The organism is Streptomyces sp. NBC_00876 (assembly GCF_045207435.1).
In the GTDB taxonomy this organism is placed as follows: Bacteria; Actinomycetota; Actinomycetes; order Streptomycetales; family Streptomycetaceae; genus Streptomyces.
In genome coordinates this window covers 7688661-7746106 of record NZ_CP108800.1, presented here as the reverse complement: position 1 = coordinate 7746106, position 57446 = coordinate 7688661, and the positions used below count along the sequence as shown (strand labels likewise).

45 protein-coding genes, 1 tRNA gene, 3 pseudogenes and 1 riboswitch (2 of these 50 cut by a window edge) are annotated in these 57446 nt (G+C 71.1%); of the genes and pseudogenes, 19 read left to right on the top strand and 30 right to left on the bottom strand.

The window, feature by feature from the left end:
• From OG782_RS33830 to OG782_RS33810, 5 genes and pseudogenes are all read right to left on the bottom strand, one after another.
• Positions 1 to 68, bottom strand: partial view of a hypothetical protein gene (locus OG782_RS33830; protein ID WP_406457612.1) — the start only. It extends 526 nt beyond the left edge of the window; the window shows 68 of its 594 coding nt (coding positions 1-68); its start codon is at positions 66 to 68; the stop codon falls past the left edge of the window.
• A 49-nt stretch (positions 69 to 117) separates the two neighbouring features.
• Positions 118 to 612 (bottom strand): flavodoxin domain-containing protein, encoded by a 495-nt coding sequence (locus tag OG782_RS33825; RefSeq protein ID WP_406457610.1) that lies wholly within the window; start codon positions 610 to 612, stop codon positions 118 to 120.
• A gap of 33 nt (positions 613 to 645) precedes the next feature.
• The gene (locus OG782_RS33820) at positions 646 to 1200 is read right to left on the bottom strand and encodes a PEP/pyruvate-binding domain-containing protein (protein WP_406459417.1); all 555 of its coding nucleotides are present in this window, start codon (positions 1198 to 1200) and stop codon (positions 646 to 648) included.
• Positions 1201 to 1315: 115 nt separating this feature from the next.
• Positions 1316 to 1639 (bottom strand): annotated as a pseudogene (locus OG782_RS33815) (PEP/pyruvate-binding domain-containing protein); the annotation flags it as partial.
• 249 nt (positions 1640 to 1888) lie between these two features.
• Positions 1889 to 2794, bottom strand: coding sequence for a universal stress protein (locus OG782_RS33810; protein ID WP_406457608.1), 906 nt, complete (start codon positions 2792 to 2794; stop codon positions 1889 to 1891).
• On the opposite strand from OG782_RS33810, the gene OG782_RS33805 reads away from it, so the two are divergent.
• Positions 2742 to 3374 (top strand): universal stress protein, encoded by a 633-nt coding sequence (locus OG782_RS33805; protein ID WP_406457606.1) that lies wholly within the window; start codon positions 2742 to 2744, stop codon positions 3372 to 3374. The two genes, OG782_RS33810 and OG782_RS33805, sit on opposite strands and share 53 nt — an antisense overlap.
• Positions 3375 to 3420: 46 nt before the next feature.
• Here the strand turns inward: OG782_RS33805 and OG782_RS33800 are convergent, their stop codons facing one another.
• From OG782_RS33800 to OG782_RS33790, 3 genes are all read right to left on the bottom strand, one after another.
• Entirely contained in the window at positions 3421 to 4101 is a 681-nt protein-coding gene (locus tag OG782_RS33800) for a helix-turn-helix domain-containing protein (protein ID WP_406457604.1), read from the bottom strand.
• 459 nt (positions 4102 to 4560) lie between these two features.
• Positions 4561 to 6099 carry a polysaccharide lyase family 1 protein gene (locus OG782_RS33795; protein WP_406457603.1) on the bottom strand — a complete coding sequence of 513 codons (1539 nt, stop codon included), beginning with the start codon at positions 6097 to 6099 and terminating at the stop codon, positions 4561 to 4563.
• A gap of 681 nt (positions 6100 to 6780) precedes the next feature.
• Positions 6781 to 7209 carry a DUF3592 domain-containing protein gene (locus OG782_RS33790; protein WP_406457601.1) on the bottom strand — a complete coding sequence of 143 codons (429 nt, stop codon included), beginning with the start codon at positions 7207 to 7209 and terminating at the stop codon, positions 6781 to 6783.
• Between the two features lie 343 nt (positions 7210 to 7552).
• Here OG782_RS33790 and OG782_RS33785 point away from each other — a divergent pair, with 343 nt between their 5' ends.
• From OG782_RS33785 to OG782_RS33775, 3 genes are all read left to right on the top strand, one after another.
• Complete coding sequence (locus OG782_RS33785) at positions 7553 to 8467, top strand: diiron oxygenase (RefSeq protein WP_406457600.1); 915 nt, start codon at positions 7553 to 7555, stop codon at positions 8465 to 8467.
• Between the two features lie 27 nt (positions 8468 to 8494).
• Positions 8495 to 10141, top strand: a complete 1647-nt coding sequence (locus OG782_RS33780) for an FAD-dependent oxidoreductase (protein ID WP_406457598.1) — start codon at positions 8495 to 8497, stop codon at positions 10139 to 10141.
• A gap of 162 nt (positions 10142 to 10303) precedes the next feature.
• Positions 10304 to 11503: an MFS transporter gene (locus OG782_RS33775; protein WP_406457597.1), complete on the top strand. Its 1200-nt coding sequence runs from the start codon at positions 10304 to 10306 to the stop codon at positions 11501 to 11503.
• A 108-nt stretch (positions 11504 to 11611) separates the two neighbouring features.
• Here the strand turns inward: OG782_RS33775 and OG782_RS33770 are convergent, their stop codons facing one another.
• Positions 11612 to 12163, bottom strand: a complete 552-nt coding sequence (locus tag OG782_RS33770; protein ID WP_406457595.1) for a DoxX family protein — start codon at positions 12161 to 12163, stop codon at positions 11612 to 11614.
• A 235-nt stretch (positions 12164 to 12398) separates the two neighbouring features.
• Here OG782_RS33770 and OG782_RS33765 point away from each other — a divergent pair, with 235 nt between their 5' ends.
• Positions 12399 to 14414 (top strand): FAD-dependent oxidoreductase, encoded by a 2016-nt coding sequence (locus tag OG782_RS33765; RefSeq protein ID WP_406457593.1) that lies wholly within the window; start codon positions 12399 to 12401, stop codon positions 14412 to 14414.
• A 134-nt stretch (positions 14415 to 14548) separates the two neighbouring features.
• Positions 14549 to 15112 (top strand): PadR family transcriptional regulator, encoded by a 564-nt coding sequence (locus tag OG782_RS33760; protein ID WP_406457592.1) that lies wholly within the window; start codon positions 14549 to 14551, stop codon positions 15110 to 15112.
• 77 nt (positions 15113 to 15189) lie between these two features.
• Here OG782_RS33760 and OG782_RS33755 read toward each other — a convergent pair whose 3' ends face one another.
• Both OG782_RS33755 and OG782_RS33750 read right to left on the bottom strand, forming a co-directional pair.
• Complete coding sequence (locus tag OG782_RS33755; RefSeq protein ID WP_406457590.1) at positions 15190 to 16149, bottom strand: DMT family transporter; 960 nt, start codon at positions 16147 to 16149, stop codon at positions 15190 to 15192.
• Positions 16146 to 16982 carry a phosphatase PAP2 family protein gene (locus OG782_RS33750; protein WP_406457588.1) on the bottom strand — a complete coding sequence of 279 codons (837 nt, stop codon included), beginning with the start codon at positions 16980 to 16982 and terminating at the stop codon, positions 16146 to 16148. Before OG782_RS33750 ends, OG782_RS33755 begins: the two co-directional genes overlap by 4 nt.
• Before the next feature lie 166 nt (positions 16983 to 17148).
• Here OG782_RS33750 and OG782_RS33745 point away from each other — a divergent pair, with 166 nt between their 5' ends.
• The 5 genes from OG782_RS33745 to OG782_RS33725 all read left to right on the top strand — a co-directional run bounded on the left by OG782_RS33745 (position 17149) and on the right by OG782_RS33725 (position 21031).
• Positions 17149 to 17778, top strand: coding sequence for a TetR/AcrR family transcriptional regulator (locus OG782_RS33745; protein WP_406457586.1), 630 nt, complete (start codon positions 17149 to 17151; stop codon positions 17776 to 17778).
• 218 nt (positions 17779 to 17996) lie between these two features.
• The gene (locus tag OG782_RS33740; protein WP_406457584.1) at positions 17997 to 19010 is read left to right on the top strand and encodes an SPFH domain-containing protein; all 1014 of its coding nucleotides are present in this window, start codon (positions 17997 to 17999) and stop codon (positions 19008 to 19010) included.
• Positions 19007 to 19906 carry a hypothetical protein gene (locus OG782_RS33735; RefSeq protein ID WP_406457582.1) on the top strand — a complete coding sequence of 300 codons (900 nt, stop codon included), beginning with the start codon at positions 19007 to 19009 and terminating at the stop codon, positions 19904 to 19906. Before OG782_RS33740 ends, OG782_RS33735 begins: the two co-directional genes overlap by 4 nt.
• Positions 19907 to 19979: 73 nt before the next feature.
• Positions 19980 to 20480: an NUDIX hydrolase gene (locus OG782_RS33730; protein ID WP_406457580.1), complete on the top strand. Its 501-nt coding sequence runs from the start codon at positions 19980 to 19982 to the stop codon at positions 20478 to 20480.
• A gap of 56 nt (positions 20481 to 20536) precedes the next feature.
• On the top strand, positions 20537 to 21031 hold the full coding sequence (locus OG782_RS33725) for an FBP domain-containing protein (RefSeq protein ID WP_406457578.1): 495 nt from the start codon (positions 20537 to 20539) through the stop codon (positions 21029 to 21031).
• 102 nt (positions 21032 to 21133) lie between these two features.
• On the opposite strand, the gene OG782_RS33720 is transcribed toward OG782_RS33725, so the two are convergent.
• From OG782_RS33720 to OG782_RS33690, 7 genes are all read right to left on the bottom strand, one after another.
• Entirely contained in the window at positions 21134 to 24646 is a 3513-nt protein-coding gene (locus OG782_RS33720) for a beta-galactosidase (RefSeq protein ID WP_406457576.1), read from the bottom strand.
• A gap of 106 nt (positions 24647 to 24752) precedes the next feature.
• Positions 24753 to 26666: a beta-N-acetylhexosaminidase family protein gene (locus OG782_RS33715; protein ID WP_406459415.1), complete on the bottom strand. Its 1914-nt coding sequence runs from the start codon at positions 26664 to 26666 to the stop codon at positions 24753 to 24755.
• Positions 26667 to 26917: 251 nt separating this feature from the next.
• Positions 26918 to 29182: a DUF4838 domain-containing protein gene (locus tag OG782_RS33710; protein ID WP_406457574.1), complete on the bottom strand. Its 2265-nt coding sequence runs from the start codon at positions 29180 to 29182 to the stop codon at positions 26918 to 26920.
• A complete protein-coding gene (locus OG782_RS33705; protein ID WP_406457572.1) occupies positions 29179 to 30207 on the bottom strand; it encodes an aliphatic sulfonate ABC transporter substrate-binding protein in 1029 nt (342 codons plus the stop codon). The genes OG782_RS33710 and OG782_RS33705 overlap by 4 nt, the downstream gene beginning before the upstream one ends.
• Entirely contained in the window at positions 30204 to 30986 is a 783-nt protein-coding gene (locus OG782_RS33700) for an ABC transporter ATP-binding protein (protein WP_406457570.1), read from the bottom strand. The genes OG782_RS33705 and OG782_RS33700 overlap by 4 nt, the downstream gene beginning before the upstream one ends.
• A 3-nt stretch (positions 30987 to 30989) precedes the next feature.
• Positions 30990 to 31850, bottom strand: coding sequence for an ABC transporter permease (locus OG782_RS33695; RefSeq protein ID WP_406457568.1), 861 nt, complete (start codon positions 31848 to 31850; stop codon positions 30990 to 30992).
• Positions 31847 to 33334, bottom strand: a complete 1488-nt coding sequence (locus OG782_RS33690; RefSeq protein ID WP_406457567.1) for a sulfatase-like hydrolase/transferase — start codon at positions 33332 to 33334, stop codon at positions 31847 to 31849. The genes OG782_RS33695 and OG782_RS33690 overlap by 4 nt, the downstream gene beginning before the upstream one ends.
• A 206-nt stretch (positions 33335 to 33540) precedes the next feature.
• On the opposite strand from OG782_RS33690, the gene OG782_RS33685 reads away from it, so the two are divergent.
• From OG782_RS33685 to OG782_RS33675, 3 genes are all read left to right on the top strand, one after another.
• Positions 33541 to 34740 (top strand): ROK family transcriptional regulator, encoded by a 1200-nt coding sequence (locus OG782_RS33685; protein WP_406457565.1) that lies wholly within the window; start codon positions 33541 to 33543, stop codon positions 34738 to 34740.
• Positions 34737 to 35702 (top strand): formylglycine-generating enzyme family protein, encoded by a 966-nt coding sequence (locus tag OG782_RS33680; protein ID WP_406457563.1) that lies wholly within the window; start codon positions 34737 to 34739, stop codon positions 35700 to 35702. The genes OG782_RS33685 and OG782_RS33680 overlap by 4 nt, the downstream gene beginning before the upstream one ends.
• A gap of 107 nt (positions 35703 to 35809) precedes the next feature.
• Positions 35810 to 35903, top strand: a riboswitch (TPP riboswitch).
• The gene (locus OG782_RS33675) at positions 35894 to 37294 is read left to right on the top strand and encodes a purine-cytosine permease family protein (RefSeq protein WP_406457561.1); all 1401 of its coding nucleotides are present in this window, start codon (positions 35894 to 35896) and stop codon (positions 37292 to 37294) included. Its footprint overlaps the riboswitch before it by 10 nt.
• A 70-nt stretch (positions 37295 to 37364) precedes the next feature.
• Here OG782_RS33675 and OG782_RS33670 read toward each other — a convergent pair whose 3' ends face one another.
• Entirely contained in the window at positions 37365 to 38384 is a 1020-nt protein-coding gene (locus OG782_RS33670; RefSeq protein WP_406457560.1) for a DUF389 domain-containing protein, read from the bottom strand.
• Between the two features lie 255 nt (positions 38385 to 38639).
• On the opposite strand from OG782_RS33670, the gene OG782_RS33665 reads away from it, so the two are divergent.
• Positions 38640 to 40544, top strand: a complete 1905-nt coding sequence (locus tag OG782_RS33665) for an alkyl/aryl-sulfatase (protein WP_406457559.1) — start codon at positions 38640 to 38642, stop codon at positions 40542 to 40544.
• A 159-nt stretch (positions 40545 to 40703) separates the two neighbouring features.
• On the top strand, positions 40704 to 42011 hold the full coding sequence (locus OG782_RS33660; protein ID WP_406457558.1) for a DUF2254 family protein: 1308 nt from the start codon (positions 40704 to 40706) through the stop codon (positions 42009 to 42011).
• A 128-nt stretch (positions 42012 to 42139) separates the two neighbouring features.
• Here the strand turns inward: OG782_RS33660 and OG782_RS33655 are convergent, their stop codons facing one another.
• Entirely contained in the window at positions 42140 to 43660 is a 1521-nt protein-coding gene (locus tag OG782_RS33655) for a class I adenylate-forming enzyme family protein (protein ID WP_406457556.1), read from the bottom strand.
• Between the two features lie 73 nt (positions 43661 to 43733).
• On the opposite strand from OG782_RS33655, the gene OG782_RS33650 reads away from it, so the two are divergent.
• Positions 43734 to 44354 carry a TetR/AcrR family transcriptional regulator gene (locus OG782_RS33650; protein ID WP_406457554.1) on the top strand — a complete coding sequence of 207 codons (621 nt, stop codon included), beginning with the start codon at positions 43734 to 43736 and terminating at the stop codon, positions 44352 to 44354.
• Positions 44355 to 44380: 26 nt separating this feature from the next.
• Entirely contained in the window at positions 44381 to 46039 is a 1659-nt protein-coding gene (locus tag OG782_RS33645; RefSeq protein ID WP_406457552.1) for an acyl-CoA dehydrogenase family protein, read from the top strand.
• A 70-nt stretch (positions 46040 to 46109) separates the two neighbouring features.
• Here the strand turns inward: OG782_RS33645 and OG782_RS33640 are convergent, their stop codons facing one another.
• The 3 genes and pseudogenes from OG782_RS33640 to OG782_RS33630 all read right to left on the bottom strand — a co-directional run bounded on the left by OG782_RS33640 (position 46110) and on the right by OG782_RS33630 (position 48501).
• Entirely contained in the window at positions 46110 to 47114 is a 1005-nt protein-coding gene (locus tag OG782_RS33640) for a LuxR family transcriptional regulator (protein ID WP_406457550.1), read from the bottom strand.
• A 139-nt stretch (positions 47115 to 47253) separates the two neighbouring features.
• Positions 47254 to 47720: pseudogene (locus OG782_RS33635) on the bottom strand (hypothetical protein); the annotation flags it as partial.
• Positions 47687 to 48501: pseudogene (locus tag OG782_RS33630) on the bottom strand (molybdopterin-dependent oxidoreductase). The pseudogenes OG782_RS33630 and OG782_RS33635, both read right to left, overlap by 34 nt.
• Positions 48502 to 48740: 239 nt before the next feature.
• Between OG782_RS33630 and OG782_RS33625 the strand changes: the two are divergent.
• Positions 48741 to 50135 carry a hypothetical protein gene (locus OG782_RS33625; RefSeq protein WP_406457548.1) on the top strand — a complete coding sequence of 465 codons (1395 nt, stop codon included), beginning with the start codon at positions 48741 to 48743 and terminating at the stop codon, positions 50133 to 50135.
• Between the two features lie 64 nt (positions 50136 to 50199).
• Here OG782_RS33625 and OG782_RS33620 read toward each other — a convergent pair whose 3' ends face one another.
• The 7 genes from OG782_RS33620 to OG782_RS33590 all read right to left on the bottom strand — a co-directional run.
• Positions 50200 to 51579, bottom strand: a complete 1380-nt coding sequence (locus tag OG782_RS33620) for a sensor histidine kinase (protein ID WP_406457546.1) — start codon at positions 51577 to 51579, stop codon at positions 50200 to 50202.
• Positions 51576 to 52238, bottom strand: coding sequence for a response regulator transcription factor (locus OG782_RS33615; protein ID WP_406457544.1), 663 nt, complete (start codon positions 52236 to 52238; stop codon positions 51576 to 51578). Before OG782_RS33615 ends, OG782_RS33620 begins: the two co-directional genes overlap by 4 nt.
• Before the next feature lie 184 nt (positions 52239 to 52422).
• Positions 52423 to 53889, bottom strand: a complete 1467-nt coding sequence (locus OG782_RS33610; RefSeq protein WP_406457542.1) for a DUF6056 family protein — start codon at positions 53887 to 53889, stop codon at positions 52423 to 52425.
• Positions 53890 to 53992: 103 nt separating this feature from the next.
• Positions 53993 to 55426 (bottom strand): glycosyltransferase, encoded by a 1434-nt coding sequence (locus OG782_RS33605; RefSeq protein ID WP_406457541.1) that lies wholly within the window; start codon positions 55424 to 55426, stop codon positions 53993 to 53995.
• 147 nt (positions 55427 to 55573) lie between these two features.
• Positions 55574 to 56401 carry a hypothetical protein gene (locus OG782_RS33600; protein ID WP_406457539.1) on the bottom strand — a complete coding sequence of 276 codons (828 nt, stop codon included), beginning with the start codon at positions 56399 to 56401 and terminating at the stop codon, positions 55574 to 55576.
• A gap of 150 nt (positions 56402 to 56551) precedes the next feature.
• A tRNA-Pro gene (locus OG782_RS33595) sits at positions 56552 to 56625 on the bottom strand.
• A gap of 49 nt (positions 56626 to 56674) precedes the next feature.
• A protein-coding gene (locus OG782_RS33590) for an ATP-binding protein (protein WP_406457537.1) crosses the window boundary here: on the bottom strand, positions 56675 to 57446 show its end. The gene runs 1862 nt beyond the window's last position; 772 of the gene's 2634 nt are visible here — the last part of the coding sequence; its start codon lies off the right edge, out of view; its stop codon occupies positions 56675 to 56677.

Genomic DNA, 57446 nt, shown 5'->3' with positions numbered 1-57446 from the left:
CGTCTGACGGGCTTCGACACGGCGAACAGGCCGTCGGCGGGAGCCGGGGAGCCGTCGCTGTTGTCCATGTCGCACCTCCGTAGCCGGAAGAGGGGGAGCCGGGACACCCATCCGAAGTCAGGTGAGTTCGTCGGCGATGTGATGCGCCCATTCCTGGATGCGTTCGGGGTTGCGGAAGTCACCGCCCTTGCCCCGGCGGACCAGAGCACGGGCGATCCTGCCGGGGGTTTCGGCGCCGAGCGCCCCACCGAACGTGATGTGCTCCCGAGCGCCGATCCTGTTCATCCAGCGTGCCACTCCGTGCACCGGAGCTATGTCGCGCTGCTCGGCGGAACTGTCGACCGGGCCGCTGCTGAAGAGCCGGACGGGGCGGTGCCGAAGCTCCTCCGCATTGCGCCGGGCGCACTGGGTCGCCTTGCTGTTCCAGCGCCCTGCGTACAGGGCACCACCGAGCACGACCCCGTCGTAGCCGCTCACGTCGCTGACCGTGTCGGCCGGCAGGACGACCGTGTCGAACCCATCGTCCCGCAGAGTCTTCCCGAGCTCGTCCGCAATCCCCGCAGTCGCTCCGTGTTTGCTGCCGTACACGACCAGTACACGCTTTGATGTCATGTCGGTTCCTCCTCCCCCGGCCGTCACCGCGCTTCACCGGGACGCTGTACTCGCTCGACTCCGCCCTGTCCACCAGCGCGGCGCGAATGGTGAGGACACCGTCCGTGCAGAAGGCGTCCACCTTGCCGCCCACTGGGCCAGGGTGCGTGTCTCGTCGTCCCGAAACACGCGCTGGGTGCGCTGGTGCGGGGGTGTCTCCACCGTGCGGGTCAGCCCGGTCTCCGCGTATACGGTCTTGCACTTCTTGGACCCGACCCGGACGTCGATCAACGGGTTGAGTGAGGGGTCCTTGAGACTCGGCTTGAAGACCGTGTACTCGTCGGGATCGACCTGGCCGCTGACGACGGTCTCGCCCAGCCCCCATGCCGCGCTCACCACGATCACATCGGGAAATCCCGTCTCCGGATCCAACGTGAAAATCACTCCGGCACCGGCGAGGTCCGAGCGGACCATGATCTGCACTCCCACCGACAGGGCGATGGACAGATGGTCGAAACCCATGCGCTCCCGGTAGTCGATGGCAAGGTCGGTGAAGAGTGAAGCAAAGCAGCGTCGGCACGATTCGAGGAGTTGCTGCGGCCCCCGCACATTGAGGTACGTCTCCTGCTGCCCTGCGAAGCTGGCTTCCGGCAGGTCCTCTGCCCGTGGCGCTGCTGCGCACGGCGACCCGCGGGTCTTCCTGCCCTGTCGCCCGGCCAAGGTCTTCGTAGGCAGCAACAATCTCGTCCTGTAGCGCCACGGGCAGCGCTCCCTGGAATATCAGGGCACGAATGGCTGGGCCGACCGCGTTCAGCGGAGCCCCCTCGTGCAGGCGGCTGATCTGTTCGACGATCGATGTGCGCAGTCCACCGGCATCCAGCAGCTCTTCATAAGCCTGGGCCGTCGTGGCGAAACCGGGCGGTACCCGCACTCCGGCAGCACCGAGATGTGCGGTGAGCTCCCCCAGCGACGCGTTCTTCCCTCCCACCTTGCCGACGTCCCTACGGCCGAGTTCGGTGAACGGTATGACGTGGGGGTGTGGTGCCATGACGGCCTCCGTGCAGTGCGGTTCCGGCGTGCCTCTCAGTAGGGCAGCGGGCGGCCGGACGGGGTTCGCAGATCCAGCGGCGAGGGCCTGCGCGGCCACTGCGGCCGTACCGGGATCCGAATGCGCTCCATGGAACTCACCTTTTCGAAGATGTGGACCGGGACCCGTTGCCCGGCGGCGTGAGGAAGACCGCCGACCTCAGTACCGGTTCGTACGGACACATCTGTGCGTCGCGCACGGGTGGAACCATCACGGTTCGGCACCCGCCACCGCGAAGTCGGGGGGAATGATCTCGACCGGACAGCGACCGTGGTGCAGCAGCGCGTGGCTGACGCACCCCAAGGCAGGACCGGCCCGGAACACCCGATGCCTGCTGCCCATGACCAGCAGGTCGGTGTCGGCCGTGGCCTCGACGAGAACACCGGGGACGCTGGTTCCCGTCTCGACGTGATGGGTGAGCGTGAGGCCGGAGTAGCGTGCCCTGACACGATCGGCCATGGCAGCCACCTCGTGCACCCTCTGCTCCGCGATGCCGCCGACATCGTCGAGCATGGTGGTGACGCTGCCGACGTGGGCCAGAACGTTGCACACGCTCAGCAGACGCAGTGCCGCATGACGGACCTGCGCCTCGGCGGCCGCGACCATCAGCCAGTCGAGATCGGACGCTCCGTACACGGCGGCAGTGAACGCACCCGTCTCGGTCCGGTCGGGCTCGCCTCGCACGACTATCACCGGAACCTTGGTCCGCGAGACCACTCCCAGGCTGACCGACCCGAGCATCAGAGCACCGAAGCCGCCCAGACCCCTGCTTCCCACAACGATCGTTCCCCGGTTTCCCGCGGCCGCGTAGAGCCCGGCCACCGGCTCCTGCCGACTCAGCTCCTTCGTCACGGTCAGGCCGGGAAAGCGCTCAGCCACGGCGTCGGCGGTGCCGGCAAGGAGTTCTCGTGCGCTCTCGCGCAACGCCTGGATGGTGTCGGCTGAGGAGAGGATGGCCCGCCGGTCGGTATCGCCCGCATGAACGATGTGCAGCGGCCTCCCGCGGCGGTCGGCCTCCGCGGCCGCCCACAGGGCAGCTGTCCGTGCTTGCGAGGACGCGTCGATGCCGACGACGACGGCCCCGAGTTCCGGAGGGCCGGGAAAGTCACTGGTCATGGCTCCTCCTCGCGGGTGGCCCAGAACTACTCGACCACCGTTGCACCGACCGCCGGCTCACGAGGAGGGGCCCTTCGGCCCCGATCGAGACCTGTCGGCCCTCCCGGGACCCGGAGCGTCGAAGGGACGCTGGACTCGTACGTGGTTCCCCACCCGGGACCTGGTGCGAGGACGCTCTGTCATGACTCGTCGCGTCGCCGTCGGAGTGGACGGCTCCGCCTCGAGCGTTGCGGCAGTCAGCCGGGCAGCCCGAGAGGCGATGCTCCGGGCCATTCCCCTGCTCCTTGTCCACGTGGAGGAGACGCCGGCCGACCTCGAGAGATCACCGGATTCTGCCCGGGCTCAGGGAGACCGCACCGAGAGCCTCCCGCGCGACGCCGCGGACGCGGCCCGTAGTCGACACCCCAGCCTTGAGGTCACCACGGACACGGCACAGGGCCGTGCGGCCGATGCACTCACTGCCGCCGCAAACCAGGGGTGCTGGGGTCACGGGGACTCAGCAGACATCCGGCTCGGCCACGTGGCCCAAGCCGCGATCCATCACAGCGGCGCACCGGTCGCAGTCGTCCCGCACCAGTGAGCGTGCTCAGACAAGCACTGGGCATCGAGGTGCGCTCACCTCGGACTCAGCTGTCGTCGCCCGGGGCACCGCGCACGATGATCTTGCGACCGGTGATGCGTCGTGGCGAGAGCACCATGACGTGCGCGCGCCCCTCCCCCGCCCACGGTGTCGAGTAGGCCGACTCCCTGAGCCGGCGAGCGGCTTCCTCATCCGCCACCACATGAACGGGCCCGACGAGCAGAACACTCCACCCTCTGCTGAAGGCGTCGTCGATGTGATCGGCCTCGAAGGCGATCTCTGTGCCATCGGCGGCGGCGAGCGGGGAGTGCTCAGCAGTGCTGAACATGACCTCGCCGTCCAGAACCTGATAGTTCAGCGGCAGCACCACCGGCCCCTCTCCACTGGACAGCGCTACCCTCCCCACACCATGATCGCCGAGCAGGACCCAGGAATCCGCTTCGTCGAGTTCCACCATTTGGGCTTGCTGGGCCGCTTTGGCAAGCCCTGCCGGCAGATCCCCGGTCGCGCCCGTCAGCTCCTCGACCGTTGTTTCGAGGGCGTCGGCCAGCCGAAGCAGAAAACCGGTACCCGGCGCCGCCGAGGAGTGCTCCTCCACGTACTCGATGTAGCCGGGCGCCGCGGCTGCGCGCAAGGCAACATCCTGCCTGGACAGGCCCAGCTGCTTGCGACGCATGGCAACACGTCGACCGATGTCACCTCTCGCCGAATGCGGTTGTGAGGGCATCCTCGGAGCTCCCTGTCCATCGACACGTCGTACGCACCAACGCTAGCGAGAGTCGGAGCCAGGCGCAGGGCGGGACCACACCCGTGCTCCCACTGGGCGCGGGCGGTGGCTGGACCGCAGGAGAGCTGAGGGAGCTGTCCACGGTCCGTGCTTCGGGCACTGCGGATACGGTGACCGACCCGAGCCGGGAGGCCGGCGCGCCCATGCCGAGCCCGATCAGCAGCAGACCGGCCGGCACCAGCCACACGACCAGTGAAACCCCGAGCCACGAGGGCTCGTCGGGCTTCGGCTGGAACCAGCCCCATTTCGTCCGAGCAGAGCACTCCGCAGACGAAGACCCCGAGTCCGAGCGCGGACAGCCCGCCTCGACCTACTCCGGCGGCATGAAGCGGACCGCTCAACACCCACACGCCGGGCCCCCGCTGCGTGGTCCCACCCGGCAGTGGACGGGCCGCTCCGCTAGCCGGCGTACGTCTCGTACTCGGCGATCCTCGGCGTGCCCGTCGAGCCGGTGATCTCGAAGGTGATCTTGCGCAGCGAGGTGGCCGGGACGGCGATGACGCCGGCACCGCTGCCGGACGCCAGGACGGCTCCGGTGTCACCGTTCAGCACCCGCCAGGAGCCGATACTGCCCGCGGAGCCCGCCGCCTCCCTGATGTTGATCTTCGAAACGGTGGTGGCGGAGGCCCACTTGACCGAGACGGAACCGGTCGTGCCGGCCGGTGACCAGTAGGTGTTCATGTCACCGTCCACCACGTTGCCGTAGCTCGTCCCGCTCGCCTTGCCGGACCCGTCGGCGCCGGCGCCGGTGCTGAGGTTGGTTCCGGCGGGCTGGGTCGGGTCCGGGGTGGGGTCGGTGGGGTCGGGCGTCGGGGTCGGTGTGGGCGTCTGTGCCGAGCAGTTGCCGTCCGACACCTTGAGTCCCTTGCCCGCGCCCGCCGTCAGGCTCACGATGTCCGGCACGCAGGAGGCCGCGTCGAGGCTGTAGGAGTAGGGGATGCTGACCGTCGTGTTGGACTGCGGGTTCGGCCCGGCCGGGTTGTTCTCGCTGCCGGGTGCGGACCAGGTGATGTTGTCGAACGTGTTGCCGCTGACCTGCCAGTAGCCGGCCGCGTCCGTGTAGAAGGTGCCGAGGACGTCCTTGGAGTCCTTGAAGTAGTTGTTGTCCACCTTGGCGCGGGCCCCGGCCCGGGAGTTGATCCCGGACTCGTTGAGCTTCACGTAGTAGTTGTTGTAGATGTGGGCGATGCCGCCACGCAGCAACGGGGTGCGGGAGTCGAGGTTCTCGTACAGGTTGTGGTGGAACGTGACGTAGCCGTTGGAGAGTTCGGTCTCGCTCGACCCGATGAGGCCGCCGCGGCCGGAGTTGCGCAGGGTGCTGTAGGACAGGGTCACGTACTGCGTGTTGTCCTTCATGTCGAAGAGGCCGTCGAACCCTTCCGACTCCCCTCCCGACGCCTCCAGGCTGGTGTGATCGACCCAGATGTTGCGGACGTCGCTCTCCATGCCGATGGCGTCGCCGCCGTTGGACGTGGGTGATCCGGACTTCTTGACGTTCTTGACCGTGACGTTCTGGATGATGATGTTGCTGGACTGGCGTATATGGATGCCCAGTTGATCGAAGACGGCACCGCTGCCGACGCCCACGATCGTGACATTGCTGATCTGCTTGAGCTCGATCACGCCCGCGGCGGTGTTGCAGCTGTCGCCCGACACCTTCTCGGTGTTGGCGTGGTTGATGGTCCCCTCGACCTCGATGATGATCGGGGTACTGCTGCTGGCCCGGCCGCACAGGGCCGCGTGGATCTCGGTCCCGGTGGTGGCCCGTAACGTCTGCCCGCCCGCGCCGCCGGTGGTGCCGCCGTTCTGGCTCGCGTAGCCGGTGGCACCGCCGGTCGCCGCCGACGCTTCCGGCATCGTCAGGGCCGCGCCTGCCGCGGCCGCGAGGGCCATCGTGGACAGTGCGGCACTGAGTCGCATGGCGACTGGTCGCCTCATGTCGGTCTCCCTATTCGTCTTCGGATTGCGGGTGTTGGAGCTGCGTACCGTGGTCGTGTGACGCGTGCTGATGCTGCGTACCGCGGTGGTGCAGGCAGACCGTCGAAGCTGCCGGCCTGTCGCCGGGCAGGTTCTCGTCGCACTCGGGCCGGCGGTTGTGCCGCGGACCGGATCTGCGAAGTCGGCGTCGGCCGCTGCGCGAAGCCCCACACCGGACCGCATCGAAGCGGCGGCAGTGACTGGAGTATCGAAGTCGCAGGAGCTTCCGCGACGTTGACATCCACCCGATGGGAGACTCATGAGGAGGGAAAGCGCTTTCTGCACCCCGAGGATAGGACCGCCAAGGTTGGTTGACAAGGTTCTCAGCAGATGCGGAATGCGCTCTCTTCCCCTTCGCACCGTGCGACGGTTCGCCATCCCGGCGTTACCGGGTCGTAACGGTCGCGCGCCGCCCGAGGCGCGGGGCGCCGACACCCAGAAGGCGGAGAGGGAGCGGTCAACTCCTGCGCAGCTGACTCATGTTGAGGCCACAAGCCCTTGCCGGGCGGGCGGAGCACTCCTCGACGGCGCAACGACCGGATGGAGACCGCGCCCGTCCACGAAATTCAGCGGAGACTCACCGTTCGACGGCTCCGGACCGGACGAGGCCCGCGCGCAGGGACGTCGACCGCCCCGAACCAGTCAGAGAACCATGGCCAGCGCGGCCGAGGTCACCAGGGCGAGGACGCCACCGACCCCGGCGGCGAGCGCCCTGATATGGCGCGGCACAAAGGAAGGTGTACGGGCGGTCGCGGACTCCGGATCAAGCTCGCTGTAGTGCACTGTCACGAACTCGCCCGTCTTAACGTCGAGTCGGGCCTGGCGTTCCTCGAATTCGACCGTGCGGCCGTCGGCCGTACGGAATGACAGGGTGGCATGCGAGAGCACCATCGGGACGCCCTCGGCGTCCGTCATCTCCTCCGAACGCACCGCCGTGCACTTGGCCTCGGCGGTGAGTCCGTCCCAGGCCGCCCGCAGCCGCGGCCCCTGGAGCTGCCGGTCCAGGGCCCTCGCGAAGATCACGGCCCCGGTCAGGGCAACGAAGAAATACACGACGGCGACGACGACCATCTCTCCCCCAGGAGTCGGCAGGCGCGGCGCGGCGGCCGGAGACCCGGGCCGCGACCGGAACGCCATGATCCCCCGGTCCGCCGCAGGCGACAAGTGCCGCCCGGGCCTCACGCCCCGGAGCAACGCGGGTGAAAGCACCGCGTCATGGAGAGACGGTACGGATTTCCTCCGCGGGGGTAGGCCCGCAGGACCCTCTTGCTATACCTTCCGTCTAACAGCTTGCTAGACGTAACGTCTAACAAGCGAGGGGCGGCGCTCGGCGGCCATCGATCCCATCGGGCGGACACCGCATGGAGGGGGCCGGGCGGCCTCGGGTCGATCTCTCGATTCAAGGAGTCACAGCATGGCAAGCAGCACCGTTCGGCCGGAGGACCAGGACCGGCTCGCCGAGCAGGACGTCGCCGGGCGCCTGCTCGAATCGGCCGCGAAGCTGTCGTACGACCCGGCCACCGAGGTGGACTGGGACACCCCTCTGGACACGGAGCACCACGGCGCGAGCCCCGAGTGGAGCACGCTCTACGGCACCGCGTATTGGCGGGAGTTGAGCGAGGCGCAGCGCAAGGCGCTCACGCGCCAGGAAGCCGCGTCCGTCGCCAGTACCGGCATCTGGTTCGAGATGATCCTGCAGCAGATGGTGCTGCGCGACATGTACGCCAAGGACCCGACCGATCCGCGTTTCCAGTGGGCGCTCACCGAGGTCGCCGACGAGTGCCGGCACTCCATCATGTTCGCCCGCGGCGCCGCGAAGCTGGGCGCACCGGCCTACCGGCCGCACCGGATGGTGGTCGAACTGGGCCGCGCCTTCAAGACACTTGCCTTCGGCGAGGCCGCGTACGCCGCGATCCTCGTGGCGGAGGAGGTGCTCGATGTGATGCAGCGGGACTGGATGCGGGACGAACGGGTCGCGCCGTTCGTCCGGACGATCAACAACATCCATGTGGTGGAGGAGTCGCGGCACATGAAGTTCGCCCGCGACGAGACCCGCAAGCACCTGCGCGGCGCGGGCCCGGTGCGCCGGCGGATCAACGCTCTCGTGGTGGCCATCGCCTCGTACTACATCGTGACCAGCATGGTGAACCGTGACGTCTACGCGAACGCGGGGCTGGACGCCGAGCGCGCCCGCACCGAGGCGCGCGCCAATGAGCACCACAAGTCCCTGATGCGTTCAAGCTGTTCCGGTCTGATGGAGTTCCTCGCATCGGCCCGGCTGCTGACCAGACCGGCCCTGTTCTTCTACAAGCGCGCCCACCTGATCTGATCCGAGCCGAAAGTCCGAGCCGACGCGATGACCTACGCCATCACCCAGACCTGCTGCAGCGATGCCACCTGTGTCGCCGTGTGCCCCGTCAACTGCATCCATCCCGCGCCCGGGGAACAGGCCTTCGGCAGCACGGAGATGCTCTACGTCGACCCGGCGACCTGCATCGACTGCGGTGCCTGCGCGGACGCCTGCCCGGTCGACGCGATCTTCCCGGTGGACAGCCTCCTCGATTCGCAGAAGGAGTACGCCGGCCTCAACGCGGCCTACTACGCGGACCGGGAGCCCGAGCCGGTCGCCGGGCCGAACTTCCACGCCTGGGGCGAACCCTCCTTCGCCCGCGGTCTGCCGTCGGACTTCGCCCCGATCCGGGTGGCGGTCGTGGGAACCGGACCCGCGGGAATGTACGCCGCCGAGGATCTGCTGCTGCACACCAATGCCGAGGTGACGCTGATCGACCGGCTGCCGGTGGCCGGCGGCCTCGTCCGGTACGGAGTGGCGCCCGACCACCCGGCGACGAAGGGAGTGGGCGAGACCTTCGCACGGTTCCACTCCCACCCCCGGGTGCGGATGCTCCTGGGCATCGAGGTGGGCGCGGACGTGACCGCCCGGGAGATCGCCGCCCATCACGACGCGGTGATCTACGCGGTCGGCGCCGCCGGTGACCGCCGGCTCGGCATCCCGGGCGAGGACCTGCCCGCCAGCATTCCGGCGACAACGTTCGTGTCCTGGTACAACGCACATCCCGAAGTCCCGGCGGAGGCGGTCGGCCTGACCGCCGAGAGGGTGATCGTCACCGGCAACGGCAACGTCGCCCTCGACGTGGCACGCATCCTCGTCACCGATCCGGCCGCGCTGGCCGGCACCGACATCGCCGACCACGCACTCGCGGCCCTGCGCGAGTCAAAGGTGCGCGAGGTCGTACTGCTCGGACGGCGCGGCCCTCAGGACCTCGCCTGCACCGCGTCCGAACTGCTGGCCCTCACACACCTGCCGGGCGTGGATCTGGTGGTCGACGACCACGACCCACGTACCGGTGCGGCCATCGACGGGGCGGCGCCGGGCGAGAAAGCGGCCCTGCTGCGGGACGTGCGGCGCGAGAGGGTGGACTGGTCGCCCTCCCCTGCGGCGGGACGGCGCATCGTCTTCCGCTTCCACTCCGCGCCGGTGGAGGTCTCCGGCCACGAGGACGTCGAAGGCGTCCGCGTCACGGATGCCGGGGGTGAACAGGCGATACCGGCGGGCCTGTTCCTGCGGGCGATCGGCTACCGGGGCCTGGAGGTGCCCGGCCTGCCGTTCGACGAGGCGACCGGCACCGTGCCCCACGAGGGCGGCCGCGTGACGGGCATGCCCGGAACGTATGTGGTCGGCTGGATCAAACGCGGGCCGTCGGGCGGCATCGGGGCCAATCGCACATGTGCCGCCGAGACCGTCGGCACACTCCTGGCGGACGCCGTCGCGGGCGCACTGCCCTCCCCCGCGCACCCGTCCAAGGCGTTCCACCGGCTCGTCCGCGGCCGCGGTCGCAATGTCGTCGACGCCCGGGGGCTCGCCGCCATCGACCGGGCCGAGCGGGCCCGCGGCCGCGACCACGGCCGCCCTCGGGTCAAGTTCGGCACGGTCCCGGCACTGGTCGCGGCAGCGCGGAAGCGCCGCTGGAGGTCCCCGAGCTGAGCCGGCCGGCCGGGACAGCTGAGCGGACCCCGGCGCCCTCGCGCCGGGGTCCGCTTTCCTTCCGGGCCGGCCGGGACCGGCCCCGAGGCCGGCCTGTCCGGTCGAGCGCGCTCAGCGTGCTGCTCCGGACCCGGAGCCGCCACCGGTCCGCAGGGAACCGGCGTGTCAGCGGTCTGTCGCGGGTCGCGGGTGGTGAACCCCGCGCACCTCGGCACCGACAGCTATGTCATCGCGGGCCTGCTCCCCTCCATCGCCGCCGACCTGGAGGTCTCCACCCCGGCGGCCGGTCAGCTGGTGACGGTCTTCGCCCTGACGATGGCCCTGTCCGCGCCGGTCATGGGGGCCCTCACCAGCGCGCTGAACCGGCGTTCGGCGCTGCTGATCGCCCTGACCGTGTTCGTGGCCGGCAATGTCGTCACCGCGCTGGGGACCGGCTACGAGGTGGTGATGGCCGCCCGCATCGTCACAGCCGTGGGCGCGGGCATCATCACCGCCGCCGCCTCCAGTACCGCCGCGGCCATCGCGCCGCCGGAACGCCGGGGCCGGGCCCTGGCCTTCGTGCTGGGAGGCCTGACGCTGGCGACCGCGCTGGGACTGCCTCTCGGCACTCTGATCGGCCGCACCGACTGGCACATCACCCTGTGGGCCGTCGCCGGGATCGGTCTGCTGGCAGCGGCCGGGATCGCCGTCGGCCTCCCCTCGGTGACGCTCCCCGCCGCCTCACTGCCCGACCGGCTGCGGCCCCTCAAGCAGGGCCGCGTCCTGGCGCTGCTGGCGGTCACCTCACTCGCCTTCCTCGGCACCTACACGCTCTACACCTACATCGGCCCGACCCTGCGGGACGCCACCGGCACAGACGCCTCGCTCCTGACACCGATCCTGCTGGCCTGGGGCGTCGGCACCCTGGGCGGGAACATCACCGCCGGGCGACTGGTCGACCGTCACGACTCCGCACGCGTCCTCACCGTCGCCCTCGCCCTGGCGACTCTCACCCTGGCGCTGACCCCGTTGGCCATCCGGACCCTCGGCGCCACCCTGGTCTGGGCCGTGCTCTGGGGAGTGGCCGTCGGCATCGTCGTCGTCCCGCAGCAGCACCGGCTCGTCTCCCTCAGCCCCGCCGCCGCACCGGTCCTGCTCGGTCTCAACTCCTCCGCGCTCTACATCGGAATCGCCCTCGGCGGCGGATTCGGCGGGCTGGCGCAGGAGTGGTTCGGGCTTGCCCCGTCCGAACTCGGGCCGGTAGCCGCCGGCGTCACGGCTCTTGCCCTCCTCTGGCACCTGGGAACCACGCGACGCGCCACCGCGCCCACCCCCGTGGCACCGGAACCGTCCTTGGCCGAGCCGGAGGGTTCCGAGGCGTGACGCACCGCCCCACGCCGCCGCGGGCGCCGCCCGCACAACCGCCACCGCACCGGCGGCCCGGTCCTCACCGGGGCCGGATCCGGCCGGCCCGGGCCCGAGCAGTCCGGCTCAGCTCCCGTCCGGGTCCGGCTCATCCTCGTCCGGGGCCGGCTCCTCGCCCTGCCCCTTGGCCCGCTTGCCGACGACGGCGGCCGCCGCCACCGCGCTGCCCGCGAAGGCCAGGGCGACCATCCAGGGCTGGTCGAACGCGTGCCGGGTGGCGTGGTCGACGGAGTAGCGGCCGGGACCGGTCAGGCCGATCGCGGCAGCGGTGAAGCCCAGGAAGGCCGGGTACTCGTAGCCGCCGCCCTGGGCGAAGAAGCCTGCGGGGGCGTGCACGGCCACGGCTCCCGCCATGGCGCCCGCGGCGGCGGCTCCGGCTGCCGGCGTGGCCAGGCCCAGCGCCAGCAGGACGCCGCCGCCCGTCTCACCGAGACCGGCCGCGACGGCACTGTGCTTGGGCGGGTGGAAACCCATGGCCTCCATCCCGGCGGTGGTGCCCTTGATACCTCCGCCGCCGAACCAGCCGAAAAGTTTCTGGCTGCCGTGTGCGACCAGCACCGCCCCGGTGCCGACGCGAAGGACAAGCAGGCCGAGGTCACGACGGTTGACGCTGCCCATGAGGGCCTCCGGAAGGGTTCGGGGGCCTGGCCGGAAGTAGGGGGCCCCGGGTGCGGTACGCCACCACTCTCAGCGCCGGGAGGCCACGACGGTGCGTGTTGTTAGGCCGTCCGGGAACGCCCGGACGGCGCGTGACCCGTGACACAGTGCGACGAACGCCATTGTGCAACTTGTTGCATAATGGCGTTCGGGTGGTCTAGAACTGGCGCAACGACACTGCGCGAGGAGCCGCCGCATGAGCCCGTACCCGCATCTGCTGAGCCCGCTCGACCTCGGGTTCACCACCCTCCCGAACCGGGTCCTGATGGGGTCGATGCACATCGGCCTGGAAGAGGTCGAGAACGGCTTCGAGCGCATGGCCGCGTTCTACGCCGCCCGCGCCCGCGGCGGCGTGGGTCTCATGATCACGGGCGGCATCGCGCCGAACGAGCAGGCCTGCTCGCTGCCCGGCGGCGCGAAGATGACCACCGAGGCGGAGGCGGCGCAGCACGCCCGGGTCACCTCGGCCGTGCATGAGGCGGGGGGCCGGATCGCCATGCAGATCCTGCACTTCGGACGGTACGCACACCACCCCGGCCTGGTGGCGCCGAGCGCGATCCAGGCACCGATCAGCGGATTCGTCCCGCATGCGCTGACCGATGACGAGGTCGAGTCGACCATCGAGGACTTCGTGACGGCGGCCGCGCTGGCGCGGAGCGCGGGGTACGACGGCGTCGAGATCATGGGCTCCGAGGGCTACTTGATCAACGAGTTCATCGCTTCGGCGACCAATCACCGCGAGGACCGCTGGGGCGGCTCGTACGAGAACCGCATCCGCTTCCCCGTCGAGATCGTGCGCCGGGTCCGTGAGCGGGTCGGCACCGATTTCATCATCGTCTACCGGCTCTCGATGCTGGACCTGGTGCCGGGCGGATCGTCGCTGGAGGAGGTCGTGCGGCTCGCCCGCGAGATCGAGGCGGCCGGCGCGACGATCATCAACACCGGTATCGGCTGGCACGAGGCCCGCATCCCCACCATCGCCACGTCCGTGCCGCGCGGCGCGTTCACCTGGGTCACCGAGAAGGTGCGCGGCGCCGTCTCCGTACCGCTCGTGACGAGCAACCGCATCAACACCCCCGAGGTCGCCGAGGAGATCCTCGCGGCGGGCCGGGCGGACATGGTCTCGATGGCCCGGCCGTTCCTCGCGGACCCGGACTTCGTCGTGAAGGCGAGCGAGGGCCGCGCGGACGCGATCAACACCTGCATCGGCTGCAACCAGGCCTGTCTGGACCACATCTTCAGCGGCCAGGTCACCTCCTGCCTGGTCAATCCGCGTGCCTGCCACGAGACGGAACTCACCCTGTCGCCCACCCGCACCCGCAAGCGGGTCGCGGTCGTCGGCGCCGGTCCGGCCGGACTCGCCTGCGCCGTGACAGCGGCCGAGCGGGGACACGCGGTGACTCTCTTCGACGCGGCCGGCGAGATCGGCGGGCAGCTGAACGTGGCGCGCCGGGTGCCGGGCAAGGAGGAGTTCAACGAGACGCTGCGCTACTTCCGTACCCGGCTCGCGCAGGAGAAGGTCGAGCTCCGGCTGGGCACGCCGGTCGGGGCCGGTGACCTCGGCGGATTCGACGAGGTCGTCCTGGCGACCGGGGTCACCCCCCGTACGCCGGCGATCCCGGGCGTGGACCACCCCAGCGTGGTCAGCTATCTCGACGTGCTGCGGCACGGGGCGCCGGTGGGTGACCGGGTGGCCCTCGTCGGGGCGGGCGGGATCGGCTTCGATGTGGCCGAGTTCCTGACCGACGGCGGGGACGCGGCGAGCCTGGACCCCGAGGCGTTCTTCCGGCAGTGGGGCGTGGACACCGAGTACCGCGAGCGGGGCGGACTCGGCACCGCCGAGCGCCCGAAGTCCTCGCGCACGGTCCATCTGCTCCAGCGCAAGGCGAGCAAGGTCGGCGCGGGCCTGGGCAAGACGACGGGCTGGATCCACCGCACCGAGCTCCGGCACCGCGGCGTCAGCATGATCGCGGGCGTCGGCTACGAGCGGATCGACGACGACGGACTGCACATCACCGTCGACGGTGAACGGCGTCTGCTGCCGGTCGACACGATCGTGCTCTGCGCGGGCCAGGAACCCCGCCGGGATCTGTACGAGGAGCTGCTCGCCGCGGACCGTCCCGCGCATCTGATCGGTGGCGCCGATGTCGCGGCCGAGCTGGACGCCAAGCGCGCGATCCGCCAGGGCACGGAACTCGCGGCCTCGCTGTAGGGCCTCTCGTCCGGATCATGCCGGGCTCGCGGGGGCAGGCATGATCCGGACGGAAGACCCCGGGCGTTCCGCTCCGCGGCCCCGGAGGAACGGACGGTCCGTCCGGTCCTCCGGCCGTCCTTAGGATGCACCCCATGTCACTCCCGCACGCGATCCTCACCGCCCTGCTCGAGAAGCCCTCGTCGGGGCTGGAGCTGACCCGCAGGTTCGACCGTTCGATCGGCTACTTCTGGTCGGCCACGCACCAGCAGATCTACCGGGAACTGGGAAAGCTGGAACAGGCCGGGCAGATCAGGGCGCTGGAGCCCGCGCAGCCCGCCCGGGGCCAGAAGAGGGAGTACGAGGTGCTGCCCGCGGGCCGCGAGGCGCTGTCCGCCTGGGTGGCCCGGCCGGAGGACCCCAAGCAGGTCCGCGATCCGCTGCTGCTGCGGATGCGGGCGGCGGCGGTCGTGGGTGCGCCGGGGCTGGACGCGGAGCTGCGCCGCCATCTGATGCTGCACCGGCGGCAGCTCGCGGAGTACCTGGAGATCGAGCGACGGGACTTCGCGCCCGGGCGCGACATGGACGGGCGCGATGCGGACGGGGACCGGCTGAGGCATCTGGTGCTGCGCGGCGGCATCGATCTGGAGAACTTCTGGATCGGCTGGCTGACCCGGGCACTGGCCGAGTACCCCGCCCAGGAGGCGCAGCCCCGGTAGCCGCCCGCCATTCATGTGTCTTTCGACGCGCGCGTCGAAGCGGGCCAGGCGGGCGGCTCCCGGCCCGGTAGGGGCTCTCAGGAGCGGCCGGCCCTGATCCGCCGCAGGTGGCCGTGTTCCGGGTGAAGTGCGCGTGGGCTCTTGATGACCACTCTCGACGGGACGACAGCCGGTGTGGGACCGGCCACCGCCGCGGCTGCGGGCGATGTCCGGGCCTGGGCGCGGCTGAGCAGGATCACTCCGCGTACGGCCGCCGCCGTACCCAGCAGCGCCGGGATCAGGCTGATCGCCCCGCCCTGGAGCCGCTCCCCCAGCAGGGCCAGGCCGATGGCCGCCGCGGCGACCGGGTTGGCGAGGGTGACGACGGCGAGCGGGGCGCCGAGGCTGCCGCCCCGGTACGCGGTCTGGGAGAGCAGCAGGCCTCCCACGGCGAAGGCGGACACGAGCACCGCCACGACCACCAGACGCCAGCTCACCATCGCGCCCTCGGTGTCATCGGTCATCGCGACGGTCAGCGTCTGGGTGAGGGCGGAGGCGACACCGGAGGTGATGCCGGAGGCCGCCGCGTGCCGCAGTCCCGGGCGTGTGCCCGGGCGGCTGAGACCGGCGACGACGGCCACGGTCCCGGCGCCGACGGCCAGCGCCTCGGCCATGCTCAGCGTTTCGTGGGGTGCGGAACCGCCTGCGGTCATCAGCAGGGCCCCGAGGCCGGCGAGTGTGAGAAGGGTGCCGCGCCATTCGGTGCCGGTGACCCTCCGCCCCGCGGCACGGGCACCCAGCGGCACGGCCGCGACCAGGGTCAGGGCCCCGAGCGGCTGGACGAGCGTGAGCGGTCCGTACTTCAGCGCGACGACGTGCAGCAGCGCACCCCCGGCGTTCAGCGCGACGGCGGCCCACCAGGCCCCGCGGCCCAGCAGCCGCAGCGTCCCGGTGCCGGGGGCGGTGCGTCCGGCGAGCCGCGCCTGCGCCACCGCGGCCGAGGCGTACGCGCCGGCGGAGACGAGGGAGAGCGCGACGGCGATCAGGGTGGCGTTCATCGCCGGCCCCCGGTCGGGGCGTACGACGAGGACGTCCCCTGGGCCGGTACGGCCGTGTTGTAGGGGGCGCCGGCATAGGACGGCCACGGAACATGGGTCCGCAGCGGCTCCGCTCGCGGCAGCCGGAGCGCCGCGAGGGCCACCGCCAGCAGCGCGGCCACCACGATCGAGTCGAGCCAGTAGTGGTTGGCGGTGCCGACTATGACGAGCAGGGTGATGGCCGGGTGCAGCAGCCACAGCCAGCGCCACCGCGAACGGGTGGCGACGACCAGTCCGACCCCGACCATGACGGCCCAGCCGAAGTGGAGGGAGGGCATGGCGGCGAACTGGTTGGCCATGGAGTCGGTGGCGGGCGTCGCCCCGTACACCGTCGGTCCGTAGACCTGGCCGGTGTCGACCAGGCCGGTGGCGGCCAGCAGGCGCGGCGGGGCGAGCGGGAACAGCAGGTGCAGGGCCAGTGCCGCGCCGGTGAGCACGGCGAGGATGCGGCGCGACCAGATGTAGTGGCGCGGGCGGCGCCAGTACAGCCAGGCGAGGAAGAGCAGGGTGGCCGGGAAGTGAACGGTCGCGTAGTAGGTGTTCGCGAGGTGGATCAGCGTCTCGTCGTGGAGCAGCAGGCCCTGTACGGCGCCCTCGTCGGGCAGGTGTACGGCGCGTTCCAGATCCCACACGCGCCCGGCGTTGTGGTACGCCTCGTCGACGTGACCGTTGGCCGCCTGGCGGCCGAACTTGTAGATCACGAAGAGTCCTACGACGAGAAGAAGCTCGCGGACGAGGGGCGGTCGGGCAGAAGTGTCCGGCTCCCGATCGGCGGGCCTGCTACCGGCGAACATCACCCGGTGCCCCTTTGCTGACGAAGCGGTGGTTATGAGGCCTGGAGCAAGTCCACGCCGTATCGATACGCCAGTGTACCGATACGCAGACGTATCGGAACACTCGCGTATCGGTACACTGGCGTATCGAAGGACCTCGTCGCAGAGTCGCAGAGAGGGAAAGCGCATGTCGCCGCTGGAAACGGAGCCGGAGCAGGCCACCGCGTCGCGCCGCTCGAAGATCACGCCGGAACGGGCCCAGGAGCTCTACACGGCCGTGCTCGACATGCTGAGGGAGAGCGGCTACGAGTCGCTCACCATGGAGGGTGTCGCCTCCCGGTCCCGCTGCGGCAAGTCCACGCTCTACCGCCAGTGGGGCTCCAAGCCCGAACTGGTCGTCGCCGCACTGCACGGCACCCGGCACGGCCTGCTCGGGCGGATCGACACGGGCACACTGGCCGGGGACCTGCGCGAAGCCGCCCGGGCCATCGGTGAGGGTTCGGGACGCGACACGCCCCTGATGCTGGCCCTGAGCCACGCAGCACTGCAGAGCCCCGAGCTGCTGTGCGCGCTGCGCGAGTCGCTGATCCTGCCCGAACTGGCGGCGATCGACGCCATGGTCGCGCGCGCTGTGGAGCGGGGCGAGGTGGCCGCGGACAACCCGGCCACGGAGTTCGTCTCCGCGCAGCTGCTGGGCGTGATGCGTGCGCGCCCGTTGCTGGAGTGCGCGTACGCGGATGAGACGTTCCTCATCCGCTTCGTGGAGGGCGCGGTCTTTCCCGCACTCGGCCTGGACCCCCACGCGTCCAGGTCCTGACAGACGTGGGCCGTCGTTCCAGCGGATGACGACGGTCCGCCCGCGCCGCACCGTGGGGACGGGGGCGGCGCACAACCCGGCCGGCCGGTGACTTCTTCGGAAGTCACCGGCCGGCCGCGTTTCCCCGCCCCTCACCGCCGGGATCCCTCTTTTCGTCCCCTTGACGATATGCAGCCATCGCCATTATCGTCCCCATGACGAGAACAAGGGGGCCCCTCATGGCCGACATCACCCGGCGCTTCGGCTGGCGCCATCTGCGCTCCGCGCCCACAGCTCACATCCGCCACCACAAGCGCGGGCGGCTCGCCCACGACGGTGCGGGGCTGAGCTTCTGGTACCGGTCGCTCAGCGCCGCGCTCTCCGAGGTTCCGGTCAACGACCGCGAGCTGGCCATGGCGTTCCACGCCCGCACGTCCGACTTCCAGGACGTGACCGTGCAGGCCACCGTGACGTACCGGATCAGCGATCCGGCCGAGGCGGCCGCGCGCCTCGACTTCTCCGTCGACCCCGATACGGGTGCATGGCGCGGTGCGCCGCTGGAGCAGATCGCGACACTGCTCACCGAGACCGCCCAGCAGCACACCCTGGACGTGCTGGCGCGCACCCCGCTGGCCGGTGCACTGGTGGACGGTGTCGCCTCGGTACGCGAACGGGTGGCGGCCGGACTGGCCGGCGAGCCCCGGCTGCCCGCCACCGGGATCGACGTGGTGGCGGTGCGCGTCGTCGCCATCCGCCCCGAGGCCGAGGTGGAACGGGCGTTGCGCACCCCCGCCCGCGAGCAGATCCAGCAGGAGGCCGACCGGGCCACGTACGAACGCCGCGCCGTGGCCGTGGAGCGCGAGCGGACGATCGCCGAGAACGAGCTGGCCAGCCAGATCGAGCTCGCCCGCCGCGAGGAGCAGCTGGTCGAGCAGCGCGGGACCAACACCCGCCGCGAGGCCGAGGAGAACGCGGCGGCCGACGGCGTGCGCGCCGAGGCGGAGGCGGCCCGCAAGGTACGCCTCGCCCGCGCCGAGGCGGAGGCGGCCCGCGAGGTCGGTGCGGCCCGTGCCGAGTCGCAGGCGGCGTGGCTCCAGGTGCACGGGGAGGTGGACGCCGCGACACTGCACGCGCTGGCCGTCACCCGGCTCGCCGAGAACCTGCCGCGCATCGACAGCCTCACGCTCTCCCCCGACGTCCTCACCGGTCTGCTCGCCAAGCTCGGCCGGACCGCACCGGAGACCCGGCCGTGAGCCTGGCTCCCCGGGCGGTTCTGGTCCACCGCACCACCGAGTACGAGGAGCTGCTGGCCCGGCACGGCACGCACGGGCAGGCCGCGTTCTTCCTCTCCAGCCGGGGCCGGTCCATCGACGAGGTGGCCCGGCGGCACGAACGGACCCGGCAGGCACTCGCCGATGTGGCGGCGGCCGTCCCGCTCCAGTGGCGCCGTTCCCGGGTGGAGCGGGCGGATCTGGACCGGTTCCTGTTCGCACCGGAGGACGTGGTGGTCGTCGTCGGGCAGGACGGACTGGTCGCCAACGCGGCCAAGTACCTCTCCGGCCAGCCGGTCGTGGGCATCGACACCGATCCCGGACGCAACCCCGGCGTTCTGGTACGCCACCGGCCCGCCGACGCGCCGGCGCTGCTGCGGGCCGCCGTGGCTCCCGGCGGCCGGGCGGACGAACTCACCATGGTCGAGGCGGTGGCCGACGACACACAAAGGCTCCTCGCCCTCAACGAGATCTACCTCGGCCCGCCGGGGCACCAGACGGCCCGTTACCGGCTCGGTCCCGACGCTGCGGACTCCCCCGCCGAGTCGCAGGCCTCGTCCGGTGTCCTGGTCGGCACGGGGACCGGCGCCACGGGGTGGCTGCGCTCCCTGTGGCAGGAGCGCCGCAGCACTCTCGCCCTGCCCGGCCCGACCGACCCCCGGCTGCTGTGGTTCGTCCGGGAGGCCTGGCCCTCACCCGCGACGGGCACCTCGCTCGTCGCGGGTGAACTGGGCCGCGGGCAGGGACTGCGGCTGACCGTCGAATCCGACCGGGTGGTGGTGTTCGGCGACGGCGTGGAGAGTGACGCGCTGGAGCTGACGTGGGGGCAGTCCGTACGGCTCGGCATCTCGGCCACATCACTGCGGCTGACGGTGTGACCCGCGCGGGACCGCCGGCGCTCCCCCGTAGGCTCGACGCCCGAACCGGTCCGGCCCCCGCCAGGAGAACACCATGAACACCGATGCCACTCCCGTCCCCTCCCGCAACTCGCGCCCGCCGCAGGCCCAGGCGGCGCTGGGCGTCGGGGTCCTCGTACAGGACGGGCAGGGGCGGATCCTGCTGGGCCGGCACCACAGCGGCACCTGGGAGCTGCCCGGCGGCAAGGTCGATCCGACGCACGAGTCGATCGCGGCGGCGGCCGTGCGCGAGCTCCGCGAGGAGACGGGGCTGGAGGCCGCAGAGGGCGACGTGCGCGTTTTCGCGATGCTGCACGACGCGGTCGGCGGGATCAACCGGGTGACGATGGCCGCACGGGTGACCGTCGGGGAAGGCACCGCGCTGGTGACCGAACCCCACCTCATCAGCACCTGGCAGTGGACCCGGCCCGAGGAGCTGCCGGCACCGCTCTTCGACCCCTCGGCGCAGATCCTCGCGGCCTGGCGCCCCGATCTCGGCATCGCGCACCCGCCGGTTCACCGGCTGGACATCGCGACCGAGGGCGAACAGGAATAACCCTAAGCTCATTAATCATTTGCCTAGGGCTCATAGGCAGAGTTAGCGTCGTCGGCATGAAGGCCGTGACCGAGCAGGACATCCGCACATCGTTCGTCAACTGCTCCAAGGGAGAAGCCGGGCGGCTGCCGCTGCCCCGCGATCTCGACGAGCTGCCCTGGGACGATCTCGACTTCCTGGGCTGGCGGGATCTCTCCGCCCCGGGGCGCAGCTATATCGTCACCGAGCACGAGGGCAGGCTCACCGGCATCACGCTCCGCTTCCCCTCCCAGCAGCGCGGCTTCCTCCACCGCAGCATGTGCTCGCTCTGCCTGACCACGCACCCGGGCAGCGGGGTGTCGCTGATGACCGCCCGCAAGACGGGACCGGCGGGGCGTGAGGGCAATTCGGTCGGTCTCTACATGTGCACCGACCTGGCCTGCTCGCTGTACGTACGGGGGAAGAAGGCCGTGGCCTCGGGCGCCCGCTTCAAGGAGTCGCTGACCGTGGAGGAGCAGATCAGCCGTACGACCGGCAATCTCGCCGCCTTCGTCGCCAAGCTCTTCGTCTGATCCCGGCGGCGCAGGGCCCGCCCCGCGGACCCGGCGGCGCAGGGCCGTGCCCGCTCCGGCCGACGGACGGTCGGGGCGGGCGCGGCCCGGCGAGCGGGCCGGCTACCGCGCCGTACGCCTGCCATGCACGGCGGCGTAGCCCGGAGCGGTGTTCTGCCCGCTCGGGACGCCTCCGAGGACGGTGCCCTGGTTCACCAGCGCGACCGAGTCGGGTCCGACGCCGGCCTGCTCGGCGGTGACCGCCAGCGCGATGATGTTGTCGCCCTGCGGCTTCAGGAAGCCGGCGGGGATGACGAACTCCTTCTGCGGACCGACGTTGTTGACGTACTGGCCGGTGTTCCAGCCGTTGACGAAGATCTGGACGCGGTACTTGTCCGCCTTGCCCCCGTCGTCGTCGATCCGCAGGCCGACCGCCGTGTCCGCGCCCTTGGGCAGGTTCAGCCGGGCCGTGGTGCGGTACCACTGCACCCCGGGGCGGGCGCTCTTGAGCGAACCGCTCCGTGCCCAGGACGTGTCCGGTGCGCCCGGCAGGTGCCAGCCCATGCGCTCGCCGTACAGGCCTCCGTTGTTGTAGAGACCGCGAGCGGTGTCGACGGGTTCGGGCCCGCCCAGGGCCCCCTGGATCCGCCAGTCGACCTTGCCCGATCCGGCGATGGTGACGTCGGCCAGGCCCCGGCCGCCCTTGGACCGGCCGTCGGAACTCCAGTCCTCGTACTGGCCCATGTTCCGTACGAGTACGGCCAGGACGGCGGGTTTGCCCGGCTCGACCAGCCCGTCCGGGACCTTGTGGGTGGCGGTGCCGTCGCCCTGGGCGCCGAGGTAGGTGCCGTTCAGCCAGACGAGCGCGTGACCGGCGGTGCCCGTCTTCACCGTGACCTCGACGGTGCTGCCGGCCGCGGCCGGTGTGTAGTGGCCGCGGTACCAGGTGTCGCCCTCGTGGAATCCGTACTCGTCCGTGTCCAGGACGACGCCGGATGACGCGCCGGGTCCGTGACGAGGATTGGCGGCTGTGGTCCGGTCCGCCTTCATCCAGCCCGAGTCGTCGAACGCCGCGGTGCGTTCGGGGTCGGATCCGGCCGTGCGCCAGGTGTCCAGGGCCGGCAGCGTTACGTCCGCGGGGCCCGGCAGGCCGGCGACGAGCGCTCCTGCCGCATCCCGGCTCGTGGCCAGGGGCCGGTTGTTCCAGGTGAGGGTGGACACGCCGGTGGGGGCGAAGACACGCAGCCGGCCGGCCCGGCGGGTGTCGCCGGTCAGATCGAGCCGGGCCCCCGAGACGCGGGCCGTGCGGGCGAGCTCCGGTCCGATGACCAGGACGTCGCTGCTGCCCGCGTCGAGCTGCCAGGTGTCCGCGACGGCGTCCCGGTCGGAGATCACCAGCGTGAGTTCCTTGCCGCCGCCCGAGACGCGCACCGTCCGGGTGCCCTCGTGCACATAGTTGAGCCGCAGGTCCTTGCGCTCGGGGTCCCAGGTGGTCTCCACCGGAGCGCCGTCCGCGGTGGTGACGTCGGGCCGCTCCTCGTAGCGCAGGACCGTCTCGCCGTCCGTGCCCTTCGCGCCGTCGAGGACGAGCAGATCGCGTCCGGCGCCCAGCCGGGTGAGCACCTGTGAGGTGGAGTAGACGAGCCGGTGTGGTCCGAAGGCGTAGTCCGCGACCAGGGTCGTGGCGTCACGTCCGCCCACGGTGACCGCGGTGTCCGGCTTCTGCGGGATACGGGGATAGGCGCCGGAACCCGTGGGCGTCCCCGGCTTCGTGGTCGGGGTCGTGTCGATGGCGTCGACGGAGACGAACGTCCCCTGCGAGGCCGCGGTGCCCTTCTCGCCGGTGACGACGATCCTGAGGGTGTGCGGGCCCGCGCCGAGGTCGTTCGCCTCGAAGAGAACGCGCTGGAAGGCGGGGGACGCGGCGTAGCTGTCGACCGTCGCCTTCTTGACGCCGTCGATGTAGACGTCCGCGGTGCCGTGGTTGGAGGAGTCGGGACCGATCCAGCGAACGGTCGGTCCGTCGAAGGTGGCCTCGACGCTGTCACCGGCCGTGGAGGAGAACGTCTCGTCGTCCTTGTAGTCCCCGCCGGTCCAGGACTGGCCGGTGGCGCGGTTCCAGGAGCCGGCGAACTTCAGCGCTGCGGTGTCGGAGTCGTTCCAGCGGTACGAGACCTCCTCCGGTGGCCGGGGAGGGTCGGTCAGGTCCAGGGGGAAGGTGACACGGCTGGTGGAGGTGTCGTTGGAATCGGGGTGGCGCAGCGTGATCAGGCGCATGCCGTTGCCCGACACGGAGGTGCCGGCCTTGTTCTCGGTGGACAGGCGCTGCTGGGCCTTGACGGGGCCACCGCCGGTGACGGTGACCGCCGGGGCGGTGACGGCCCCGGCGGAGGCGATCGGCTTCACCGCGTTCTGCAGGTAGCCGAACTCCTTCTGGACGGCGAGCTTCGGCGTGATCGTACGGTTCTCGGCGATCGCCGCGCCGTAGTCGTAGGAGGTGAATCCGGATCCGGGGTCGCCGGTCCATCCCCAGTTGGTACCGCCGTACTCCATGTAGGAGTTGAACAGGGTGGCGCCGTTGGCGACGTTGTTCACGGCGAACTGGCGGGTGAACGCGGCGTCGGTGAACTTGGCGCACTCGCTGGTCTGGAAGTCGCGGCCCCAGGCGGTGAACGCGCCGCCCTGCCCCTCGGCGACGAAGACCGGTGTACGGGGCGAGTAGCCGCGGATGCGGGTCTCGTAGTCGCTCAGCCGGCCCCGGCCGCCCGCGCAGTCGAAGCCCAGCGGATAGGTGTCGAAGGCGTAGAGGTCCAGCTTGGATCCACCGGGTCCGCCCGGCACGTTCCAGCCGTGGCCGTCGCCGTAGTCGTTGTGGAACAGCGGGACGGTGATGCCCTGGTCGACGACGGCGCTCTGCAGCTTCTCGATGTAGTCGACGCGCTTGGCCTGGTTGTCGATCTGTTCGTTCTCGACTTGGTAGGCGATGACGCTGCCGCCGCCGTCGGTGATCTGGTGCTTGCCGATGATGCCGTTGACCGCCTCGAGCCACTCCAGGTCGGCCGCCAGGTTCTGCGGGTCTGCCGTGCGCTGCTCGCCGCCGTGGGTGCTCATGTACGGCGGCAGGCCCCCCATGCTCGCCTCGGCGTTGACGTACGGGCCGGGGCGGGCGATGACGTAGAGGCCCTCCTGTTCGGCCATGGTCAGCAGCCGGTCGATGTCACGGACGCCGGAGAAGTCGTAGGAGCCCGGCTCGCTGGAGTGGTAGCCCCAGAAGAAGTAGAGCGAAACGGTGTTGAAGCCCGATGCCTTGAGCTTCTGCAGGATGTCGCGCCACTGGTCGGGGCTCGGCAGCCGCCAGTAGTGGAACTCTCCGGACCACACGACCAGCCGCTCGCCGTCGATCTTGAGGGACTTGTCGTCCCAGGTGACGGCGTGGGAACGGCTGTCGTTGCCCGGGAACGGGTGGCTGACGGCAGCGGACGCGGCCGCTGGGGTCCGTCCGGCCTGCCCGGTGGTGTGTGCGGAGACCGGCAGGGGTGAGGCGAGGGACAGTACGAGGCCGGTGGCCAGACCGCCGACGACCGCACGCCGTAAGGCGGGCCCGCGCGTGCGCGGCCGGTGGGAGTGGTTCGTCATGAACGCCCTTTCGCTGGTGTGCCCATGGTGCGGTTCATGCGGTGCGCGGGGCCGGTCGGACCGGCCCCGCGCAACGCGGCCCCCGTCGGCGGCAGGGGCGTCGCGGCTACTGCATGCGGAGCGCTGCCTGCGTGAGGAAGGTGTCGAGCACGCCGTCACCGACCTTGGGCCGGACGCTGCCCCAGGTGTTGCGCGGCGGGTCGGTCCGCACGGCACGCGCCCGGTCCTGCAACCCCTTGGAGGAGGCGAGCAGTTGGGCGGCCGTGTCCTTGTCGCCCGAGTCCCGGGCGTCGAGTGCGTCCAGCATCGTCACCGCGGCGTCCCCCCACAGCGCGGTGGCGTCCAGCCAGGGCGCGGAGTCGGTGACGAATCCCGGCTGCACGGCACCGCCGCGGATGACCTCGGGCGCGTTCCTTATGGCCTTGGCGTAGGGGCGCAATGCCGCAACGGCGCCGGCGTGGTCACCGGCGTCCCATGCGGTCCAGAACTCAGCGGTACGGCGGGAGAGTTCGGGAGCCTGCGGCTGCCAGGGGGTGGCGCCGAAGGTGGGTGCCATGTGTTCGAGGTCGCCGAGGACCAGCAGCGCCTCGGTCGCCTCCCGGTCGCCGCCGGCCAGGTAGGACATGGCGCGGCGCCACTCGGAACGCGCGTCGTAGGCGGTGTCGTTCCAGGCGAAGCCGGCCGCACCGAAGACGGCGACCTTGCTGGCGTAGGGCTGGTTCATGGGGTTCGCAACGATGCCGCTGAGGTGGGCGGACAGACCGGCCTCACGCTTGTCGTACGGCGCGAGGAGCAGCCGCCCGCTCGTGTTCCCGTAGTCGTTGACGGGGTAGTTGTCCCACACGAACACCTTGCGCCCGAACAGCGCCGCCGCCCCTTCGGCCTGCTGGTTGGTGATGCTCGGCGGCACGACGTCGGTGCCGGTCCACATCACCTCGATCGCGGGGTCGAGCGTGGCACGCAGGGTCTTCTTGTAGGCGGTGTCGGTCAGGTCGCCGTATTCGGTCGGCACCATCTGCAGCGGCTGGGCGCCGGGGTGCGTGGCGATGAAGTCGTGCTGTACGCCGTTGAGGAGGTCGACCTGGGCCTTGGCCGCCGCCTCGCGGCCCGGCGCGCCGAACTTCGCCCGGTCGCCCTCGCAGTTCCAGCGGGTGTAGCTGATGTCGTCCAGCGGGATGGAGAACGCCCGCGTGCCCAGGTCGTACATGGCCTGGAGCTTGGCGTCGAGGTCCTTGCGGTGGGCCGCGTCGGAGTAGCAGATGGACTCGCCCGGGGAGACGGCGAAGGTGAACCGGACGTGGTTGGCGGTGGCCCGCTGCACCAGTTCGCCCAGCTCCGTGAGCTTGTCGGCGGGGTAGGGCTCGCGCCACTTGCTGCGGTGGAACGGGTCGTCCTTGGGCGCGTAGATATAGGTGTTGGCCTTCACGTCGCCGTAGAAGTCCATCTGGTCGAGCCGCTCGGCATGCGTCCACGGCTGTCCGTAGAAGCCCTCGATGGTGCCGCGCAGCGGCATGGAGGGGAAGTCGGCGGCCTGCGCGCCGGCCACCTTCCAGCCGTCGCCGGAGCGCGTGAACAGCTGACGCAGCGTCTGCACGGCGTAGAACTGCCCCGCGGCGTCCGTGCCGCCGAGGGCGACCCCGGAGCCGGGCCGGTGCGCGGAGACCCGCAGGGCGTATCCCTCCGCATGATCGGGGGCATCCGCGGTGCCGAGTGCGCGCCTGATGTCCGGGCGGGTGGCGGGTCCGAGCCGGACGGTGAGCAAACCGGCGGCGGCCGCGGGTACTTGACGTGGCGTCACGATGTCGACGCGGTGCGCTCCGTGCGCCTTGAGTTCGGCGACGAGGCGGTCGAGTGCCGCGGAGTCCGTCGCGTCGTCGGCGACGACGAGCACGCGGCCGGTGACGGTGGCGTCGGCTCCGGAGCGGCCGATGGACTGCGGGACGGGTGAGACCGGTGGGAGGGCGGTGGCACCGGCCGGGCCGGACGGACGGGCGGCGCCGGCGGGCGATGACAGGCACATCACGGCGGTGGCCGTGGCCAGCAGGCATGCGAGCGTGGTCACATCGCGTCGTCTCACAGAGTCTCCAAGTGGTCTAAACCAGCGAAGTGTTCAGGAGAATTCCGCAACAAGGCGGGGCCGTCAAGGTGTTTCGTGCGATCCTGTTTGGTCTAGACGTTTACTCTTGTTTGATATCGAGCGTTCGAGGGGCAGGCCGGACGACCGGCTCCGTCGGCCGGGGCCGCGGAGCCGGTCGTCGGGAACCGCGCAGGTCAACGAATGTCGACCGCCACCTCGGCGGGGACCAGCCGCGTACCGTCGGCCAGCCGGAAGTCCAGCGTGATCCGGCCCGTGCCGGGCGCCGCGTCCGCGGTGGCCCGCACATCCACTCGCTGTGCGGCTCCCGTGGTGCCGTGCACCTTCAGCGTGCCGCTCGCCGGTTCCAGGACCACCCCGCCGGGAGCGGTGGCCGTCCAGTGCACGGTGTGCCCGGTGAAGTCGACGTCCTGGGCCTCGACTTCGAGCGCCACCGGGTCGCCGGCCGCCTCGAGCACCAGGAAGCCCGGGTCACCGAATCCGGCGGCCGGGCTCGCGTAGGTGTCGACGACGTCCTGGCGGATGCGTGCGTCGTTGTACGGCGACTGCCCCTGCGGACCGTTCCACCGCCACCACGCCTGCATGTTGGGCAGGCAGATTCCGTTGAACCGGTTGCGGTGCACGAGCGCCCGGTACTCCCGCCGGGCTGCGTCGAGTTCGGCGCTCCCCGCCGGCGCGAGCCCGATCCTCATATCGGCCAGAGCGATGTCGAGGTTGCGGGTCAGCCGGTCGAGAAGAGTGCGGGGCGCCGCGCCGGTCGCCTGCCCGGCCGCCTCCTGGAGAGCCGCGCGGGCCTGGGTGTAGTCGGTGGTGAGTACGGCGGGCCCATGGGTGTCCGGGTCCAGGCGGGTCAGGTCGTAGTAGCGCCGCATCGCGGCGGCCGCCCCGGCTCCGAAGCGGGCCCCGAGGTACCCGTCGAGGAAGGCGCCGGCGTCCAGGGCGCTGTCCCAGGCCAGCGCGGCCACCAGGCTCTGGACGTGCTCGTAGGTGATCCAGTCGCCCGGCTCGCTGTACATCCCGTAGCCGTTGAGCCCGAGCCCCGACTCGAAGCCCACATCGCCCGCGATGGTGGCGAGCGGGTGCACCGGCAGACTGCGCCAGCGGTAGCGCCGGTAGTACTCGTACATCGCGAGCGGGCCCCGGTGCGTGGTGCGCCAGGCGCGCAGCGCGTCGGCGAACGGGACGTTGGCCCTGATCGCGGGGTCGCCGAGGTGACCGTCGTAGTTCCGCGAGTACGGGGCGAAGTCCACGATGACCTCGGGGTCGCTCGCGTACTCCGGCTCGGGCGGCCGCACGGTGGACGCGTACGCGATCCGTTCGACCCGGACCCCGGGCAGCTCCTCGCGCAGCACCCGGACGAGTTCGTTGACCACCACGGACTCCGCGTTGGCCGGGGTGCGGTAGCGGTCGAGGATCGGCTTCTGGAAGGCACCGACGTCCGGCGGCCAGCAGTCGAAGACGGTGATCTCCGGACGCTCCCGGAGGAAGGCGAGGACCTTGGCCACGTACGCGTCCAGGGCCTCGGGGTTGTAGATGTCGAAGAGCGGCCCGCCGGACGCGTAGAACTGCGGGTAGTCGGCCTTCGGCAGGAAGCTGTCGTAGCCGTGGCCGCCGGTCTCGATCCGCAGGGCGCGCTTGCCGGCCTCGCGGACCAGGACGTCTCGCACCCCGTCGTACGTGGTGACGCCGAGGCCCAGATAGTCGGTCGGGTAGACGAAGGTGTTCAGCCGGTTCTTGGCCATCCAGTCGAGCAGCGGCGGCAGGCTGGCCGCCGTGTGGCTGAAGCCCTCCTCCGCGTACTGCCGCCGCAGTTCGGAGCCCGGCCGGTCGGTGAGGCGTACGGGAGGCAGCGCGAGGGTGCGGGTGCTCGGCACGTACTCGTGGTGGCCCTCGTACGCGGGGAAGGCCGGGGCGAAGAAGCGCACACCGGCCCGCTCCAGGAGGGCGTAGACGGCGTACAGCGGGGCACGGTCGCCGTTGCCGGTGAGCAGGAGGCAGGTGTGGTCGCCGAGCAGGGTGAAGGAGTCCTCGGGGACGCCGGCGAGTTCACGTCCGGCGTCCGCGAGCCCGGCCGCGGGTATCGCGTCCCGGCCGCCGGTGCCGGCGTGCAGGGCGACGAGCCCGGTGACGCCCTCGGGCACGGCGGCACCTGGCGCGGCGAGCGCGCGCAGCGGCAGCCGGACACCGGTGATCCTGCGGAGGTAGTCGCGGAGTTCGGTGGCGGCGAACTCGGCGCTGCCGCCGCCCCACCAGAGGACGGATGCGCGGGCCCGGCCGCCGGAGACCACCCGGAGGGGGGCGTCACCGGCCGCTGCCGCGTCGGTGGCGGTGACCCCCGTCAGCAGCGTGGCCCCGGCCAGGCCGGCCGCTCCCGCGAGGAATCCGCGCCGTCTCAGGGCACTGGATGCGGTGGTGTGGTCGCAGTGCGTGGCGTCGTTCATGAGCGGTCCGCCTTTCCGGCTGCGGTGTACAGGTCGCCGAGGTAGTAGTCCGAGGCCTTGCCCGCCTTGGGCAGCTTCCCCATCCGGTGGAAGACGGCGGCCAGTTCGTCGAACCAGCCGTCGACCGTGCCGTCCTGGGTGAGCTCGGTGAGTTCGGACGAGGGCAGGATCTTCACGTACTTCGTGGAGCCCTTGAGCTGACCGGCCGGCAGCTTCAGGAAGTCGGCGGCGACGGTCTCCGACTCCTCGGGGTGCGCCGCGATCCAGTCACCGGCCTCCTTGAGCACCCCGGTCACCTTCTTGACCAGCTCCGGGTTCCCGGAGGCCAGTTTCGGCCGGCTGACGAAGACGTTCGGGAAGGTCAGCTTCGGGTAGTAGTCCTGCGTCCGGCTGATCTCCTTGAGATCGGGGACCTTCTTCTTCATCGTGTCGATCAGCGGGTACCAGGTGGCAGCCGCGTCGACCTGGCCGGAGGAGAACGCCGTGACGACGGTCGAGGCGTCCATGGCGATCCGGGTGACGTCGTCCGGCTTCAGACCGGCCTCGTTCAGCGCCAGGTTGAGGATCATGTCGCCGGAGGTGCCTTCGGCGACGGCCACCTTCTTGCCCTTGAGGTCGGCCGGCTTCTCGATGCCGGAGCCGGGCCGGGCGATGACCCGGTCGGCGAGGCCCAGCATGTTGACGGAGACGATGGACGCGCGTCCGGAGGCGGGCAGCCACAGCGCGCCGGGGCCGAGGTAGCCGAAGTCCAGACTGCCGGATCCCAGAGCCGTGACCTGGAGCGGTCCGTTGGTGAACACCTTCAGCTCGGGGGTGACGCCCGCCTTCTTCCACAGCCCCTGCTTCTGGGCCACGGCCAGCGCGACGGAGCCGCTGTAGTCGGCGATGTATCCGAACCTCACCTTCTGCGGTCCGCCGTCGGCGGCGTCCGGGGAACCGTCCCCGCAGGAGGTGGCGGTGGAAACGAGTGCCAGGGCCAGGAGCAGGCCTGCTGTGCGGCGGCGGACGGCACGGATCGGCTTCATGACACTCTCTCTTCGAGCGGGGCGGGCTGGTGGTGGACGGCGTGCCACACCTGGGCACGCAGTTCGGCGAACTCGGGTGACAGGCGCTGTTCCTCGGTACGCGGATAGGGCAGCGTCACCGGGATGACCGTGTGGATGCGGCCGGGTCGGGCCGCCATGACGACGACCCGGTTGGCGAGGAAGACCGCCTCGTCGACGTCGTGGGTGATGAACATGACGGTGCGCCGGTCACGGCCCCAGGTGTCCAGGAGCGACTCCTGCATCCGGACCCGGGTGAGGGAGTCGAGCGCGCCGAAGGGTTCGTCCATGAGGAGGACCTTGGGGTCCACGGCGTAGGCGCGGGCGATGGCGCAGCGCTGTTTCATGCCGCCTGAGAGGGTCTTGGGCAGGGCGTCGGCGAAGTCGGTGAGGCCGACGAGCTCGATGACCTCGCGGGCGCGCCGCCGGCGCTCCGCCTTCTTGACACCCGCGACCTTGAGTCCGTACTCGACGTTGGCGGCGACGGTCATCCAGGGGAAGAGCGCGTACTGCTGGAAGATGACGCCCCGTTCGGGGGCGGGCCCGTGGACGGGCGTGCCGTCGACGGTGACTTCGCCGCCGGTGGCGTCCAGGAGTCCGGCGGCGATGTTCATCAGGGTGCTCTTGCCGCAGCCGGAGGGGCCGACGACGGTGACGAACTCGCCGTCCTCGATGTCCAGGCTGACCCGGTCAAGGGCCAGGAACTCGCCGCCCTTGACGGCGAAGTCCCGTGTGACGTCACGGAATTGGATGGTGGGCATGAGTTACCGCCGTTCCTGCCAGTGAGTGAGCCGGCGCTCGGCGAGGAGCAGCAGCCGGTCCATGGCCAGTCCGATCGCGCCGATCGCGATGAGTGCGACGAAGATGGTCGGCAGGTCGTAGTAGACCTGTGCCTGCTGCATCTGGTAGCCCAGTCCGCCCTGGGCCGCGATGAGTTCGGCGGCGACGACGGTCGCCCAGGAGGCACCGAGCCCGATCCGCATGCCGACCAGGATGAACGGGCTGGAGGCGGGCACGACGACACCGAGGAAGACCTGCGGGTCACGGGCGCCGAGCACCCGGGCCGCGTTGACGAGGGTGACGTCGACGGCGACGACACCCTGGAAGGTGGAGACGACGCAGGACAGGAACGAGGCCAGGAAGATCACGAAGATCTTCGGGGTCTCGTCGATGCCCATGAGGACGATGGCGAGCGGGATGATGGCGAGCGGCGGCACCATCCGGAAGAACTGCAGCCACGGTTCGATCAGCCTGCGCACGACGGGGTACCAGCCCATGACGAAGCCGACCGGAATCGCCAGGACGACGCCGAGGACATAGCCGATGAGGACGCGCTTCAGGCTGGCGCCCGCGTTGTCGAGGAGCGTGCCGTCGGCGATGAGCTCACCCGCCCGGCGGGCCACGACGACGGGGCCGGGGAAGCCTTCGATGCCGCTGTTCGCGAGGACGGCCCAGACGAGCAGTCCCAGCGCGGCGGAGGCGAGGGCGAGCAGGGCGGCGGTGAGCCGGCCGGTCCCCCGCGTCTTCTTCCGGGTGCCGCCGGGGCGTTCGGGGGCCGCGTCCCGCGGACTCGCCCCGGCCGGTTCGGTCCGGCGCTCCTCGGGAGCTTCGGTCGGTGTCTTCATGCCACTTCCTCCGCGACTCCGTCGACGTCCGCCGCCCGGTCGCCGCCGATGTCGGCCATGTAGCTCATCCAGGTGTAGGCCGGGTCGCCGCGGCGCAGCAGTTCGCGGTAGAGCCGGACGGTGAGATCGCGCCGGACCCCGGCGTAGGCGGGCGCCTCGTACACGTTGTGCAGTTCGTGCGGGTCGCTCTCCAGGTCGTACAGCTCGTGCACGCTCTCCGGGTTGTGCACGAGCTTGTGGCGCCGGTCGCGGAGCATGCGCTGGGAGTACGGGAAGTGGTGGCCGTGGAACTCGGCGACGATCTCGTCGCGGGTGTCCCCCGCGCCGGCCCCGTACAGCAGGGGCAGCAGGCTGGTGCCGTCGCACAGCTCGGGAACGGGCGCTCCGGCCAGTTCTAGAATGGTCGGATTGAGGTCGATGAGGCTGGCGAAGTCGTCGCTGACCTGGGCGGGGGCGCCGGGGATCCGGGCGATGCCGGGGATGTGGTAGATGTCCTCGTACATCGCCGGGCCCTTGTCGTTGAGCCGGTGCGCGCCGGTGAACTCGCCGTGGTCGGCGGTGAAGAAGACCGCCGTGTCGTCCCACAGGCCGTGGCCCTTGAGCGCCTCGATCAGCCGGCCGGCCTGGTGGTCGATCATCGTGACGTAGCCCCAGTAGACGGCGATGAGCTTGCGCCAGGCCGCGGCGTCGAAGTCGTCCGACGACCAGTACGCGCTGTACTGGCGCTGCACCTCGGGCTTCCCGGCGAAGGTCTCGGCCATCGAGGCGGGCAGGGGTACGTCGTCGGGGTCGTACAGGTCGTAGTAGCTGTCCGGGATCAGGTAGGGCAGGTGCGGGCCGTACCAGTGGCAGGACAGCATGAACGGCGTGCCGTCCGCCTTCCACTGGGCGGCGTAGCGGTCCAGCAGGCCGAGTGTGCGGTCGGTGAGGAAGGCCTCGATGGTGGCTTCGGCGGGCTGCTGGAGCCGGCCCGCGATGAGGTGGCCGCGGCCGGTGCCGTTGGCGGCGGTGCCGAAGACGGGTTCGCGTACCGAGAAGGGCGGGAAGCCGTTGTCCTCCAGCCACTTCTCGTACGAGGGGTGGTGTACGGGGTTGAGGGCGCCGGGCAGGTGCTCGCCGTCCAGTCCGTAGAACTCGGGGCCGCGCTCGCGGCCGATGTGCCACTTGCCGACATGGCCCACCGAGTAGCCCTGGTCCATCAACCGGCTCCAGAGCATGGGGTCTTCGTCGGAGAGCTCGTCCTTGCTCCCCCCGTTGCGCTCGGGGTTGTTCAGCATGCCGTGGCGGAAGGGGTGCAGACCGGTGGCCAGTGACGCGCGGGCCGGGGTGCAGATCGCGGTCGGGGTGTAGAAGCGGTCGAAGCGGGTTCCTTCGGCCGCCAGGGCGTCCAGGGCCGGGGTGTCGACGAGCGGGTTGCCGTAACAGCCCAGGGTGTCGACCCGGTGCTGGTCGGTCATCAGGAACAGGACGTTGCGCGGAGCCACTCGGGCCGCCCTTTCGGTGGTCGCTCACTGGGGTGCCGGAATGCCGGCCGAAGCCCGGTCCGGCGGTGCTTCCGCAGGGGCCGGTGCAGGCAACTGACCGGAACTGTAGGGACGCCGACTTTTTTACGTCAACCCTCGGGAATAAACATTGTGTGAATTCATCCGAGCCATTGACAGAAAGCCCTTGACCGATCGACCATGCGTCCATGACGGAACGCACCGATGCCCTCCAGCGCCTGCGCAGAGCCAATGAAGCCGCCGTACTCGGCGAGCTGCGCAGGTCGGGCGCGCTGAGCCGGGGCGAGCTCAAGGCGCGGGTCGGTCTCTCCCGTACCACCCTGTTCGCGATCGTGTCCGATCTGCTGGAGCGCAAGGCCGTCGTCGAGCAGCCGGCCCCCGACCCCGGGCTGCCGCGCGGACGCGGCCGGCCGGCCCTGGAGATCTCGCTCAACTCCCGCGGGGCGGAGCTGATCGGCATCGATCTCCAGCGCCACCGGATCCATGTGGTCGTGGCCAACTGCGCCCATGAGATCGTCGGCCGGTTCAGCGCCCCCGTCCCGGCGGACAGCGGGGCCGCCGAGCGTGCCGCGCAGGCGATCCTGGCCGTCGAGGAACTGGTGCGGCGCGAGAACATCAGCCTGGCCCCGGTCGCGGGCATCGGCCTCGGACTCCCCGGCTTCGTGCAGAACCCGGCCTCCGGCGACCCGCGCACCATGACGCCGTTCGCCGGGCACGTCGCCGACGAGCTGGGCCGGCACTTCGACGCCCCCGTGCTCACCGACAACAACTCCCGGCTCGCCGCACTCGCCGAGGTGACCTGGGGCGCCGCCCGCGGGTTCGACAACGCCGTCTATCTGCGCTGGTCGGAAGGGGTCGGTGGCGGACTCGTCGTCAATGGCGCACTGGTGCGCGGCGCCCACGGCGCGGCCGGCGAGATCGGCCACACCAGCTGTGACCCCGAGGGCAAACCCTGCCACTGCGGGGGCCGCGGCTGTCTGGAGGGCCTCATCTCCGTCCCCGCCCTGCTCGCCGCGTGCGCCGAGCGCGGGGTCACGGCACGGGACGCCGCCGAGCTGATCGGGCTCGCCGCCGAGGGCCAGCCGGACACGGCCGACGTCGTGCGGACCGCGGCCGTCGTCGCCGGGCGGGTGCTCGCCGCCCTCGCGGCGCAGGTCGACCCCGAGTGCATCGTCGTCTACGGGGAGCCGGCGGCCCTGGACGACCTCGTCCTCACCCCCATCCGGGAGCAGCTCGCCGCCCTCTCCCTGCCGTCCGCTCCCCGCACCATCGAAGTACGCGGCTCCGCCCTCGGCGGCGAGGCCGCCGCGCTCGGCGGGGTGGCGCTGCTGCTGCGCACCACCGGCCAGGACCTGGCGGAGCTGCTGGACGGGGGCACCTCGCGGTGAACGCCTGTTGCGGGCCGGCCCGCGAGAGCACCGCGCCTGCCGCTGCCACTCCCCCGGCGGACTTCGCCGTACCCGTGCACCGTCCCGCCGAACTGCTGCGCGGCATGGTGGCGGTGCCCGGCGGGCCGTTCCTGATGGGGGGCGAGGACGAGGACGCGTTCCCGGCCGATGGCGAGGGGCCGGTACGTGAGGTGACCGTCGCCCCGTTCCACATCGACGCCGCCGCTGTCACCAACGCCCGCTTCGCCGTCTTCGTCAAGGCCACCGGCTACCGCACCGAGGCCGAACTCATCGGCTGGTCCTACGTCTTCGGCTCCTTCGTCCCGCAGGAGGCCCGGCACGCCGTGCTGCCCGGCACCGTGCCCGGCGCCCCCTGGTGGCGTGCGGTCACCGGAGCGCACTGGCGCGCCCCCGAAGGGCCGGGCACCTCGATCGGCGACCGCCGCGACCACCCCGTGGTCCACATGTCGTGGCACGACGCGACGGCCTACGCCCTCTGGGCCGGCAAGCGGCTGCCGACCGAGGCGGAATGGGAGAAGGCGGCTCGCGGCGGACTCGTCGGGGCCCGCTTCCCATGGGGCGAGGAGCTGACGCCGAACGGGCGGCACCGCTGCAACATCTGGCAGGGCGACTTCCCCGTACGCAACACGCTCGAGGACGGCTTCGCGGGCACCGCTCCCGTGAAGGCCTACGCCCCCAACGGCTTCGGCCTGTACAACGCGTCGGGCAACGTCTGGGAGTGGTGCGCCGACCGGTTCAGCGCCGACTGGCACACGGCCGACCGCCCGGAGACCCGTATCGATCCCGTCGGCCCCCCGGACGGCGGGAGCCGGGTGCTGCGCGGTGGCTCGTACCTGTGCCACCGCTCCTACTGCAACCGCTACCGGGTGGCCGCCCGCACCTCCAACACCCCGGACAGCACGACCGGGCACGGCGGATTCCGCTGCGCGCTCACCCTCTGACCTGCGCTCCCGCCGGGTTCACCCGGAACGGACGGATCTCCGTCGGCCCGACGCCCCGGCGACCCCACTGCCGGGGCGTCCGCACGGGTCCGGCTATCCTGACCGCCGCACCGGACACGGGGTGCCCCGCCAGGGGCTGAGAACACACCCGTCGAACCTGAACCAGTTAGCACTGGCGGAGGGATGTCTTCATGTCATTGCCGTATGCCCGAAGCGAGCGCGCTCCGCTCGGCCCGCGACCCGCTTTCGACGGGCGCATGCCCACCGCCCCCGGCGATCTGCGCATCGAGGCGCACGGGATAGCCCCCGTACCCGAGGACCGCCGCTACGGCGGGCCCGGCCGGCTGTTCACCGTCTGGTTCGCCCCCAACCTGACCATGACCGGGGTCTTCACCGGCACCGTCGGCATCGCGCTGGGCCTGGACTTCGCCACGGCGCTCACCGCCGTCGTGCTCGGCACACTCATGGGCGCTGTGCCCACCGCGTATCTGGGCACCTGGGGCAGCCGGACCGGCGCCGGGCAACTCCCGCTCGCCCGGCTGGCGTTCGGCCGCGGAGTCGTACTGCCCGGCACGCTCCAGTGGCTGTCGTCCATCGCCTGGGACGCGCTGATCGGGCTGTTCGGCGGGGACGCGCTGGCCCAGCTGTGCGGCTGGCCCTTCTGGCTGGGGGTGCTGGTCATGATGGCCGCCCAGGGCGCGCTCGGCGTGCTGGGCTACGAGGTGATCCACCGGCTCCAGACCGTGATGACGTTCGCCCTGGCCGCCGCCTTCGCCGTGCTCTCCACCAAGCTTCTCAACGGCGTCCACCCCGCCACCACCGGCTCCGTGCACGGCGCCGACCGGGCGGGCGCCTTCGTTCTGACCTGCACCATCGCGCTGAGCCTGGCGCTGTCCTGGGCACCGTACGCCAGCGACTTCAGCCGCTATCTGCCGCACACCACGTCGCGTCCGCGGATGTTCTGGTGCACGCTGCTCGGCATCAGCGTCTCCTTCGTCGCGGTCCAGGCCCTCGGCCTGTGGGGCGCGTCCGTCTTCACCGACCAGACGGCGCGCGGCATCGACACCCTCCTGGGCGGGGGCGCCCTCGGTTCGTTCGGGCTGCTCGCCGTGGCGCTCGCCGCGCTGTGCAGCAACGCCATGAACGACTACAGCGGATCGCTGGCGCTGCAGACCATGGGGGTCCGCCTGCCCCGCCCCGCGGCCGCCGCGCTCGCCGCCGCCCTCGGTTTTCCGCTCGTGCTGTGGATGCACGCGGCCGACACCACGGCACGCTTCCAGAACGTGCTGCTTCTCGTCGGCTACTGGATCCCCGGCTTCGTCGCGATCGTGGCCGTCGACTGGACCGTCCGGGCGCGCGCCCGGGGCGGCGCCCCCGTCGATCTGGCCGCCGAGAGCCTGCGCACCCAGCCGTGGTGGCCGGCGGTCACCGCCTTCGCCGCCGCCTTCGCCGCAGCGGTGCCGTTCATGAACACCAGCCTGTACGTGGGCCCGGTGGCGAAGGCGCTGCACGGGGCGGACCTCGCCTACGGCGTGGCGTTCCTCGCCGGCCTGGCGGTGTACGCCCCGCTGCGGCTGCGCCGCCGCAGCTGAGCGACGACGCCCGTCTCGTACGTCTTGCGCAGGGTGAAGCCGGATTCGCCGGGCATCCGCGTGGATGACGTCAGCTGCGCTCCGCGTCCCGCACCGTGCACGTGTCCGTGTCGGCGGGGCACCAGTGCGTCCGCCCGCCCACGAGGTGGAGTTCGAGATCCGCGTCGGCCATCCCGTTGCGGTCCAGAGCGGCCCGCAGCGCCGTGGGTGCGGGCTGCGGCGGGAGTCCCAGCACACCGATCACGATGATGCCGTTGCGTGCATCGACCGAGGCGATCTGCCACTTCCCGGTCGCGGCCCACTTCTCGGCGACGGGTCGGGCCTCGGCGGCGAGCGACCGGTCGCGCGCGACGGTCACCGTGCCGGTCGTCAGGGGCACCGCGATCAGGAGGACGACGGTCGCCACGGCGACCAGCGTCCACCCGTGGAACCGCCCCACTCGCAGCCCCGATTGCTGGGCCGCCGTCCGGATCCCGTAGACGAGGAAGACGACCGTGCCGGTCGCCACGATGGCAGCGACGTTGGTCGCGAACAGCAGGGCGGACTCGCTCGCGTCGTGGTAGCGGCCGGCCGTGATGAGGAGTCCTGTCACCGCGAGCGGCGGTACCAGTGAGATGGCGATCGCCACGCCCGGCAGGGTGTCGGAGATGTCCGCCCGTACGAGGGCGAACGCGCCGACGGTTCCCGTCGCCAGGGCGGCGAGCAGGTCGATGAGGCGCGGGCTGATCCTGGAGGACACCTGACTGTTCGAGGCGAAGGCGTCCGGCGGGGAGACGATCCAGCCGAGCAGCATGCCGATCGCCACGACCGCCAGCGCACCTCCCAGGACGAGCAGCGCACACCTGACGACCTGTGACCTGTCGGCGAGAACCAGGGCCAGTGCACTGCCGAGGATGGGAGTCATCAGCGGCGCGACGATCATCGCGCCGATGACGGTCGCCGTCGAATCGCCCACCACGCCGGCGCTCGCGATGACGGCGGCCAGCACGAGGAGCCCCCAGAACCTTGTCGAACTCGGGCTGCGCAGCGAACGCTCGATGAAGAGCGCATCCGTCATGCGTTGAACGGCGACCGCGTCGACTGACGGCATGTCCGGTGTCCCCTCCGGCGAGATGCTCAATCCGAAACTTGATCATATGCAGACATACACCCATCTGCGTGTATGACCCGAGCGTTCCACGGGCTCGCGGGAGCCTCCCACTCAGTGCGTTCCACGGCACCGGCTCGGCAGCCGCATGATCCGTTCGGACTAGTCCCGATGGCAGCCGAGTGACGCCGCGGCAAGGGTGGCGTACAGGCAGCTGCCGAGCCGCCGAGCTGCCGCATTGCCGCGAGGGAGCGCACCATGGCCGGGAACACCGGGAAAACGCAGTCCAAGTCTGCTCAGCCTGCTGTCAGCCGTGCCAACGATGAGATCGTGCGCCGATATCCCTTCGACGACACCCGGGACATGGACGACGCCCGCCGCGGATTCATGGGCACCGCGCAGAACAGCGAGATCAGCACGGCCGACGGGCGCGTGGTGTGGGACCTCGAGGCCTACGGCTTCCTCGCACAGGACTGCCCGCCCACGGCCAACCCGAGCCTGTGGCGCCAGAGCCGGCTGGTCGCCGACCACGGGCTGTTCGAGGTAGTGGAGGGCATCTACCAGATCCGCGGATTCGACCTGTCCAACATGACGGTCGTCGAGGGCGAGCGAGGCATCCTCGTGATCGATCCCCTCATCTCCGCCGAGACGGCGGCCGCGGGCCTTGCCCTCTACCGCAGCCACCGGGGTGAGCGGCCCGTGACGGGCGTGCTGTACACCCACAGTCATGTCGACCACTTCGGCGGCGTGAAGGGTGTGGTCACGGAGGAGGAGGTCGCCGCCGGGGTTCCGGTGATCGCACCGGAGGGCTTCCTGGAGCACGCGGTCAGCGAGAACGTGTACGCCGGCACGGCGATGGCCCGCCGCGCCGCCTATATGTACGGAGCCGCTCTCCCGAAGGGCCCGCAGGGTCAGATCGGCGCGGGCCTGGGCCAGACGACCTCGACGGGTTCGGTCGGACTGATCCCGCCGACGCTCGACATCACCCGTACCGGGCAGACCGAGACGGTCGACGGCATCCGCATGGTCTTCCAGCTCACTCCGGGCACGGAAGCCCCTTCCGAGCTGAACATCCACTTCCCCGACCGGGCCGCGCTGTGCCTCGCCGAGAACGCCACGCACAACCTGCACAACCTGCTCACCCTGCGGGGCGCGGAGGTCCGCGACCCCCGGGTCTGGGCCCTGTACCTCACCGAGGCGATCACATTGTTCGGTGATGACACGGATGTCGCCTTCGCCTCCCACCACTGGCCGACTTGGGGCAGCGAGCGGGCCATGGGGTTCCTCTCCGAGCAGCGCGACCTGTACACCTATCTGCACGACCAGACCCTGCGGATGATCAACCAGGGCATGACACCGCTGGAGATCGCCGAGGTGATGGAGATGCCTCCGGCGCTGGAGAAGGCCTGGCACACCCACGGCTACTACGGCTCCGTCAGCCACAACACCAAGGCCGTCTACCAGCGGTACATGGGCTGGTTCGACGGCAACCCGGCGCACTTGTGGGAACACCCGCCGGTCGAGGCGTCGAAGCGGTACGTGGACTTCATGGGCGGTGCCCAGGAGGTCGTGCGCCGTGCGCACGAGGCGTTCACCGACGGCGACTTCCGCTGGGTGGTACAGGTCGTCAACCACGTACTGTTCGCGGATCCCTCCCACGCAGGGGCCCGTGACCTGCAGGCGGACGCTCTGGAGCAGTTGGGCTACGGCAGCGAGAACGGCACGTGGCGCAACTTCTACCTCACGGGCGCTCTGGAGCTGCGCCAGGGGCCGGTGGGATCGCCGACGGTCACGATGTCCCCCGACTTCCTCCGGGTACTCACCCTGGACCAGCTCTTCGACGCCCTGTCCATCCGGGTCGACGGTCCGCGCAGCTGGGACGCGGACATCACCGTGCTCTGGAACGTGAACGGAGGGGAACCCGTCACGCTGCGGCTGCACAACGGTGTCCTCACCCACACCGCCGGCCGCGGACGGGCCGTCGCCACCCCGGACGTCGAGGTGACCCTGGACGAGGCCGATCTGCGTGCCGTCCTGCTGGGGCAGCTCTCCCCTGCCGAGCTCGCGGGGCTGGCCATCGTCACCGGTGACGCCGGAAAGATCACCGAACTGCTCAGCCACCTCAGCGATCCGGACCCGGACTTCGCCATTGTCACGCCCTGATCGGGCGGAGCGCCCGATCACGCGAAGCATCGTTCACGGTGGAGGGAGGACGCCCATGGCGGGTGCCGGGGCCGAACACGGCAGTGGCCCCGTCCGGCGTCCCCCGCCGGGCGGGACGTCGCCCGCCGCAGGGCGAGGACGCGCGCAGGGGGCCCGGCCATGACCGCCCACCAGGTACGGGCGCGAGCCCCTCACCGCGGCTGGAGCACGGTCCGCGACCGGCGCGCACGCAGCCGTCTTGCGGCGTTGCTGCTGGTCGCGGGAGGGGCCGTCCTCGGCTGGGGCCTGCCGCGCTGGGAGAACCATCTCCCGGCGGAGGGCCTCGGGTTCGACGCCTCGACGGCGCAGGCCACGATGGCGGCCATCGCCGGGGGCATGATCACCCTGTCCGGCTTCGTCGTCACGGCGATCACCCTGGTCGTCCAGACCGTTCTCGGCATGTCTCCCCGGCTGGTCGGGGCGCTCGGGCACTTCTCGCGCTATCTGATCGTGTTCGGTCTGCTCGTGGGAACGGCGGTGTTCTCGCTGGTGGGCCTCAGCACCATCAGGGGCGACGACGTGCCGCGTCTGAGTGTCACGTTCGCCATCGCGCTCGTGGTCTTCGACTCGGTGGCCGTCCTCTACCTGCTCGCCTCGATCCGGGACGCGGTCACCGGCGGAGGCCTCTCCCGGTCGGTCGGCAATGAGCTGCGCACCGTCATCGACCGCATGTATCCGCCTCAGGAACACCTGTCCCTGCGCCCGGCTCCCGATCCCGCCACGTATGCCGGGCTCACGCCGGTGGTGCACACGGGGCCGCCGAGCATGGTCTCCGCTCTCGACGAGAAGGGCCTGGTCGCCCTGGCCCACCGCCACGACGTCCGCGTCCACCTGGTGTGCGCCGTGGGCGACTTCGTCCGGGCCGGACAGACGGCCGCCTATGTGGAGTCGGCAGGCCCGGTTCCGTCACGGCTGCCCCGGCTGCTCGCGTCCCGTATCCATCGCGGTCCGAGCCGGACCGTGGAGAGCGACCCCGTGTACGGACTGCGGCTGCTGGCCGACATCGCCATCCGGGCACTGTCACCGGCCGTGAACGACCCCACCACGGCGGTGCAGGCACTGGACCAGGTGGAGGACGCCCTGCTGAGCCTCGCCGACCGCCCGGTCGGTCCGGTGTGGTTCCTGGACGAGCGCGGGGCGGCCCGGGTCTTCTGCCCGGCACCCCTGTGGGAGGACTTCGTCACCGTCGCGCTGGACGAGACGCTCGTCTACGGCTCGTCCGGCCTCCAGACGGTACGCCGGCTCCGCGCCCTGCTCGACCGGCTCGCGGACACCGTGCCGGCGGAACGAGCCGCCGTCGTGGTGGCACGCCGGCAGGCTCTCGAGCGGCTCGCCGGCGCGGCACTGCCCGACCCCTTCCTGCGTGAGGTCTCCTCGCATCCCGACTCCCAGGGCATGGGTGGCCCGGCACCGCTTGTCCACCCCTGAGATGGTGGGAATCGGGTCGTCCGGACGCGTGATGCATGCCATGACCGCGCCCGGGCGGCTCCGCCCGCCCCTGCGAAGCGGCTCCGCCCCACAGGCCACGCAGCCCGCCAGGCCGCACGGTCAGCCCGTCAGCCGGCCAGGCCGCTGCGCAGCACATGCTTGGTGATCTTTCCGGACGGCGTCCGGGGCAGGTCCTGGCGCAGGACCAGCTCGCGAGGGATCTTGTACCGCGCCAGGCGCGGCTCCAGCCATTCCCGTACGCCCTCGAGGCTCAACAGGGCACCCTGCCTCGGAACCACCACCGCGACCACGGTCTCGCCCCACTGCTCGTGCGGGCGGCCGACGACGGCGACGTCCAGAACATCGGGGTGACCGCGTAGCACACCCTCCACCTCCTGCGAGGCCACGTTCTCCCCACCAGTGATGATCAAGTCCTTGAGCCGGTCGACAAGGGTGACGAACCCGTCCTCGTCCACCCGGCCCAGGTCCCCGCTCCGGTACCAGTCGCCCACGAACGCCTCCTCGGTGGCCTTCGCGTCATCGAGATAGCCGGCCATGCGGGTGTCCGAGCGCAGCCAGATCTCCCCGGTCCCGCCCGCGGTGGCGTCCGTGCCGTCCTGCGTCACGATCCGTATGTCGACCCCCACCATGCCGCCCCGCCCGATGGAACCGGCCTTCTCCACCTGCTCTCCCGGGGAGAGCGACGCCCCGACGGGCCCCATCTCGCTCATGCCGTAGACCTGGTGGAAGTTCTCCGAGCCGTACGCCTTCCTCAGGCGGCTGACCGTGTCCGCGTCCATCGGCCCCGCGCCATAGATCCAGGAGCGGACCGAGGAGAGGTCGTACGCGTCAAAGCCGGGCACCGCCTGCACCGGTGCGATGAACGCGATCGGCGCACCGAACACCGCCGTCACCTGCTCCCGCTGCACGGTCTCCAGCATGGCGCGGGGCTCGTACTCGCGCTGGAGCACGACCGTGCCGCCCAGCAGAAGGGTGCCCATCGCCCAGTTGTTGAGGGGGGACGCGTGCCAGATCGGCATGCAGACCAGGAACCGCTCGTCCCGGCGGAGCGGGACGGTGGCCGCGGTGTACGTGGCGGTCAGGGCGACGCCGCGGTGGGTGTGCACGCAGCCCTTCGGACGCCCGGACGTGCCCGAGGTATAGAGGATCTGGGCGATGTCGCTGTCGGACCCGGGCTCGCCCTCCCACTCCGCCGCCCCGGCGATCAACGCCTCGAAGGAGCCGGCGGGCGGTCCGCCCACCGGCGCGTCCGGGTGGCTCACCAGCCAGTCGGCCTCCACGGCCGCCCCGGTGGCCCGCTCGCCGATCTCCTGGTCGACGACCGCCAGCCGGGCGCCGCAGTGCCGGAGCTGGTGTTCCACCTCGGCGGTCTGGAGCTTGTGGTTGACGGGGACCAGCGTGGCCCCGGCCAGCCAGGCTCCGAAGGCCGCGATGAGGAACGCCGGGGTGTTGTACGTCATCACGGCCAGGCGGTCACCGAGCCCGAGCCCCGCTTCCCGCAACACGGTCGCGGCGCGGCGGGCGGCGGCACCGAACTCCTCGTAGCTCCACCGCTGGTCGCGGTAGACCAGGGCTTCCTTGCGGCCGGCCGATCGGACAACGCTGTCCAGCATGGCACTGAGGTGCACGCCTTCTCCTGGGATCGCGGGCCGGGGCGTCCGGCCCTTGTCGGGAAACTATGAATGATGGTTCACTTCTTTCATGGCCTACCGCAAGACCCCAGCCGAAATTCAACGTCTCGAATCGGCCCGTGAGCACCTCGTCACCCGCGCGACCGACGTCGTCGCCGAAGTGGGCTGGTCAGGGGCGTCCGTGAGCGCGGTCGCGGACGCCGCCGGCATCGCGGCGGGTTCGGTGTACCAGCACTTCGCGTCCAAGGCCGCGCTCGCCGTCGAGGTCTTCCGACGGGCGGCGGGGCGCGAGGTGGACGTGCTCGAATCCGTACTGACCGGTCCGGGAACCCCGGTCGAGCGGCTCACCGCCGGTGTCGGGGTCTTCGCCCGCCGCGCCCTCGAGAACCGCGGCCTGGCCTATGCGCTGCTGGCCGCGCCGGCCGATACGGCCGTCGGTGCGGAGCGGCTCGTCTTCCGTCGCCGCTACCGCGCGCTGTTCGCCGAAGTGATCCGCGAGGGCATGGCCCAGGAGCTGCTGCCGCCCCAGAACGGGGAGGTCACCGCCGCGGCGCTCACCGGCGCGATCGGTGAGGTCCTCGTGGCGCCGCTCGGCGCCACGGAGGAGGACGACACGGACGGGCTCCTCGCCGAACTGACCGCCATGGCGCTGCGCTGCGCGGGCGCGGCCCCCGCATCCGCCCGCCCCTGACCCCTCCTCGCCGAGAAAGGCTCCTCATGCCTGCGACCCCCGCACCCCACAGCCGGCCCACAGCGACCACCCACGAGGTGACGAACCAGCCGCCGCCGCTGACCGGCCACGACGTCGCCGATGACCCGGTGCTGATCGAGGGCGTGCGCCGCGAGGGCGCCGCATGGCATCTGGACGACCTGCACCGGCTGGGCCGCCGCGCCGGCAGCGAGGAGGTGCAGCGCTGGGCGGACGAGGCCAACCGCCACGAGCCGAGGCTGCGCACCCATGACCGCTACGGCCACCGCGTCGACGAGGTCGAGTTCCACCCCTCGTACCACGCACTGCTGGACGTGGCGATCAGCGAGGGGCTCGGCGGCGCCGCCTGGGCGGACGAGCGCCTCGGTGCCCATGTGGCGCGCGCGGCGGGGTTCATGGTGTGGAGCACCGCGGAAGCGGGCCACGGCTGTCCGGTCTCCATGACGTATGCGGCGGTTCCGGCCCTGCGCCACGCCCCCGATCTCGCCAAGACGTACGAACCCCTGCTGACCAGCCGGGTGTACGAGCCCGGGCTGCGCGCCCCGGCCGAGAAGGCCGGACTGCTCGCGGGGATGGGCATGACGGAGAAGCAGGGCGGCACCGATGTGCGCGCCAACACGACAGCCGCCGCCCAACAGGCCGATGGAACCTGGCGGTTGCGCGGGCACAAGTGGTTCACGAGCGCCCCGATGAACGACCTCTTCCTGGTGCTCGCCCAGGCGCCGGCCGGCCTGTCGTGCTTCCTGGTCCCGCGGGTCCTGCCGGACGGCAGCCGCAACACGTTCCGCATCCAGCGTCTCAAGGACAAGCTCGGCAACCGGTCCAACGCCAGCAGCGAGCCCGAGTTCGACGACACCGTGGCCTGGCTCGTCGGGGACGAGGGCCGGGGCGTGCGCACCATCATCGACATGGTCACCATGACGCGCCTGGACTGCGTCCTGGGTTCCGCAGCCGGCACCCGTGCGGCGCTCGCGCAGGCGACGCACCACGTACGCCACCGAAGCGTGTTCGGGGCCAAGCTCATCGACCAGCCGCTGATGCGCAACGTCATCGCCGATCTGGCACTGGAGTCCGAGGCGGCGACCACGCTGGCCCTGCGCCTGGCCGGAGCGGCGGACCGCGCGCAGCACGGTGACACGCAGGAGCGCGCCTTCCTCCGGCTCGCCACCGCGGCCGGCAAGTACTGGGTGTGCAAGCGCCAGCCCGCCGCGGTCGCCGAGGCGCTCGAATGCCTGGGCGGCAACGGCTACGACGAGGAGTCGGGCATGCCCCGCCTCTACCGCGAGGCTCCGCTCAACGGCATCTGGGAGGGCTCCGGCAACGTCAACGCCCTGGACATGCTGCGCGCCCTGGCCCGTGAGCCGGAGTCGCTCCAGGCTCTGCGTACGGAGATCGAGGCCGCGGCCGGCGGTGACCGCCGCCTGGACTCGGCCTGGCGGGAGCTCCAGGGCGAGCTGATCCTCACCGAGGACGCCCCGGTCCGCGCCCGTCGCGTCATCGAGCGCACGGCACTCGTTCTCCAGGGGTCCCTGCTCGTGCGTCACGCACCGGCCGCCGTCGCCGACGCGTTCTGTGCGTCCCGTCTTGCCGGGGACCGCGGGCTCGCCTTCGGAACTCTGTCCGCCGGAACGGACTTCGGGGCGCTGCTCGACCGCCTCCCGGTGTGACGGCCGGCGGCGGTCGGCCCGAGGCTGGACGGGCCGGCCGCCGCCGTGTGTGTACAAGGGCCCAGGACGCTCAGGGCATCAGCCAGCCCTTGCGCAGCGCCTGGACACCGGCCTGGAAGCGGGTCTCCGCGTTCAGTTCGAGCAGCAGCCGGGTGATCCTGCGTCGCACCGTGTGCACATGAACCCCCAGGCGGCGGGCTATCGCCTCGTCCTTCAGTCCCGAGGCGAGCAGCGTCAGCAACTCGCTGTCCTCATGGCCGAGTTCATCGTTCGCACCGGGCCCGATGGGCATGGCCCGCCGCCAGACCTCCTCGAACAACGGCACGAGCGCGTTCCCCAGCAGAGCGTCGTTGACCACGAGAGCCGATGCCGTGGGGTCGGCCACGTCGGTCGGCGGCAACAGGGTGACCTGCCGGTCGACGGTGATCAGTTTGGTGGGGAGATCCGTGGCCAGGCGTATCTGGACGCCCTGCTCCGCCAGTTCACTCAGGCCCCGGGCCCGGCCGGGATAGTCCAGCCCCTCCCGGTCCACGACGACCCGCACCCGGACCCCTCGGCGGACCAGATCGCCCACGGAGAGCGGCGCGGGCATGCCGTCCGGTTCGCTCGCCGCGTACGGAGGGCGGTCGAGCAGGTTGACCTCGGTGGTTGCGGCGAGCAGCAGTGAGGTGACGCGTTCCGCCACGGCCACCCGGCCCCTGATCGTCTCGATCCCCGCGCCGGGGTCGCCACCCGAGCCGACCAGCACCTGGGCGGCGAGGCGGTCCACGGACGCGGTCAGGGTCTCCAGCTCCGAGGACCGCTCCAGCAGTTCGGCGCGGCGCAGGTGGATCACATTGCGGATGGCGATCGCCGGGCTGACGGCCCTGGGCAGCCGGCCGCCCGGGGCGGGCACCTGGACGAAGCCGAGGGACGCGAGGCGGTCGAGGGCCGAGGCCACCTGACGGACGGTCATCGACAGCGAGCCGGCGAGCGCGGAACGCGTCCGGTGCTCCGGAGCTCCGAGAAGCGCCTCGTACACCCGCACCTCACGGTCCCCCAGCCCCAGGGCGTCCCAGTCCGCGGCCCTCTCCATGTCCTGATCCTTTCGGGGCCCTCCGGCCGCACACCTGCGTACGTCCAGAACTCGGTACGCGTGACCCATTGTTCACGCACCTTCGTACGAGCTGTACGGCCACCCCCTTCACGTCCTCGCGGTGCGGCGGCGCGACCGGGACCGTCCGGGCCACCGGCCAGAGCCCGGACGTCAGAAACAGCGCGGCCGTGATCAGCAGCCAGTTCCCGAGGAACACATCGGGGGAGAGCCCGCTATCCGGTTCGTAGCGCTCCGTCTGCCGGGTGATGAGCGGAAACACACGAGGAGCAGCAGTCCGGAGAGGAAGGCCGGCACCCGGACGAAGTTCACCAGTCCGCTGCGCCGGCCGGCGCAGCGGCACAGCAGCCGGTCCGCCGAGGCGTACACCGGAACCAGCACCAGGTCGTGCACGAGGGCGGCGCCGACGAACCACACGATCACGCCGAAGGTGTCGCCCGCCAGCAGCCGCACGCCCGCGTAACCCGCCAGGGCGAAGGAGGCGGCCATCAGCAGGAGGTGCAGCGGCCCCTCCCCGTACCAGCGGCGTACGAGGGTGCGCGGGTCCGTCCTGCTCACAACTCTCCAAAGGTCAGCCGGGACACCCATTTGGTGTTGAGTACGCCGGGGGCGGCCGGAACGATGACCCGTGCCGGAGATCCGTGATCGGGCGACAGGTCCACGCCGTTGACCTGGAGGGCCGGCAGGGAGCGCGGGTCGTCCACCTGGTTGTCACGGAGCGCGGCCCGGCGAAACGGCCCGCTGCGCCGCACGGACTCCACGAGCAGCCCCGGCGCACCGTTGGGGTACCCGGCGAGCGCGGCCAGGTCAGGCACCGTAGAAGTGCAACGGGTAGAAGGAGCCCGGGAACAGGTACTCCAACTGGATGTTCAGCAGCCCGGTGATGAACTCGAACAGCGCCCCGCCCACAAGAAGCAGCAGGGACAGCCGCTCCAGCGCATGCCCGAGGGAGCGGGCGGGCGGCAGCGCGAAGAGTCTGGGCACCACAGACCAGAGCTTGGCCAGCAGTACGGGGACGAGCACGATGCCGAGCGTGACGTGGACGCCCTGTGTCAGCCGGTACAGCCAGTGCGGCCCTGTCGGCCAGGCGAAGAGGTAGAACCCGAGCAGCCCCTTGTCCGGCGTCTTGTCGTTGACCGGATTCAGGTCGGGGTTGTACGCGGCGTACGACAGCAGACCGGTCACGAACAGCACGGTGATGCCGCCGAGCAGGACGAGACCGAGCACCGGTGAACCGCACACCGCGCACCGGGCTGCGCCAGAACCCCGGCGACGAGGGAAGGCGTTCGAGGACCGGCGCGGGAAGTCCGGAGAAGGGACGGGAAAGGAACACGGGTGGGGTCGGAATCCTCCGACAGCGATCGCCCATGTCCCGACGCTATGCCCCGGGTACCCGGGCGAGACGGCTGCGACTCCTGACGAAAGAGTGACATCACCCCTCGGAGCGCACGAGCCCGGTCCCCCGGCCCCGACCCCGGCCCCCGCGTCCGGGGGCGGGGGCTGGGGCGGGGGCTGGGGCTGGGGCGGGGCGGGTCCGGAATCTGACGGTTCGGTGACGCGCCCCGCCGCAACCCGCCCACGGCGCGCCGACGTGCGTACGGTGCCTGCGTGAAGACCGTGGACCGCACCGAACACACCGCCGAACCACTCCCCGCGCAACGCTCCGGGCACCGCCGCGACCTGGCCGCCGCCGGAGCCGGCGCGGCCCTGGTCGTCGCGGCCGCACTCGTCGGCCGTGCCATCGAGAGCACCGATCACACCCTCTATGTCCACTGGCCGCCGCTGCTCGCGTCCTGGTACCCGCACATCGGGCCCGGCACCTGGGCCGCGCCCGTCGTCGCGGCCGCCGTCATCGTTCACGGGCCCGTGCTCGCCGAGACGCTGCGCTGGCGCACCCTGCTCCTCAGCTGCTACGCCACGGCGCTCGCCTGGATCCTCTCGCTCGCGCTGATCGACGGCTGGGGCCGCGGAATCGCCGAACGGCTCACCACCAAGCACGAGTACCTGAGGGTCATCGGCCGCTTCGACGACATCGGCGCCGCTCTGCGCGGCTTCAACGACCACATCCTGATCGGCCCGCCGGGAAACTGGCCCGCCCATGTGGCCGGACACCCCCCGGGCGCCACCCTCACCTTCGTCCTGCTGGACCGCATCGGGCTCGGCGGCGGGGCCTGGGCCGGAGTCTGGTGCATCGTGACCGGCGCGGGCGCGGTGCTGGCCGCGCTGATCACCGTGCGCGCCCTGGCCGGCGAGTACTTCGCCCGTCGCGCCGCGCCGTTCCTGGTGCTCGCCCCGGTCGCGGTCTGGGCCGGCACCTCGGCGGACGGCTACTTCACGGCGGTGGCCGCCTGGTCCGTCGCCCTGCTGGCACTGGCCGCCACTCGCAAGGTCCGCAGGCCCGCGGCCGCCGCACTGGGCGCCGGGCTCCTCTACGGGCTGGCCTGCTACCTGAGTTACGGTCTGACGCTCATCGCGCTTCCGCTTCTCGCCGTTCTCGTACTCACCCGCACCGCCCGGCCGCTCACCCCCTTCGTCCTGGGAGCTCTGGTGGTGCCGGTCGCCTTCACCCTGGCGGGCTTCGACTGGTGGGAGGCGTACCACCTGCTCGTCGAGCGCTACTACCAAGGGGCGGGCGGATTCCGGCCGTACTCCTACTGGGTCTGGGCCAACCTCGCCTGCACCGCGATCGCCGTCGGACCGGCGACGCTCGCGGGTCTGCGCCGGACCGCGGCGGGCGTCCCCGGAGCCGTACGCACCCTGCGCACCGGGACTGCGACGTCGCCGCAGCGCCTGATCGTGCTGGTGTCGGCGGCGCTCCTCGCCCTGCTGGCCGCCGACCTGTCCGGGATGAGCAAGGCGGAGACGGAACGCATCTGGCAGCCCTTCATCCTCTGGCTGCTGCCCGCCGCCGCGCTGCTGCCCGCACCGGGCCGGCGCGGCTGGCTGGCCGCTCAGGCGGTCGTTGCCCTGGCGGTCAACCATCTGCTCTGGACCGGGTGGTAGCGGCCTGACGCCGAGGGGCCCCGGTGGGAATCCGGGACGGCCCTGTGGCGGTCAGCGGGAACGTTCACCCGGCAGGCAGGCTGATCACGAAGCGTGCCCCGGGCGTGTGCCCGGGGTCGTACGTCACCTCGCCGCCGGCGGAGCGGGCCAGACGGCGGGCCAGCGGCAGCCCCAGACCCGCTCCGCCGTGTCCGTCGCCGGGATCCGCGCGCCGGCCGGGTTCGAAGAGCTGCCCCGCGAACAGCGGCGGAACGCCGGGCCCGTCGTCGGTGATCTCCACACGTACGCCGTCGGGTATGTGGTGCGCGTGGACGACGACGCCGGTGCGGGCGTAGCGGCAGGCGTTGGTGAGGAGCGGGCTGACGATGCGTTCGAGGAGGGCGGGTGGGACTCCGGCCACCAGCTGCGGACGGTCGGCGGTGACCGTCAAGTCGCCCGGAACGTCCATGGCTTCGGCGAGGTCGCGCAGCGCCGGCAGGACCTGGGTCGCACCACGAGCGGTGAGTGTGCCGCCCCGGGCGTCGTCCAGGAGGGTGTCGCAGATGGTGCGCATGGACTCGGCGGCATCCGCGATGACCTTGTGGGTGGCGTGTGTCTGGTCGGCCGTACGGGGGCGGGTCCGCCACCAGTCGAGTTCGGCGATGATCCGGCTCAGAGGTGTACGCAGCTCGTGCGAGAGTTCCCCGGTGAGCTGCCGCTCGTGGCGCAGCAGGGTGCGGATGCGGTCCAGTATGGCGTCCAGTGAGGTGCCCAGGCGGGCGAGTTCCGCCGGCTGCCGTACGGCGGCGAATCGCTCCGCTGAGGCGACTGCGCTCCACTGGGCCGCCTGGTCGGTCATGGTGCGGACAGGGCGCAGTGCGCGACCGACCGCCAGCCGCGTCAGGGCGTAGGTGCAGGCGAGCATCACGGCGTCCAGGGCGAGCGATCCGCGGAGCAGGGTGTCGGCGGAACTCCGGTAGGGGGATAGGTCCAGAGCGGTGACCACCGTGGCGTCGCTCTTCTCCCCGGCTACCGGCTGGGAGCACAGCCGGAGCGAACCGTGAACGCCGGCGGTGATGCATCGCCGTCCGCCACCCCGGGCGAGTGCGTCTGCCTCGCGGGTCAGCGGACCGGCGGTCGGCGGTTCTTCCAGCAGGCGTCCTCCGGCGTAGATCCACACGTTGGCATCGAGGAGTTCGTCGTTGGACGTCTCCAGGATGCGTACCGTCCTGCCGCTGGTGTCGACGGTCGTCGCGACGGCGGCGGCGCGGGTGCGCAATTCGTCGTCCGCCTGATGCCGGAGGCGCTGCCGGGCCATGGCGTTGAAGGCGACGGTGAGGATCACCATGAGCAGCGCGGCCGCGGTGAGGGCGACAAGGGAGAGCCGTCCGCGCAGCGTCCGGGGGGTCAGACGGTGGAGGAAGGCCGCCGCCGCGGGCAGCGGCCGGGCACGGATCGCGCTCATGACAGACGGTGGCCGACGCCGCGGGCCGTGCCGATCGTCCGGCCGCTGCCCGCCTCACGCAGCTTGCGGCGCAGCCGGGTCACGTACTGATCGAGGGTGTTGTCGTGCACTCGGGCTCCTTCGGGCCAGCCCGCCCGCACCAGCTCGCGGCGGCGCACGATGCCGCCGCCGGCGGCCATGAGAGCGGCCAGGAGACGGAACTCCGTCGGTGTCAGATCGACCCGCACACCTCGGACGCCGACCACGTGCCGGACGGCGTCGAGTACGAGGTCTCCCACTGCGGCGGCAGGCGGGGGCGCGGCCCACTTGAGCGCCGCCCGCAGGCGGGCCGCGAGTTCGGCGAGATGGAAGGGCTTGGGCAGGTAGTCGTCACCTCCGGCCGAGAACCCGGACAGCCGGTCGGTCAGCCGGTGACGGGCGGTCAGGAAGATGACGGGCGAGAGGAATCCATTCGCACGCATCGCCTGGCACACGTCACGTCCGTCGGCGTCGGGCAGCCCGATGTCGAGCACGACCGCACAGACGCCGGAGTCGGCCAGCCGCAAGGCGGTGGCGCCGTCCGACGCGGACACGGTGTCGAAGCCCTCGTCGCGCAGCCCCCGCACCAGCACGTCACGCAGCCCGTGATCGTCCTCGACGACCAGGATCGTCCGGCTCATGGCCCTCCCCCTGTTCTCGCGCCGGACCCGTCCGGCCTCCTGGCGCGCCCCGCCCATTTCGACTACACGCTTGTAGACGCTTCGCTGAACTGTAGACGACAGCGAAGTGTGGAAAGTTCCCGCCGCCGGCGGCCGAGGACGGACGCTGACGAAGCGGGCGCTCCGGACCCGGACCCGGATCAGGTCAGGGCAGCCGCGTCGCATAGGTGATGCGCTTGAGGTGGTAGTAGTCGGCCACGCAGCCGGCAGGCCAGTAGGAGCGGCCGTGGTTCCCGAAGGGGTCACGCATCCGGCCGACCGTCGCCGGGACGTACGGCAGTACATCGGCCCCCTGCCGCACCTCTTCCCGCAACAGCCGGTCCTGCCGGTCCCAGTGGGTGGCCCGGGCGGCCATGTCGTGCTCCAGACCGGCCAGGGGCACGGCCAGCCCCACGCAGGCGACCCCGCAGAGCAGTGCGGCGGCCCCGGTCAGGACGGCGGCGCCGCCCGGCCCGGCGACGGTGCGCAGGCCGCTGCCCAGCAGCGCGCCGATTGCGGTGAGCAGCAGAACGTACACGAAGAGGTAGTCGTTCCAGGTACGGGTCCCGTACGTCATCATGTTCGTCGCGAAGGCAGGCAGGGTGACGAGCGTGCAGAGGTACCCGGCCACCAGGAACGCGGCCACTGCGGCCAGTGCCGGGACGAGGGGCCTGCGGCTCAGCGGCCCGGCGGCGGCGTCCCCGCCCTTCAGCAGCAGGCCCACCAGGACACCGACGGCCGGCGCGCCGAGGTAGGTCCAGGTGGTGAACACGGTCCCGAGGATGTCGCCGAACGTACTCAGCGCGTCGCTCAGCGACCGGAGGTCGGCGATGGAGGTGGCACCCGTGCCGAACCTGTCGCGGCGGCTGCGGGAGCCGGGCGAGGTGTAGAGAATGATCACCCCCACCAGCAGCGCGGCCAGCGAGGTGGCGCACCAGAGGCGGGTGCGGGTGCGCCCGGGACCCGGCAGGGAGCGGAGGCTGAGCAGAAGGGCGGTGCAGAGCAGCACACCCGCGGTGATCGAGGTGCCCTCGGAGAGGGTCCCGATGAACAGTCCGGCCACGGCGGCGACGCAGAGCGCGAGAACGTATCCGCGCCGGGTCCGGGCCCGCAGCAGCGGGATCACGGCCGCGGCGGCCAGCGCGGGCGCGACCGTGTGCGAGACGGAGGAGGCCGGCCAGTAGAACGTCTTGTACGTGTCCGGGGTGGCGAAGAGGAACACCACCGTGATCATCGACGCGGCGAGCAGCGGCACGCCGCGCGGCGCGATCCGCCCGGCGGCGCGCAGGGTGGCGGAGGCCAGCGCCCAGACCGCGCCCAGGATCAGCACCCCGCTGACGGCGGCGTACCACCGGTGGCCCGCGACGCCGAAGGAACCGTAGAGCGCGACCATCAGGGCGTTGGCGATGCGGCCGTTGTCATGGAGGTAGAACTTCCCGATCATTCCGGAGACGCCGTCGTCCCGCAGCACGGGCAGGAAGCACCAGTCATCCCCGCCGGGCCGCACCAGCCGGCCGATCCAGAAGGACGCGGCCAGCAGGGCCAGCGGGAACACGGTTAGGGCTGCCGCCCAGAGCGGAATGCGGGGCCTCGGGCCCGTCGCGCGGCCGTCGGGGCGGGGCGCCTCCCCCATGGGTCGCGGGGTGTCTGCGGTTCCCGATGCTTCCGCGGTCATGGGTGTGCCGGTGCCCTTCGTGCATGGCCGCTTCGAGCGGGTGAGGTGGTGGGGTCGGGGTTCAGTCGCCGGTCCGGCCGGTCCTGCTGTCGGCCAGCGGCCCGGGTTCGGGTTCCCGGGTGGCGTCCGCGCCGGAGGTGATCGCCCACCGGGCGACCAGAAACGAGAACGGGGTGGCGAGAATTCCGGCGGCGAGCGCGGCCACGTTCTTTCCCATGCCGAGGTGGCTCACTCCGACGTAGAGCAGCGCTCCGGAAAGCACGAGATTGACGAGACTCGACAACGGATAGCGCAGGAAGGCACGCCAGGTCGGCCTGGTCCGCAAAGTGATGCGGGAGTTGAGGAAGAAGGACCCGATGATGCTGACGCAGTAGCCGATGACATGGGCGGCCAGATAAGGGATCCAGGTGTTGAGCGTCGCGTACACCGCCAGATAGACCGCCGTGTTGACGACGCCGATCGCGGCGAAGGTGAGGAATTGGCGCACCGTGTGAGATCTTCCGGATCCTGTGGCGCTCGCACCACCACCCGTGGCACGTATCGGCGGTTCGGGGGCGGGCGAGCCCGGGTGGTCGCTGGATTCGCGGACGAGGTAGTGCGGCCGGTTCTTCGTCTCGCAGTAGATGCGCCCGACGTATTCACCGACGATTCCGAGTGTGGCCAGCTGGATTCCCCCGAGTGCGACGACCGCCGTGAGCAAGGTGGTGTACCCGGGAACACCGACCCCGTTGCGCAGGACGCCCACGATGGTCCACAGCGCGTATGCCATCGCAGCGAGGGCGAGCAGCAACCCGGCGTAGATGGCGAGGCGCAGGGGGCGGTTGTTGAAGGAGAGAACGCCGTCGATGCCGTAGTTGAGGAGCCTCCTGCTGCCCCACTTCGAGCGTCCCGCCACTCGTTGCGCGTTGGGGTAGGTGAAGCTGACGGTGTCGAAGCCGATCCAGGAGAAGATGCCCTTGGAGAAGCGGTTGGACTCGGGGAGCGTGAGCACGCTGTCCACCGCTCGCCGCGAAAGCAGTCGGAAATCCCCTTCACCGTCGACCACGGAGACTTCCATGAAATGACCCATGGCACGGTAATAGGAGCGGCTGAGGAACGAACGCAGCGCCCCTTCCCCGTCGCGGTCGCGGCGGGCGATCACCTGGTCGTACCCGTGCCGGCGCAACTCCAGCATGCGGGGTACGAGTTCGGGCGGATGCTGGAGATCGGCGTCCATCAGGACCACGGAATCCCCGCGGGACATACGGAGCCCGGCGAGCATAGCGGCCTCTTTGCCGAAGTTCCGGCTGAAGGCGGTGTAGCGGACCCGTTCGTCGACGGATGCCAGATAGATCAGCTGGGACCTGGTGAGGTCGTCACTTCCGTCATCGACATAGCAGACCTCGAATTCCTGACGGGTCGGTTCCAGGGCGTCGACCAGTGCGCGGTGGAAGGCCTTGACGGCCTGGTCCTCGTTGTAACAGGGCACGACAATCGAAACCTGGCAGCTTTTCATTCGTATCCCTATCAGGTGCGGACGTGACCGCCCCGAAGCCTATGCCCGCACCTTGGAGAAATTAATGAACAACAGGGCCGCGGGGAATTCCGGTACAGAATTCCCTCCTTGGGCGGGCCTGTGTCCGGAGCTCTTTGCCGTCTTGGGTCAGCCCACCTGCGGGCCGGGCTGCTCGTCCCGGGCGGCGTCGCGACGGGTCAGCGACAGGTGGAGAACCAGGCCCAGGATGACCGCGAGGAACAGCACACTCGTGACCACGGTGCCCATCCCCAGGCCGCCGTCCCCGGCCGGCTGGGAGAGGTAGTCCCCCATCGAGGCGCCGAGCGGCCGGGTGAGGACGTACGCGATCCAGAAGCTGAGAACGGCGTTCAGGCCCAGTGCCTGCCGTACGACAGCGACCGCTGCGATGGCCAACGCGAACAGGACGGCGGAGACCCAGTATCCGAGGGCCATTCTCTCCGCGACGAGGTCGCCGGCCGCTGTGCCGAGGGCGAAGGTGAACAGCACGGCGAGCCAGTAGTAGGTCTCGCGGGAGGCCGTGTCGACGCTGTGGATGGACAGGGTTCCCTCGCGGCCGTACCAGATGGCGAAGACCACAGCGAGGGCCACGGCGAACACGGCCGTGCTGGTCTCCAGCGGCACGCCCACATTGTCGGTGAGGTTGTCGCTGATCAGGGTGCCGACGACGCTGATCAAGGCCACGGCGAGCCAGTAGACACCGGGCCGGTAGGCCTTCGTGCGGAATTGGACCACCAGAACCACCGCGAGCAGGCCGCTCATCAGCAGCGAGACACCGGTCAGGCCCAGCCCCAGGTTCTCGTTGAGGAGGTCCGCCGCGGTCTCGCCGACGGTGGTGCAGAGGATCTTGATGATCCAGAAGTAGGCGGTGACTTCTGGAACCTTGTTCCAGCTCAGGCTGGAGGAGGCGGCCTGGGCGCGCCGGCGGGACCCGGACGTCTCGGAGATCTCAGTCATGGGAGGGATCCTGCCGGGCGGAACCTGAACACATCCTGACTGCCGGGATGGCGCCGAGGCCGTGGGTCCGCGCGCGGAAGCGCCGGCCGAAACGCCGAGGGCCGGTTTCGGATTTCTCCGAAACCGGCCCTGACCTACGACTGTCTCCAGTCGGGACGACAGGATTTGAACCTGCGACCCCTTGACCCCCAGTCAAGTGCGCTACCAAGCTGCGCCACGTCCCGCGATCAGTCCCCCAGTCCTGCCGGGCGGCTGCGCAGGACAAACATTACCTCACTCCGTGGACCGGATCGACGCCCGTGCCTGCTGGGCGCGGGTGGCGAGGGACTCGGCGCCGCAGGCCGTGGCCAGTTTCTGTGCGCGGGCGAGTTCTCGCGGCGACCGGGTGGCGATGCCGTGGTCGACCAGGGCGAGTGCGAACTCGTAGCCGGACGGCGACGCCTCCAGATGCCGGACGGCCTCGCCCAGCAGGTGGACGGCCTCCTCCGGGCGGGCGAAGAGGGAGACACAGCGCAGCGCCTCGCCGATCGCCGTGTCCGTACCGAAACGCTCGGCGTGCACCCGGGCGGAGTTGGCCAGCTGAGCGGCGCGGGCCGGGTCCTCGTCCACCAGGGCGCGGGCCAGGTCACCGGCCCACGGACCCCAGATCCCGTTGAACCTGCCGCGCGGTTCGAGGGCCTGGCCGGCCGCCTCCAGCTCGGTGACGGCCTCTTTCGTACGGCCTTCGGCCAGCAGCAGGCGGCCGCGGACGCACGGGGCGTCGGGCAGCACCATGGCGCTGGGGTAGGGCAGGCCGAAGTCGTACTGGTCCGCGATCTTGCGGGCCTCGGTGACGCGGCCGCGGGCCAGCAGGGTGTCGATCAGCAGACAGGCGGCGTCCCAGTGGACGGGCAGTCCGCTGCCGACCCGGTCGGCGAGGCGCAGCCCCTCGCGCAGGAAGCCCTCCGCCTCGGCGAGGCGGCCGCGACGGCGGTGGACCAGTCCGAGCAGCGTATGGGCGAACGCCAGGTGGGCGCCGCTCCAGCCGGAGATCTCGAAGGCGCGC

What these genes read in the sequence shown, in the direction of transcription:
- OG782_RS33825 (WP_406457610.1), bottom strand. Translation starts at nt 612, where the DNA reads ATGACATCAAAGCGTGTACTGGTCGTGTACGGCAGCAAACACGGAGCG.
- OG782_RS33805 (WP_406457606.1), top strand. Translation starts at nt 2,742, where the DNA reads ATGCCGACGACGACGGCCCCGAGTTCCGGAGGGCCGGGAAAGTCACTG.
- OG782_RS33810 (WP_406457608.1), bottom strand. Translation starts at nt 2,794, where the DNA reads ATGACCAGTGACTTTCCCGGCCCTCCGGAACTCGGGGCCGTCGTCGTC.
- OG782_RS33800 (WP_406457604.1), bottom strand. Translation starts at nt 4,101, where the DNA reads ATGCCCTCACAACCGCATTCGGCGAGAGGTGACATCGGTCGACGTGTT.
- OG782_RS33795 (WP_406457603.1), bottom strand. Translation starts at nt 6,099, where the DNA reads ATGAGGCGACCAGTCGCCATGCGACTCAGTGCCGCACTGTCCACGATG.
- OG782_RS33790 (WP_406457601.1), bottom strand. Translation starts at nt 7,209, where the DNA reads ATGGTCGTCGTCGCCGTCGTGTATTTCTTCGTTGCCCTGACCGGGGCC.
- OG782_RS33785 (WP_406457600.1), top strand. Translation starts at nt 7,553, where the DNA reads ATGGCAAGCAGCACCGTTCGGCCGGAGGACCAGGACCGGCTCGCCGAG.
- OG782_RS33780 (WP_406457598.1), top strand. Translation starts at nt 8,495, where the DNA reads ATGACCTACGCCATCACCCAGACCTGCTGCAGCGATGCCACCTGTGTC.
- OG782_RS33770 (WP_406457595.1), bottom strand. Translation starts at nt 12,163, where the DNA reads ATGGGCAGCGTCAACCGTCGTGACCTCGGCCTGCTTGTCCTTCGCGTC.
- OG782_RS33765 (WP_406457593.1), top strand. Translation starts at nt 12,399, where the DNA reads ATGAGCCCGTACCCGCATCTGCTGAGCCCGCTCGACCTCGGGTTCACC.
- OG782_RS33760 (WP_406457592.1), top strand. Translation starts at nt 14,549, where the DNA reads ATGTCACTCCCGCACGCGATCCTCACCGCCCTGCTCGAGAAGCCCTCG.
- OG782_RS33755 (WP_406457590.1), bottom strand. Translation starts at nt 16,149, where the DNA reads ATGAACGCCACCCTGATCGCCGTCGCGCTCTCCCTCGTCTCCGCCGGC.
- OG782_RS33750 (WP_406457588.1), bottom strand. Translation starts at nt 16,982, where the DNA reads ATGTTCGCCGGTAGCAGGCCCGCCGATCGGGAGCCGGACACTTCTGCC.
- OG782_RS33745 (WP_406457586.1), top strand. Translation starts at nt 17,149, where the DNA reads ATGTCGCCGCTGGAAACGGAGCCGGAGCAGGCCACCGCGTCGCGCCGC.
- OG782_RS33740 (WP_406457584.1), top strand. Translation starts at nt 17,997, where the DNA reads ATGGCCGACATCACCCGGCGCTTCGGCTGGCGCCATCTGCGCTCCGCG.
- OG782_RS33730 (WP_406457580.1), top strand. Translation starts at nt 19,980, where the DNA reads ATGAACACCGATGCCACTCCCGTCCCCTCCCGCAACTCGCGCCCGCCG.
- OG782_RS33725 (WP_406457578.1), top strand. Translation starts at nt 20,537, where the DNA reads ATGAAGGCCGTGACCGAGCAGGACATCCGCACATCGTTCGTCAACTGC.
- OG782_RS33720 (WP_406457576.1), bottom strand. Translation starts at nt 24,646, where the DNA reads ATGACGAACCACTCCCACCGGCCGCGCACGCGCGGGCCCGCCTTACGG.
- OG782_RS33715 (WP_406459415.1), bottom strand. Translation starts at nt 26,666, where the DNA reads ATGTGCCTGTCATCGCCCGCCGGCGCCGCCCGTCCGTCCGGCCCGGCC.
- OG782_RS33710 (WP_406457574.1), bottom strand. Translation starts at nt 29,182, where the DNA reads ATGAACGACGCCACGCACTGCGACCACACCACCGCATCCAGTGCCCTG.
- OG782_RS33705 (WP_406457572.1), bottom strand. Translation starts at nt 30,207, where the DNA reads ATGAAGCCGATCCGTGCCGTCCGCCGCCGCACAGCAGGCCTGCTCCTG.
- OG782_RS33700 (WP_406457570.1), bottom strand. Translation starts at nt 30,986, where the DNA reads ATGCCCACCATCCAATTCCGTGACGTCACACGGGACTTCGCCGTCAAG.
- OG782_RS33695 (WP_406457568.1), bottom strand. Translation starts at nt 31,850, where the DNA reads ATGAAGACACCGACCGAAGCTCCCGAGGAGCGCCGGACCGAACCGGCC.
- OG782_RS33685 (WP_406457565.1), top strand. Translation starts at nt 33,541, where the DNA reads ATGACGGAACGCACCGATGCCCTCCAGCGCCTGCGCAGAGCCAATGAA.
- OG782_RS33675 (WP_406457561.1), top strand. Translation starts at nt 35,894, where the DNA reads ATGTCATTGCCGTATGCCCGAAGCGAGCGCGCTCCGCTCGGCCCGCGA.
- OG782_RS33670 (WP_406457560.1), bottom strand. Translation starts at nt 38,384, where the DNA reads ATGCCGTCAGTCGACGCGGTCGCCGTTCAACGCATGACGGATGCGCTC.
- OG782_RS33665 (WP_406457559.1), top strand. Translation starts at nt 38,640, where the DNA reads ATGGCCGGGAACACCGGGAAAACGCAGTCCAAGTCTGCTCAGCCTGCT.
- OG782_RS33660 (WP_406457558.1), top strand. Translation starts at nt 40,704, where the DNA reads ATGACCGCCCACCAGGTACGGGCGCGAGCCCCTCACCGCGGCTGGAGC.
- OG782_RS33650 (WP_406457554.1), top strand. Translation starts at nt 43,734, where the DNA reads ATGGCCTACCGCAAGACCCCAGCCGAAATTCAACGTCTCGAATCGGCC.
- OG782_RS33645 (WP_406457552.1), top strand. Translation starts at nt 44,381, where the DNA reads ATGCCTGCGACCCCCGCACCCCACAGCCGGCCCACAGCGACCACCCAC.
- OG782_RS33640 (WP_406457550.1), bottom strand. Translation starts at nt 47,114, where the DNA reads ATGGAGAGGGCCGCGGACTGGGACGCCCTGGGGCTGGGGGACCGTGAG.
- OG782_RS33620 (WP_406457546.1), bottom strand. Translation starts at nt 51,579, where the DNA reads ATGAGCGCGATCCGTGCCCGGCCGCTGCCCGCGGCGGCGGCCTTCCTC.
- OG782_RS33615 (WP_406457544.1), bottom strand. Translation starts at nt 52,238, where the DNA reads ATGAGCCGGACGATCCTGGTCGTCGAGGACGATCACGGGCTGCGTGAC.
- OG782_RS33610 (WP_406457542.1), bottom strand. Translation starts at nt 53,889, where the DNA reads ATGGGGGAGGCGCCCCGCCCCGACGGCCGCGCGACGGGCCCGAGGCCC.
- OG782_RS33605 (WP_406457541.1), bottom strand. Translation starts at nt 55,426, where the DNA reads ATGAAAAGCTGCCAGGTTTCGATTGTCGTGCCCTGTTACAACGAGGAC.
- OG782_RS33600 (WP_406457539.1), bottom strand. Translation starts at nt 56,401, where the DNA reads ATGACTGAGATCTCCGAGACGTCCGGGTCCCGCCGGCGCGCCCAGGCC.